A 48219-nucleotide genomic window follows, 5' to 3' on the forward strand; every position below is an offset into this window, starting at 1 on the left:
ATGTGAGTCCTCCTTGGTTATAATTAGGGGTCAAGCCGTCGACGCCTTGACACCCCGAATCATACCAAGGGGACTTTTCTATTTCAATAGGGTTCCACTAACCAAACAGGAATGCTCCCGATGGATCAGCCCGACAGGTGAGACAACTAAAGGGAGCTTGCGACCTAGTTGGCTCACCGCGGGCCCATGGGAAAGCGTCCGCCTAGAGCGCAAATCCCCACCCCTTTACCCCGTCCAGCCAACCCTAATAAACTAAAATAACAAAATTCCCAGTAAACTCTTGCCAATTAATTGTTTTATCAGTATAATGAACGAAATACTGAATGGTTATTCATTCACATGTTAGGGAGATGAAAGCATGAATTTAGTTTCTAGTGTTCAACAGACAGCACAGACCAAGCCAAGTAAAATCGCCTACCACTTTATGGGGAAAGACACGACGTACGCCGAGTTCGACATGTCGGTATCCATGTTCGCCAACGCACTACAAAACCTAGGGGTCAACAAAGGGGACAAAGTCGCATTCTTACTCGGCAACACGCCACATTATCTGATCTCACTCTATGCCACTATGCGTATCGGAGCGACGGCTGTGCCGATCAATCCGCTCTATACACCTGACGAAATTTCTTATATTCTTGAAAACAGTGACGCCAAAGCCGTTATTGCCATCGACCAATTACTGCCACTGGTAGAAGTCGCGAGCCAGTCGTTCCCGACGATTGAGAACTATGTCGTCTGTGAAATGAGTCCAGATGCAGCACAGAAATTAGCTGCGCTGAATGACGCGGTTAAGGAAAAAGTGCATCCATTTAGCATGCTCATTAAGAAGTCTAAACCGATGACGGAAGCGGTTAAAGTCGACGACGATGAAAGCGCTATCATTCTTTACACTTCTGGAACTACGGGACACCCAAAAGGTGCGATGTTAACACATAAGAATATCTACTCAAATGCTCGTGATGTAGGGGACTATTTAGGCTTCTCCGAGAATGATAAAATCGTAGCGACATTGCCTTTATTTCACGTATTTGCATTAACTGTCGTAGCGAATGCACCACTCGTTAAAGGGGCTACTATTTTACTTGAGCCACGCTTTAGTCCGGGAGAGATATTCAACATGATTCGCGAGCAGAACGCGACGGTATTTGCGGGCGTTCCTACTATGTATAACTTCCTTTATCAATATCCGGAAGGTAAGACAGAAGACTTCGAATCAATCAGATTAGCGATTTCAGGGGGATCTTCATTGCCTGTTTCTTTGCTTCATGACTTCGAAGAGAAATTCGATGTGCGCGTTTCAGAAGGGTACGGTCTATCCGAAGCCTCACCGGTTACGTGTTTCAATCCGTTAGATCGCGAGCGTGTACCTGGATCGATTGGAACGAACATCATGAACGTCGAGAATAAAGTGGTCGATGAAATGGGTGAAGAAGTTCCTGATAATGAAGTCGGTGAATTAATTGTACGCGGACCGAATGTTATGAAAGGATATTACAAAATGCCTGAAGAAACTGCGGCTGCACTTCGTGACGGATGGCTCTATACGGGCGACTTGGCGCGACGTGATGAAAACGGTTACTTTTATATCGTAGACCGCAAGAAAGATATGATTATCGTCGGCGGATTCAACGTCTATCCTCGAGAAGTAGAGGAAGTGCTATTTAGCCATCGTGACATTGTGGAAGCGGCAGTCGTTGGTGTGCCAGACGCAAACTTCGGTGAAGAAGTACAAGCGTATGTTGTATTGAAGAAAGGTTCGGAGGCTACGGAACAGTCGCTGCATGAATTTTGTGCGAAGCGTCTCGTGAAGTATAAAGTACCGAAATCGATCGAGTTCCTTGAGGAGTTACCAAAAAATACGACAGGTAAGATTTTAAGACGTTCATTGAAAGATCAAATTAAGAGTTATTAAACAGAGAAACGAGTGATGGGGAAGCATATCCCGTCACTCGTTTCTTTACGCATTTATTGCCAAAGTAAGCGCGGTCTTGTTATGGTTTAGAGAGAATAATGAGAAAACAGGAGGGATTAGATGAATAAACGATGTGTAATGATTGAAGATTTGTTTGAAACGAAATCTGTAACGAATCCGGTATTGGCGCCTAACGACGAAGAAGCGGTGTTTACGGTGACGGAATTAAATCAAGAAGAGAATACGTATCACTCGGCGATTCATCATATTGATTTGCAGACGGGTGACATAACACGCTGGACATATGGGAAGCAACAAGTGAGTGCGCCGAAATGGTCTCCCGATGGTAAGCAAGTAGCGTTTTTATCGAATCGAAATGAAACGAATCAACTGTATATTATACAAAAAGCGGGTGGGGAAGCACGTGCGCTGACGGACTGTAAAGAAGCGATCGATTCATTCGAATGGTCACCGTGCGGTAAGAAAATTTGGTTTACGGGTACAGTTAAAACAGGTGAAACGTTTTGTACTACGGTACAGAAGCGAGAACAATTCCCACAACCAATCCGTGTGACGAAAATGAAATACAAAGAAGATTTCATTGGTGTAGTACCGCAAGACGAATATTCACAAATCGGCTATGTTGATCTAGCTACATGTATGATCTTCAATTTTACGACGGACCCATTCGATCATTCACTGGAAGCGGTTTCGCATGACGGCAAGCAATTGGTCATCGGTGTCAACCGCAATGAGCAGAAGGATCATGACTTCAGTGTTCCGTTAGTACTAGTGGATATTGAAACGAAAAAAGAAACTGTGATCCTTGATGAACAAGGCTTTTTCGGCAATGTCGCTTTCTCTAAAGACGATCGCTATATCGCGTATACAGGGTATGATATGACGTTCCAAAACGTTACGCAGGCCGATGTTTTTGTCTATGACCGGACGAACGGTCAGACGATGAACGTAACAGCGGGGATTGACGCACCAATTGGAGACGAAAGCATTTCCGATCACTTGCAACAAACGATTGCACCAGGCGTAGTGTGGACGGAAGACGAGCAACTGTATTTCCAGCTATCGAGTATGGGAGAAGTCCGTTTATATGCGGCAACACTCGACGGCGCGATCTATCCTGCGACGGGTGAAGAGGAGCATGTTTACGGCTATGATGTTGCGGGGAACGCTGAATTCGCGTTGCTCACAGTAAGCACGATGACGAATCCTGGAGAACTATATCGCCAAACGATCGCGACGGGTGAACGGACAAAATTGACTTCATTCAATGAAGGCTGGTTGAAGAAAGTGAAGGTAGTTGAACCGGAAACGATTCATTATACGAATGGCACTGAAAATATCCAAGGGTGGTTAATGAAGCCCGCGAACTTTACAGACGGTCAAACGTATCCGCTTATTTTGGAAATTCACGGTGGACCGCATGCGATGTACGGCTATACGTATTTCCATGAGATGCAAGTGTTAGCGGCCCAAGGTTACGGAGTACTCTATCTCAATCCACGTGGTAGTCACGGTTATAGTCAGGCGTTTGTTGACGCAGTGCGCGGTGATTATGGTGGCGGTGGATATGAAGACATTATGGCAGGACTGGATGAAGTGTTGAAAACGGAAAGTTGGATCGATGAAACGCGCCTTGGTGTGACAGGTGGTAGCTACGGTGGTTTCATGACGAACTGGATTGTCGGGCATTCGAATCGATTCAAAGCAGCCGTCACGCAACGCTCCATCAGCAACTGGATTAGTTTCTTTGGTGTATCCAATATTGGCTACTACTTTACCGACTGGCATTTAAAAGCGGGTATGACAGATGTCGACACGCTATGGAAGCAGTCACCGTTAAAGTATGCGGAGAATGTTGAAACACCTCTATTGATCCTTCATGCAGAACGAGATTTCGTTTGTCCGATCGAGCAAGCGGAACAACTCTTTATTACATTAAAAGATTTAGGCAAAGAGACAGAATTTGTGCGCTTCCCCGAATCCGATCATAATATGTCAAGAACAGGGAAACCGAATCTGCGGATTGCGAGATTAGAAGAGATTACCGGGTGGTTTAAACGTTATCTATAAGGTAAGATTAAATTGTATGCCCAAACGGCTATACATGAAAAATATAGTGTGTATAATGAGATACGAATTAAACTTATAAAAACTACTTGAGAAGAGGTTCTGCATGATGGAAGAGCAATTACTGTACAGAATAGAGTCGGATTTTATCGGAGAGAAGAAGGTGCCGCAAGACGCGTATTACGGTATTCAGACGTTACGCGCAGCAGAAAACTTTCCAATCACAGGCTACCGCGTCAATCGGGACTTGATTCGTGCGATTGCCATCGTTAAAAAATCTGCAGCACAAGCTAACCGCGACATTGGTCAATTGGACGCGAACATTGCAGAAGCGATCATCAAGGCTTCTGAAGAAGTAATTAACGGCGCATTGCGCGACCAGTTCCTCGTCGATCCAATCCAAGGTGGAGCAGGAACGTCAGTAAATATGAACGCAAACGAAGTTATCGCCAACCGTGCACTTGAGATTCTCGGTCACAAAAAAGGCGAATACGACATCATTAGCCCGAACTCGCACGTCAACATGGCGCAGTCGACAAATGACGCGTTCCCGACTGCGATTCATATCGCAACACTCATGAAAGTAGACAAACTACTTGGGGTTATGGAGTCCCTTCATAAAACATACTTGAAAAAATCGATCGAGTTCCAATCGGTCTTGAAAATGGGCCGTACACACTTACAAGACGCGGTTCCAATTCGTCTTGGACAAGAATTCGAAGCGTACGCTATGGTACTACGCCGCGACATCGAACGCGTTCGTGTATCCCGTGTATATTTATATGAAATAAATATGGGCGCTACAGCTGTCGGAACCGGCTTGAACGCGGATCCACTGTATATCAAAAAAGTAGCGAGCTATCTGTCAGAAAACAGTGGTTTCGAATTAAAGTCTTCAACGCACCTAGTTGACGCAACACAAAATACAGATTCGTACGTTCAAGTATCTGCAGCACTACGCGGCACGATGCTGAACCAATCTAAAATCTGTAATGACCTGCGCCTCATGGCATCCGGTCCACGTACAGGTCTATCGGAAATTGCATTACCTGCAAGACAGCCAGGATCTTCTATCATGCCAGGAAAAGTAAACCCGGTTATGGCAGAAGTCATGAATCAGGTATCGTTCCAAGTAGTCGGTAACGATATGACGATCGCATTGGCATCGGAAGCGGGTCAGTTCGAATTAAACGTGATGGAGCCAGTGCTTGTATTCAACTTGCTGCAGTCATTGAAGATCATGACGAACGTCTTCGGCGCATTCCGCGATTATTGTCTAGACGGAATCACGGCAAACGTCGAGCACTTGAATGAGTATGTGGAGAAGAGTATCGGGATCATCACGGCAATCAATCCTCACGTCGGGTATGAAGTGGCGTCAGAGATCGCGAAAGAGGCGTTGTTAACGAACAAGTCGATCCGTGAGATTTGTATCGAGAAAAATATTTTGTCGAAAGAAGAGTTGGATACGATTCTGCATCCGTTCGAGATGACGAAGCCAGGTATTTCGGGTAAAGAGTTGTTGAAGAAGAAGATTATTCTTTCTAAGTGAGGTTTTGAATAGGAAGGCTTGACTGGGGCTAGTGGTTAAGGGAATGGGGCTCCAGACGGGACGCTTTCCGGGGGCGCAATCTTGAGCCGCTTCCCTCGCTTTCAGCTCAGTCCAGGGTCTCAAGATCACGCTGATCCCCAGGAGTCGCCCGTCTTCCGCCCCATTCCCTAGGTGTGTAGTGGGTGCGACTTCAAGAATACACTGGCATACTGAGTGAAAGTTGTACTGAAGCCATAGAGCACATATTGAACGATTACTATCAAAGTTAATCATATATCTCTACCTACTCTGAGTTAGAGGGAGTATCTGACTATGAAAGTGCATAATATTATGGAGGTCGTGGTACGTGACGTGATTTCCAAATATAAGAATGAGTTGCATATGCCTTGTACATGCGAGCGTTGCCTCAATGATGTGCTGGCGATGACGTTGAATAATGTAACGCCTCAATATGTCGTCGATGAAGCAAATAGTGCGTATATCCGAGCGGTCCATGAAGCGGATCGTCAAGGGGCGACTGCCGTTTTGACGAAAGTTGCGTGGGCTGCAGGGGTTGTTGGGCAAAGCCCGCGATGCGACACTATGAAAAATCCTTCCGAGTGATTCGGAAGGATTTTTTCTTTGAAATAGTAATGCAATTGGATGGATTTATTGCTTGTAGATGGGGGAATGGCCGGCCCGCGCTCATAGTTGGCGGAGATCCGCTCTATCCAGCTCGCGTGCCGCTCTATGTAGCGTGTTATCCGCTCATACTTTACTGTGAGCGCTCTATTCAACCATTTACTCGCTCAATGAAGACGTTGATCCGCTCTATCGACCACGCTAAGAACCTCAATCGATCACAAATGATCCCCCAAAAACACTTACTTCAATTAAAAAGGGGTAGTGGCTGGTCCGCGCTCATAGTTGGCCGATATCCGCTCTATCCAGCTCGTTTGCCGCTCTATGTAGCGCGTTATCCGCTCATACTTTACTGTGAGCGATCTATCCAACCATTTAACCGCTCAAAGAAGACGTTCATCCGCTCTATCAAGCCGATCGAACGCCCAATTCACCACGCTATGAACCTCAATCCATTACGTTTTATCCCCGAAAAACACTTATTTCCCCTTAAACACAGGCTTCCGCTTCTCCGAAAAGGCAATCAACGCCTCCAGACGATCTTCCGTAGGCAACGTCATCTCATACGCCTTACGCTCGATCGCAAGCCCCGTCTGCAAATCTGCCATCATTCCTTGCTTGATCGCGAACTTCGCCTGCTGAATCGCAACCGGCCCGTTAGCGAGCAATGAATCCACAAACGCATTCACGACTTTATTCAATGAATCTAAAGGTGCTTTCTGCGATACCATGCCCATCTGCAACGCCTCTTCAGCGGACACGCGTCGTGCCGTCAAAATCAATTCCATCGCTTTTGATTCACCAATTAATCGTGGCAACCGCTGCGTCCCACCAGCCCCCGGAATAATCGCAAGACCTGTCTCTGTCAGTCCCATCACTGCACTGTCCGCGGCAATCCGGAAATCACAAGCCAACGCTAGTTCCATACCGCCACCAAACGCGAAACCATTAATGACCGCAATCGTTGGCTGTGGCAACTGGTCGATCATCGTAAAGACATCGCCAATTTTATTCAAATTCCGTCGCACCATCGATTCAGTCAACGTCTTCCGCTCTTTCAAATCAGCTCCTACACTAAAAGCCCTATCGCCACTACCTGTAAATACGACAGCCCGCACATCGGGATCGATTCGAATTCCTTCAACGACCTGCCCAAGCTCGAGCAACAGTTGAAAGTTAAACGCGTTCATCGACTCGGGTCGGTTTAACGTCACATACGCTACCGCGTCCCGCTGTTCATAGATAATTTCCTGCATAATCAAACGCCTCCTTGAAGTGTTCAGTCTAGTTACAAGATAGCATGAAAGAGTTACTTCGTCAGTTTTAGAGAGTTGAAGGGGAAAGGCATCGTTACGCTGCGTTCGGGGGGGCCCGCGGTAAGCCAACTGTTCACTGCGTTCTCTTAGTTGTCTTACCTGTCGGGCTGATCCTCCCCGAGTCGCCGCCTTCCACTCCGCTTCACTAGTGTGGATTTTTTAATTGAAGAGTAGCTTCACGTGGGATAGTGGAAGGGGATGGGGGTTCCAGATGGTACGCTTTCTGGAGGACCCGCGGTGAGCCCGCTAGTCGCTGCGCGCCTTCAGCGGTCTCACCTGTCGGGTTGATCCTCCCAGAGTCGACCATCTTCCACCCCCATCCCTTACCTATTGCTGATCCTATACTTTTTGTTGGGTTACATTGTAGCGGTAGTAAGTGGGAACATTATAGTTTCTACTTAGTCACTTAAACAGTTCATCCCTTGACGTTTGCACTTGAATTAGGTCTTAAACTTGAACTCAATCCTAACTTCAATGGGCAACAGGAAGTGCCACCCCATTAAAAGTAGGATTGGAGCGTCGGGCGGCGACTCCCGCGGGAATAGCATGAGCCTTGAGACCCCGCAGGTAGCGAAGCGGACGAGGAGGCTCAAGCCATGCCCGCAGGAAAGCGTCCGCCCAGAGCGCAAATCCCCACACGTACCGCAATTCATCCTCATCAATTTCCCCTTCACAGATGCCAACTCCGCCAATTTCAGGTAGAATAAGTAACAGGAGTTGATCATATTGAAAACAGCGATTGTGACAGACACGACGGCGTATTTGCCGGATGACATAAAAGCAGAACTCGGGATCCATACCATCCCGTTACTTGTAACAATAGACGGCAAAGAATTCAAAGAAGGCGCCGACATCACAACCGAAGCATTCTACGATATGGTACGCGGCAAAGGCCCGCTACCGAAAACATCACAACCCGCAATCGGCGACTTCGAAGCGCTATTTAGCGAACTCGCAAAAGACTACGACGCGGTCATTACGATCCACCTATCGAGCGGCATTAGCGGAACGTATATGGGCGCAATTCAAGCTGCCGAGCTCGTGCCGGAACTAGAAGTGCTTCCGTTTGATTCAGAAATTTCAGCCTATCCCCAAGGCTTTTACGCGATCCGTGCAGCACAGCTTGCGAATGAAGGCGTGCATCCACGTGCGATCATTGAAGAATTGAAAGAAATGCAGAAAGACGTTAAAGCTTATTTCATGGTGGACGACTTATCGCATCTACAACGTGGCGGTCGTTTATCCGGAGCACAAGCGCTAGTTGGCGGACTGTTGCAAGTGAAGCCCGTCTTGCATTTCGAAGACAAAATCATCGTACCGTTTGAAAAAATCCGTACGGCGAGAAAAGCGATGAAGCGTATTTCTGATTTATTGTCGGAAGATGCAAAGAATCAATTGCTCGACGCAGCAGTTATCCATGCGAATCGCTATGACGACGCAGTAGAATGGAAGAAACATTTAGAAGAAAAACATCCGAACGTCGATTTCACGATCAGCCACTTTGGCCCGGTCATCGGCACGCATCTTGGTGAAGGGGCGATGGGACTCGGTTGGGTGAAACGACGCGGAACCTGAACAGGGGGAACTGCATGTCCGAACGAGACCAACTTAAGCAGTTTTTGGCAGGACGCATTTGGTTGCGTCATCTTTTGCCATTCACGGAAGAAGCCGTTGATGAAGCGATTCGTCGAGGCGATATTCATATAGAAAAAGGCGTTACGACGAAAAGAATATGGCATGGTACGCACTATACTTGTCAGCGTTGCCATAATGAAAATCAAACACGCTTCACCGTATTCACGTGCGCTCAATGCGAAGCACCCTGCGCCTACTGCAGAAATTGTCTCAACATGGGACGGGTGTCCTGTTGTTCAAATTTACTCACGTGGACAGGCACACCACAGACTTTCCCTACTAGCCATCGAATGAACTGGCAAGGGAATTTGACGCCTTCTCAGCAGAAAGCGACGAGTGAGTTGCTCGACAGTACGAAACAAGGGGTATCTCATTTACTCTACGCAGTGTGCGGATCGGGCAAGACGGAAATGCTGTTTCAGCCGATTCATTACGTATTGAATGAAGGCAAGCGGGTGTGTCTCGCAGCGCCTCGAGTGGACGTTATTTTGGAACTATTGCCACGGTTAACGACTGCCTTTCCAGATACTAGAGTAGAAGCGTTATATGGTGGGGCGGAAGTAGAGCATTTCGACGCGCAATTAATTCTTGCGACGACCCATCAGCTCTATCGCTTTCACGAGGCGTTCGACGTGATTTTCGTTGATGAAGCCGATGCGTTTCCGTATACAGCGGATGAAACGTTACAGCGAGCAGTCAGGAATGCAGCGAAACCTAACGCACCCATCCATTTCGTCACTGCGACGCCTTCTAGTCAGTTGCTTGCGATGAATAAAAAGCAAGGCAAAATATCTGTTCTCGCGAGACGTTATCACGGTCAGCCACTACCTGTACCGCGTAACGAAGCGCTATGGAATTACGAGAAACAGCTGAAAAAGAAACGGATTCCAGCGAAATTACTGCGCTGGACAACCGAACGTCTCGACAAACAGCAACCGTTTCTCATTTTCTTTCATCAGATTGAACTGATGGAATTGGCCGAACCGTTATTTCAGAAACTCGATGAGCGAATTTGTGCAGTGCATGCGGAACATGAGGATCGCAAAGAGCGGGTGCAGTTACTAAGACAGAAAGAAATTCCTGGCTTGCTGACGACGACGATTCTTGAGCGGGGGATAACAATACCGAACGTGCAAGTGGCGGTTGTGGGAGCGGAGCAAACGATTTTCAATAAAGGCGCCTTAATTCAAATCGGAGGACGTGTAGGGCGCTCTGTACCGAACACGTCAGGCGACTTCGTACTGTTTCACCAAGGCATCACACATGCGATGGACGAAGCAAAACGAGAAATTCGCAAACTGAACGACACTGAGGTGCCGCAATGACATGCTTACTTTGCGATAAACCACTACACGACCGGCCCACTTGGCAACACTTCCTCGGTATTCAAAAAGACACTTCCGCCTGTCCAACTTGTCTCGAAAAGTTTGAACGCATCGACCAATTCACTGAAGACAATATTCTCGATTCTGTTCATTCAATCTATGCATATAATGAAGCAGCGAGAGAGTACTTGCATCAATTCAAGTTCATGCAAGACGTTGCGCTTGCACAAATCTTCGCGCCTTCATTACGTAGCGTACTGAATGATTCCAAAAAGATTATCGTCCCGATTCCGATGCATCCGATCAATAAAAGGAAACGAACCTTTTCTCAAGTGGATGCGTTGTTAGAAGCAGCGAATATCTCGTATCAATCGCTACTTGAAAAAACGACGGAATCCGTAATGGGTGAAAAATCTCGTAGTGAACGTCTTGCGATGACTGAACTATTCCGCGTTACAGCCGATATACGTAGTAATGAAGCAGTATATGTGCTTGTTGACGATATTTATACGACCGGCACGACATTGCGACACGCAGCTGAAGCGTTGAAACAGTGCGGTGTACAACGGGTGGAGGCTGTGACGTTGTTCAGACCTATTAGAGAGAAGTGATCAAGATGGCGGAAGTAAGAAATTGTCCGACATGTGGCGGTATGTTTAATTACACGGGCCTTCGGGATGTATGTGGTACGTGTGCGCAAGCGGAAGAGCAAATGTATGAAACGGTGTATCGGTTTTTACGCAAACGGGAGAACCGTGCGGCGAATATCGACCGGATTGTCGAAGTGACAGGTGTGACACAGGAATTACTGCATCGCTGGGTACGTAAAGGAAGACTACAACCGGCATTGTTCCCGAACCTTGGCTATCCATGTGATAAATGTGGCGCATTAACATCAACCGGTAAGATCTGTGCCAAATGTACGGAAGAGATTCAATCCGACTTACGGACATTTGACGCGGCACAAGAGCTACGTGAAGCGATGAAAGCACAAGAGCGAGGCACTTACTACGCACAAAAAGACCGTTGAGGATGAAATACGAAACGAGCAGTTCGTACTGCTCGTTTTTTCGTACAAAAGCCTCTAAAAACTTCATGAAATCTGCCGAAGTAAAGAGTAGGACCCAAATCTACCAGAAGAATTGAAAGGAGCGAGACGTATGAAAATAGATGGATTTAAACCACAAGCCGTCAACCCGTACCGCAATCAGCAAATGAAAGTCGATCAGGCGAAGCAAGCCGCACAAGTGAAAACAGATAAGCTCGAGATTTCATCAGAAGCGAAAAAGTTATCCGCCGCTTCACCGATTGAATCTGCAAGACAACAGCGTGTACAGGAATTGAAAGCGCAAGTGCAATCTGGAGAATATCAAGTAGATGCGAGCAAACTCGCTTCAAGTATGCTTTCGTATTTCAATAAGCCATAAGGAAAGTAGGGTTACACATGTCCATTGAACCGATTTTGACAACGCTCAATCACCTAGAAAAACTGCATACGAGCTTGCTCCGTCTTTCGAACGACAAGACCGCACTGCTAAAAAGCGGCGACGTCGACGGGATTGACCAGCTGTTGAAGGAGGAGCAAGCGCACCTTGCAGCCATTATGCAAATGGACCAGAAGCGCTTACAGGAAGTGAAGCAGTATATAGCCGCACAAGGAAGTGCAGTACCTGCTGAACCGACGATGACGCAATTAATCGAAGTAGCGAACGAACCGGACAAAGAACAGTTAGCAGAGGCGAAGGACCGTCTCCTGCATGCGATTCATGAGTTGAAACAACAGAACGAACTCAATCAGCAATTGACCTATCAATCACTTCAATTTGTGAATCTATCGCTGGACATGGTCCGTCCGCGTCCGGAAACCGTCAACTATTCGAAAAACGAAGTACAAGGGCAGTCACAAAGCGGAGCCAAAACGAAGCTCTCCTCATTCGACTCCCAAGCATAAGGAGGACACAATATGCGCTCGACATTCATGGGTTTAGAAACTAGCAAACGCGGATTGTACACACAGCAATCCGCTCTTTATACGACAGGGCATAATATCGGAAACGCGAACACACCCGGCTACTCACGTCAGCGTGTGAATATGCAAGCGACTTCTGGATTTCCGGGGGTAGGGATGAATGCGGGAACGATGCCAGGATTTCTAGGGACGGGTGTAGAAGCGGGGAGTATTCAGCGAATTCGGGATTCATTTGTGGATCATCAGTTTCGTAGTGAATCGACGAAGCTTGGCTACTGGGAATCGCGTACGAATGCCGTTGCCCAAATGGAAGACGCGATTGGCGAGCCTTCCGAGTATGGTTTACAACAATCGATGAGCGACTTCTGGCAATCATTGCAGACGCTTGCGGCGAATCCGGAGAATGGTGGCGCGCGTGCGGTTGTTGTAGAGCGTGGGGTGGCGGTTGCCGACTCGTTTAACTATATTCAAAAATCTGTTGCTGAAATTAAAGGGAATTTAGGCGATGAAATTGACTTTAGCACAAACGATATTAACTCGTTGCTGAGTCAAATTGGAGAATTGAACAAACAAATTGCTACGGTAGAACCGAATGGTTATTTACCGAACGATCTCTATGATGCGCGTGACGGTTTACTAGATAAGTTGTCTAGCTATGTACCAATTGAAACGAGCTATGAGAAAACTGGCGGACGTGCTCTTGCTATTGCAGAAGGTACAGTGACCGTTAAAATCAAGACGAATGTTCCAGGACAAACGATAACTGTAGTACAAAAAGACAAAGTCGCAGAACTTACTGTAGACGGAAATGATCCGGACAAACCGTTTCCAAATCCTATGACAGGCTTCACGTTTACAGGCGGACCAATTGAGAATCCGGCAGACGGTAAGCTGTCTGTCACCGATATGGTCAAAAGTGGAGAATTGAAATCACTTGTGGATTCATACGGGTATCAAGACGGTAATCAAGTAAAAGGATTATACCCTGAAATGCTTGCTAAGTTAGATAAAATGGCTAATGAGTTTGCGAAAGCATTTAATGCGGTTCATGAAGATGGTACAGACTCAACAGGTGTAAAAGGCGAGCCTTTCTTTGTTTTACCTAGTGGCGCAACCGAATTTACCGCAAGTAATATTGTAGTGAATGATGAGATCAGAAAAGATCCGAATAAACTGGCGGCCTCCGATTCAAAAACAGGTGCGGAAGTCGGTAACGGTCAGAATGCCAAAAAACTTGGCGATGTATTCTTTGCGAAGTTACCAGGATTAGGTGGTTCAAGCGTGCAGAGTTACTATGCTCAAACAATCGGACAACTCGGAGTAGAAGGACAACAAGCGATAAAAATGACCGAAAGCTCAGGCGTATTGCTGTTAGCTGTATCGAACAGACGTGACTCAATCAGTACGGTCTCACTAGATGAAGAAATGACCGACATGATTCGCTTCCAGCAAGCGTACAACGCATCTGCCCGTATGATTACCGTCATGGATGAAGCGTTAGATAAAATCATCAATGGCATGGGTACAGTCGGCAGATAATTAAGGAGGAATCTTCATGCGTGTAACACAATCTATGCTCTCTCAAAATATGCTGCGGAACTTATCAAGCAGCTATAATAATATGGGGAAATTACAAGAGCAACTCAATACAGGCAAGAAAGTCACTCGTCCATCCGATGATCCTGTTGTCGTGATGAAAGGCATGGGGTACGGCATGCAAGTCGACAAGGTGGAGCAATTTCAAAAGAATATGGGCGAGGTGAATAACTGGCTCGATAGTTCGGATGATGCGTTGGATGGAGTAGGACAAGTCTTACATCGTTTGAAAGAACTTGCTACGAATGCTTCCAACACGGGTGCGATGACGGAGACGGATAGGAAAGCAATTGAAACAGAAATTGGTCAGCTCCGTGAGCACTTGCAAGATATGGCCAATACTAAAGTAGGCGACAAGCATATATTCAGCGGTAGTATGACGGATCAACCACTTTTTAATAAGGATAAAGGTATGTTTGAAGATGGAGATTCATTTTCTAAAAATGTAGAAATTGAACTATTTGACGGCATAAGCTTACGAGTCAGTACAGATGTCAGCAAGATGTTCCAGGACATCGACAAGATGCTCGAAGAAGTAAAGGATCTCACTGCAACCGGATCGTCCGATAAAGGGAGCTTCAGCAAAATGATTGGCGACATCGACAGTAAACTTGACGTTGTGTTGTCTAAACGTGCAGACATCGGCGCCCGCTCCAATCGTGCGGAATTAATGCATAATCGCCTGGAAATGCAAGAAGGCGCAGCAAAGAAGCAACGTTCTCAAAACGAGGACGTCGATTATGAAAAAACGATTACGGATTTAATTACATCTGAATCCATCCATCGTGCAACATTATCCGTAGGGGCTAGAATAATGCAGCCTTCTTTAATGGATTTCCTACGCTAAAAGATGTGGCGGACACTAAGCAAGTGTCCGCTATTTTTATATAAGAAAGTAAGGGAGTGATAGAAGTGAACATTCCACAGCTTCAAATTCAAACGACACCTGCAAAGATAAATCTGCAAGTGACGAAACCTATTCAAGAAATCCAGCAACCAAAAGCCACGCTGAGCATTGAACAACCAGCAGCTATTTTGGAAATGTCGACGACCCGGCCGCAACTATCACTCGATACCACAGAGAACCGTGCAGACATCGATTTGAAAAGTGTATTTCGTCGAACGGCTGAAAATGTACAATACGGCATGCAAAAAGTGCAAGAAGGCACAGCTCGTCGCGCGCAAGAAGGTCTGCAACTCATGAAGATTGAGAACGGTTCAACGATAGCGGATATTGTGAAGCAAAATACAGAAAAACCGATGGCCGAACTTCAAGTGAAATTTGTAGGGGATCGGACAAAGATCAAAACAGATATTACATCTGGTTCACTGGACATAAACGTAACTCCACAGAAACCAAAAATCGATACGCAAATAAATAAACCAATCCATAATTACACACCCGGTAAAGTATCTGTAGAGATGCAACAGTACGGATCGATCCAAATTGATTGGAAAGTTTAATAAAAGAACGGTGAGTAGTAAACTAGCAAAACGTTGAAAAGGAGAGAGATCTAGTGACACAAACACTAAAAGAAATCGCAACAAAGTTCCACGGTAAAATAGAAGTAGATCTATCTAAAGCATGGCACTTCCCGAAAGGACTTCCCGGGTTCGAAGAGGAAGAAGAATTCGTCATCTTGCCAATAGGCGATAATCAGGAATTTCAAGTCATGCAGTCGACGAAAGAAGCAGGTGTAGCATTCGTCGTAGCGAATCCATACAAAATTGTAGAAGAGTATGACTTCAAAATAGATGATCCAACAGTTGATTTACTGGAAGTGGAAAGCCCAGAAGATTTGATGGTACTCGGTATTGTCTTCATTAAAGAACCATTTGAAGAGTCTACAATTAACTTACAAGCACCCCTTCTATTCCAAACAAACAACAGAAAAGCGAAACAAATGGTATTGAATGATAAGCGCTATCTTATCAAACATCCAATCGATGAAAAGAAATTGGATGAAATGAAAGAAAAAACAACTAGCGGAAAGAGCGAATAATATGTTAGTACTTTCACGCAAAGCGGGCGATACGATTAAAATCGCAGATAATATAGAAGTGAAGATTCTCGAAGTGAAAGGCGATACGGTACGGGTAGGTATAGAGGCTCCTAAGTCAGTAGACATTGTACGTGGTGAACTGATTCAATCCATTAAAGAAACCAATACTGAATCACTAACACTGGATATTGATTGGTACTCAAAACTAAAAGATAAAAAGTAAACATTAATAGGACAACAAGAGTGCAAGCTAGCGCCATCTTTTCTTCACATTTTAAATTAATAGAAAAGATTTTCTTTAAACTACTAAACACTCTAGTCACTCATCCGATATTAGTAGTGTAAGCGGCAGAGAGCGTCCGGCCGGTACTCAACACCGTAAAGCAAATAAGGGACACAAGGACGTGTACCCAACAAACACTCAAGGAGGAAATTATAATGATTATCAATCACAACATGGCAGCAATGAACACGCACCGTCAACTAGGTTCAAACAACGCAGCAGCAGCTAACAACATTGAGAAATTGTCTTCTGGTCTTAAGATCAATAAAGCTGGAGACGATGCAGCTGGATTAGCAATATCAGAGAAAATGAGAGGTCAGATTCGTGGTTTAGATATGGCAGCTAAAAACTCTCAGGATGGTATTTCTTTGATTCAGACAGCTGAGGGTTCTTTAAATGAAACGCATGATATTTTACAGAGAATGCGTGAACTAGCAGTTCAAGCAGGTAACGATACAAATACAACTGGTGATCGTGATGAAATTCAAAAAGAACTTAATTCTTTAACTTCAGAAGTTAACCGTATTGGTAACACTACTGAATTTAATACTCAAAAATTGTTGAATGGTTCTAAAGGTACTGAGGGCAGTACAACTACTAAAGCTGGAGTAACTGGTGCAACAATAGCGCCAGAAACAGCTGCAACACAAGTTTCAGTTGGTGGTTTTGACATTGATTTCGCAGGAGCAGGTTCGAAATTAAACGGATATGAAATAGAAATTGGAACTAGTGCTGCTTCAACTCCTTTGACAGTAAGTGTCGCTGATAATAAAATTACTATTAATGGTGATTTTTCAGTTGCGGGACAAGTAAATAAAGATGACCTACAAACTGCAATTAATGATGCTCTTGGTGCCAAAGATCTTCCAGGGGTACAAGTTACTGGTACTTCAACAACAGCTACAACAGGAGCAACTGTTGCAGGGGGGAAAGATGCAGTAACTGAAGAAATAACAGCGGTTGCAGGTACTTACGAACTTAACGTTGGTAGTTCTAACATTAAAATTGATGGCACGGAATTAAAACATGATAGTCTAGGTACCAAGGGTTGGAAAGATGCTGCTTCTTTGGCAAAAGCTATTAATGATGATACAACGCTAAATGCAAAGTATACTGCAAGTGTAACTGATGAAGGTAAAATTCAATTAACACAATTAGCTACAAAAGAATCGGCAACAGCTCCAACTGTTTCAGGAAATGATGCTTCATTATCATTACAAATTGGTGCGAATCAAAACCAATCGATGTCTGTTGATATTAGCGATATGAGATCAGCGGCACTTGGTTTAACTGGTTCAGGTGCAGGATTCACAGCTACAGACGGTGTGAATAACGGAACTGATTCAGCTTCTAACGAAAAAGCGTTGGATGTATCAAATGCTAAAAATGCAGCCAACGCTGTAACTCAAATTCAAAATGCAATTGATACTGTTTCAGCTGAACGTTCTAAACTTGGCGCAAACCAAAACCGTCTAGAACACACAATCAACAACCTCGGAACATCTTCCGAAAACTTAACAGCTGCTGAATCACGTATCAGAGATGTTGATATGGCGAAAGAGATGATGGACTTTACGAAGAACAACATCTTAACTCAAGCAGCACAAGCAATGCTTTCTCAATCGAATCAAATGCCGAACGGAGTTCTACAACTCTTACGGTAAGTGATTCAGGGACGCCTATTCGGTAACGGATAGGACGCATTACTGGGTGAATTGCTGGAACCTCCTGAAGTCCACTTTCCGACAACGCAGCTGGAAACGGCAAACGTGAACGGTTGAAAAAAAGTGGAATTGGACAATCAGCAGCCAAGCTCCTGTGAGGAAACTCTGGAGAAGGTTCAACGACTAGGATATACCGTCTAAGGCAAACTGCTATGACGATGAAATCCGTAGGGCGTCAATCGACGTTCGAAGTGCCCAGCATCCTAAGTATTCAGGTACAAGGATGGAGATATAGTCTGAGCCTATTAGAGACAATAGGACTACTTGCAAGCAAATCAACAGCCTCAGGGCGTTCTACAACTACTACGTTAATAGGACCTTTGAATCAAAAGAGACTTCTTTTTAGAAGTCTCTTTTGCTTACATAAGATTTTGATCCTGTAGATCTTTGGTTTTGTAAACTATCGACCAATAACTACGTCCGAGCTGATCGGCAATGTGTTGAATGGTGCAACCTTTTTGTTTCATTTCTATTAACGTTGCTATCTCTTTTGGTGTATAAGGTCGCATTCTCTCTCTAGAGCTAGTAATGAGTTCATATTCACGATAATTGCGCAGCCATTTTTGAGTTTCCATATAGAAACGATATGGCCAGTTAGTTTTATAGCTCATTGCAGGGCATGTGATTGTAACAGGTTGAATGTCTTGAAGAAACAATAACGTATCGGCAGTACGGTTTGTGCGCAAATAATAGCCATTTCCATCAGGTCGTTTCGTAAGTGTAAATTCAGCTAGAGTTAAAATTTTAATTTGTACTATGAAGCATTTTAATTCTTTATATGTGAAGTTTTGTAGGTACAGAGCTATGTGAGGAGTGATATATATCTTTTTATTATTGTCATTCACACGGGTTGTAAGCATTAGTGACCCATCATCCATATAGACAGTTGCTATACTGTGCAAATCGTTCAATTTGAAAAGTCTGTTTTTCGGTAGTAGTTTAACTCTGGATTTACCTTTTTCAGTACCACTATAAAAATCAGCTTCTAACTCGCTCCACAGATTATCAACTCGTGAACTAATGATATTGCCTTTTGGTGTAAAAGAAAGATATGGCTCGAGTTCCATAACTTTCCAAGCTCGATAATCCTTCTGCATGATAGAAAAGTGTTCACTGTAACTACTTCTGATCCCTTTAAATTTTGTATGCATATGCGTAAGCATGCCATCTCCAATAATAGAACCAAGCATAATATTTTGCTGTGTAGTAGAAAGATCATCCAACGTATTCAGCGATCGCGGAGAAAGGCAGTTCTGTTTATGAAAACACTCTTGCACAATCTCACCCAAAGTTAAACCTGTTGAGGCTTGGACAGAACAAAGAATGTCTCGATTTTCTTCAGTTAGGCTCACTTGATAGCGTTTGGATTCATTGTTCTCTTGTCTGGCGTAGTTAAATCTTTGAAAGTTCTCTGTTGTTACTTTAATAGAGGAAGCGTATTGCTGAATCATTTGATTGATTTCTTCAGTAGGAGAGGGAATAGATATCTGATTGGGAAGCCGTATAGTTGTCCGCTTCGCAACGGGTTTGCGAACTTCTACATTCTTAATTTTATAGGAGAATACAGGATGGATCCAAGGTGCGACCATATCTAGAAAATATTTGATTTGCAGTTGGTCATACAAAATAAGTCTTCGTTGACCGTCTATCGCAAACAGGAAATTGAATTTGATATTTACTACGTATTGAAGTAACCGAAGCTCGTCCACGGTCCATTGCTCGGTGGAGAGAATCAGTTTCTCCAGCGTGCCGTTTTCTTTCACTTTCAAGTGACCGCATTCCTGGTACCACCACGCGAGTGTCTGAGCGGTCATATACTGTTCAACAAACTCTAGAGGCATGCTCTTAGAGCCGTTCCGATACCAATCGCAATATAATGCTTCAGCAGTAGCACATGGAGCAGAGTCAATCACCACGCGCTCTGTAACGCCGAATTTACTCCGTGTATTCGTAGTTTGTTCCTTCTTTATAAGAAAGTCTGGTATATACGATTGTAACTGCTGATAGCAGGAATGAGCCCATTCACTGTGTTTTGTATGGAAAGTGAATCGGAAGTATTTGTGGTTAGTTGCAGACGACATAATACGTCCACTGCCAAGCAGCAATGCGCAGAGCAGACTGTTTAATTTTTCATTAGAAGAAGGCAGTGAATTTATCTTCGGGTTGCTGTTCTTACAATTGGCAGTGTATTGCTCCTTTGCAGCTTTACCATCTTCCAGTAAAAAGCCGTAAGATTGTGAATTCGTAGAGTATATCAATTTTCCAATCGTCATAGTGATCCCTCCTATAAGACGAGAATGTGTGTTCTTATTATATAATTACCGAGTGCAAATAGCTACTTATAATCTGATCATAGATCTCGCATACAGATGCAAAGGAGTGACAGTATATGAAGGACAACTTGGAAGAACTAGGTGAGTTGAAACAACAACTGGAGCAAGTTAAACAGCAGGATCGGATTTTGGAAGAGATAGAAAAACATTTGTATAAAATGAAAGACATTGCGGAGTATGCATCGAAATATCGACTTAGTGGGGAAGAAACGTGGGAGTTGGAGGAGCAGGTAGAGGAGCATAAGGTGGTGATTGAGTCTTTGCAGAACTATTTGGATGCTTAATTCTTAACCATGGCTTATATTTTATAAAATTCTAAAGGTGAACGGAATGCGACAATAATAGTAATTGTTACAATTTCAAAATTATTGGCTTTTGACTAACTTAATTATACTACTGAATTGATATTGAGCACCTGTACAATACGAAAGTTATAAACAATTCTAAATAGTGTTAGATTTGTGTAGTACACAGGTGCGCTAAGATAAAGTATCTAATCTTTATAAAGAATATGAGCGAACACTTGCTATAGTTGAAAATCATGAGCATATTGATTATCTACAATCCAAAAAAGCAAAGAACTTACTTAATAAAGAGGATGACAAGATAGTAGAATACTATTACAAAAATGAAAAATGGAACTTTATATTTGCTTATTCTATTCCGATAATTATAGGGATTTGCATACTATCGTCACCTTTTTGGAATAAATAAAATTGAGCTCCAAGTTACTAGTGTCTAATTAAAATAATGAGTTGGAGGCAGTAATACATCCAAATCCAAAACAAATGACAATCTCATGGATTAGATTACATGAAAAACAACTTTCAAGAAATGGTCAGTACTGATCTCCAATGAATTGTTTGTGGAACAGATAAAAATCTATTGTATCGACCGCTATACAAAGAAGCTGCTTATTGCTTCGTATATAAACTTACTTTTATACGCACAACGTCATGAAACGGAAAGTTTACGCACCGTCAGTGATAGTGTATATTCCTAAGAGCTGTGGGAATCTACAAACTTGGATTCGATCAACTTCCCATAGCTAGGCATGTGTCTTCGCCAAGTGCCAACTGAATTCTTTCAGGTTATTTTATCGATCTGCTGTCATAGATACAGGAAGCGATGAATTTTCAGACGCGAAGTAAGCGGACGACTCCAATGAAGTTCATTAGATTGATTTCAAATGATCGAGTTCAACTGTGCATCAAATAATTCGGTGACTATTCGAAAAAATTTAAAAATGTGTGATGCAAAGGTGCGCGTTATAAAAGTAATACTAAAACCAGAGAGCGAATGCCTATGCATTTTGCTATTCGTATACTACTCTGAATAGCACCTTAGTTGCTTATTTGATGCGTAGGTGCATGATATTAAGATTGGAAAACACCCTCTCCAAGATGTTGAAGCTGGTTATTGCAATATCTCTAGAGCAGCTTTGTTGGCCTTGGTGAAATCATAGGCTTCTTTTGGGGGCATAGATAGAACGCATACTATGCTAAAAATAAGACCAATCACGATAGACAGATCAAGAAAAGTGCCAGTTAATATAACAGGTGCAACTTTAAATATTATTTAAACTTATTTGCTGTCTCTGACACAAATTTAGACAAACGCTTTTCTTTTTCTTGCTTTTCTTTTTCAGCAAGTTTCCAGTCCAAAATAATTTCAATTCCTAACTCTAGACTTGGGAACATAGATAAACAATCTTCTTCAGAGAGCTCATGAATGCCCTTACTAAGTATCCCATATATTGTTCTATTCTTAACAAGTATTTCAGGAAGGAAATTCTTAATATACAGTATTTTTTCGTCCATTCTTTTTTGTGAAAATACTTCTGACTTCAGTGAAGAGTTTTCTTTTAAGGCGATTACTTTCTGATTGTTTATCAAGTTTTCAAAAATTCTTCTTAAATAAACGTAAGAACCTGCACCAATACCATGAGAATATAAGCCAATTGCTTTTGAAAAATCTTTATAATCATCTTTGAGGAGAGAGCGGTACTTTTGAATCTTATGAATTTGTAAGTCAGCAATGGAAGGGTACTGACCAATTTTCATTATCTTACTATCAAAGATTTTAAAATAAAAAGAGTATAAGTGTTTATTATTTCTTTGGCATTGGAAATGCAATGCGTGATTCCCTTGAATGACTCGATGCATTCGTTTTTCTGGAGTCTCTGTATTTCCCATAGGCGGTAGTGACGTTCTATTCCGAGTTGATATAGGAGGAGGAAGTTTAGTCTCTTTTTTGAATGTTGAATTCCTTTCGCAAGAAATACAGTAACAATCGAATTGTATTGTATGATATTCAGAAGTTAAATTGTATACCAGTTGAAGGTTATTTATTTCTTCTTCTTCATATAAAGTGAATGCTAGAAGAAGACCATCTGTAGTTAAATTATTGGCCATAATTAAATCACTCCTAAAGTTTTATGGATAATTATATCACAACAGCAGACCTTAAAATTGAACGCACTAAGAATTAGAAGGTTCCTCTTATTATTAAATACATCGAAATCCTAAAAGACAATCCGAAAAACTTGGGTCATTCATTCAACACCTGTAGCACTGTACACGAACTAAACGATGTGGGTAATATCCTGAAAAAACATTGTAGTCATTGATTTTGAAACTCGTTCCCGGACTGCAGACAAGATTTTCGAGATGTACCAGATACTCATAGTACATACCAGTCGTTTATTCCATTTAAAGTACAGGAGGCGCAAATAAAAAGATAAGCTCATATATCGGGAACTATAACGATATGAAGACAATTGTCGGTATCAAAGCAGATTACAAGATGGGGAATAGAGGTCAGGAAATTATAAAGTAGGAGAAATTGAGTAGAAGATAACTATGTGAAAATTAACTTGAATGTCGTGATAAACGTGACAGTTCAAACTATTATGAAGGTTTGGTGCGAAGGCACTCTGAAATTATTATGCTCCAGAGGAGAAATGCAATTCATGCTTTTAGAAATAGAGAAATAGAGAAATAGGTAATTTAAATGAATTTAAAGCTTATATATATAAACTTAGCTTTTTTCTACACAGGAACCAATTTAATTATATTATAAAAAGGATAGTTTAGTGATTATTACGAGATTAAAAGAAGAAGGAAAGTCCATTTAGATAGGGGAATATTAATGATTTGTTCATATTGTAGAAAAGAGGCACTACCGACAAAGGAGCATATTATCTCAAAGTCGCTAATCGAGTTGTTTCCTGAATGTAATTATACGTACAGGCAGGATGATATGGTAAGTGTATTTGAAGCACATCCAATGATAAAGGATGTTTGTGCAGTGTGTAATAATGAAAAATTGTCTGAATTGGATCAGTATGTACTTGAAATGGTTAAACGTTATTTTTACAAGGAATATGGCCCGGAACAACAAATTGATGTTATGTATGATTATAATTTACTATCAAGATTTTTAATGAAAACCTGTTATAATTCCGATAGAAGCTTTAAATTAAACTCAGATTGGTTCAGAGAAAACAGGCAATATATATTGGGAGAAGAAAATGAGTCAAAGTATTCATTTTCTGTTTTTGGTGGAATAGCTGTAAATACTTCTCCTTTACCAGCTTTTTTCTTCGACAATAAACAACTAGAAGTATTAAATGGAACACAATTGTTAGCGCAAGGAATGTTGCGTTATAGCGATGGAATAGGTCGAAAAGTTGAAGTAGTGAAGAATGCGGCAGTGCTAAATATCTCCATAAAACACAGTTCATATGTTATGAGAATTGGCGCGGGCCAGTTTCTATTAATTCTTTGGAATAAGAATGCAGAAGAAAAAGATATACAAATACATGAAAAGTTAATTGAGAAAGTTTTTCCATATTCATTATATAAAGAAGATAATACGTCAATAAAAATCAGGAGATGTACCCACGCTTTTAATTACCATAGAATTAATTTAATTGATAGTTATTTAGGAATGGAAATTGCAGACTCAACAAAAGGTTTCGTACAATCTCCTCAACTAGCTGGAAAAAAATTAGGTGAAGATGAATGGAATAAATATGTTAAGAATCTGAGAGAAGAGAAATAGTTCGGGAGATTTTATAGTGTAGGGTACCTGCGAAAAATCAACGTGATTATTACACTAAATATAATTGTTTCAAAACTAGATATTAAGCACCTGTGCATTACACAACTTCGACGCTATTCAGAATCGTTCACGATTTGTGTAATGCGCAGGTGCGCAAAAATCAGACGGTTACTGAGACTCGAAAAAAACATACGCTTCTTCCAGAGTCCCAAACCGTCTCCCAGTGTTAGTAAAATATAAATATAGCGATAATAGTCAATATAATAATCACGGGTAATGACAAAACATAAATCCACATTAAATTGGAAAAGCTTTTTTTACCACTGTAATTTTTACTGTTGGAATTAGTACTGGTATTCGCGATGGATAGGGTCAAAATCAGTCCAACAACTAAAACAATAATAACGAGAATCATGGCTACGATAAGGCCCAAGTTGATGAAGTCCTCCTTTTAAAAAATAAATTCCTTTGTTCTTTACATTATAATCATATCACATAAAACATTTTCGAAGGCCATCCAATTAGAGGGTGGTTGGAGGTTATGAGATCGTCAAGAATTATGTGTCAATAATGTAGTTTACTGTGCATTGTTTTGGAGTTGTATGATGCAAAGGCAAACAAAAAAAACACTGCCCAATAGTTACAGGTGGTCTGCCTAAAGTCGACAGGTGTACCTGACGACTTTGAGCAAGTGCACTTGCCTAAACCCGCCAGGCCAATAACCAAAGAACTTAAAGAATCTTAAGAAATAAGAATAGTGTCGAGATGAATCTCGACGTCGCACATTTCTCTATACAATACGTGAGTGACAAAATTAGAAATCATATCGATTTCAAAAATAATTATTACAGTGTGTATCCTTTTCGGAAAAAAGCTCTATATGACAAGTGAGAGAGGACATGCAAAGCGAATCCACACAGAGTGCTATGATACTGCAAGACTATGTGAATAGATTTTACCAATCCAATTTCCAATGGGACTATCGTGAATCTAGTATTACTATTGATTAAAATGAATCCTTGAAAGATAATAACGTAATAGGTGTGTCTTATTCGTAAGTGGATGCTTGATATATAGTGATAAGAAAAGATATATTCGGTAAAATGATTAATTGCAATCAACATATTTTTCGATTAATTTTCCGAATACTTAATAAGTATGTTGAAATCGGAAATCTACTAGAAGAACGGTACATACTATAGTATGAAAAACAGAGGTGTGAAAAGTGTTTCTAATCGAAGATCTAACATACATCAAAAGACTAGGCGGTCTCACCAACTTAAACTTCCTTGTCGCGCACAAAGGACAAAAATACGTCTTACGTTTTCCGGCGCATGAGTTTGAGGATATTATTAACCGCCACCATGAAAAAGAAAACCAGCGAATTGCGGCTGAAATTGGGGTGACGGTTGGCAATGTGGTGTTTACCGATGAAGGTATTAAAATGACTCCCTATTATGATGCGACGGCTAATTTAACACGGGATTTGATTGTGACGGAAGAGTATTTGGAGAAGATTGCGGGTGTGTTGGCAACGCTTCACTCGTCGAAACGGGAATTTCCGAATCGTTTTGATTATTGGGGCGAGGTGGAGAAGTATAAAGTTGCGTTAACGGAAACCCCTTCGCTGTATGTGTTGTTGGAGGAGCGGCTGCGGAAGTTGATGCAAGGGGAACGGCAGGAGTATGTGCCGTGTCATATGGATTCGGTGACGGCTAATTTTATTCAGAATGATGCAAAGCAGCTGTTGTTGATCGACTGGGAGTACAGTGCGAATTATTTGCCAGAATGGGATTTGGCGGCGTTTATTTTGGAACGTGAGTTAAATGAGCAACAGGAGCAAGAGTTACTCGGTTATTACGGTTTGCCCGCATCATCGAAACAGTCGCTTGATCTACAAAAGTTGAAGTCAGACTTCCTTTGGTCGTTATGGTCGCTCGTTAAAGAAATAGAAGATCCTTCGTTTGAACAGTATACAGCGAAGCGGACGGAGCGCCTGATTGAGGGGTTAGAACAGTATTATCGTGTGTATGGGAATTGAAAGTTTGATACGCTAAAAATATGCAGAACAATACTACATCCAGCCTAGATTTTCCATTCGATGCGTGAATTGAAATCTGGGTTTTCTAGTTACTTGTTTAGTAATGCAATCACCCTTGAGTAACTTCCACCAATTCGGGTATAGAATATATCATTACTTGTAGGAATGTAAAAGGGAGAGTGCACTACATGAAACCATTAATCGGTGTTACGTCAGATATAGATCAGAATGGGGATACGCTAGTTCAGACTAGATACATACGAGCGGTTCGACAAGCGGGTGGCGTACCGGTTATTTTGCCGGTAGGACTGGAAGCGATTGAAGAAGTTTGCGATCGATTGGATGGTGTATTGCTAATCGGTGGGGAAGATGTGGATCCGTATTTGTATGGTGAAGAACCGCATCGGCTGCTTGGGAAAGTGTTGCCTGAACGTGATGAGTCAGAGCTTGCATTAATTAAAACGATGGCGGATCAGGATAAGCCGGTGTTTGGGATTTGCCGAGGGTATCAGTTGATCAATGTGGCGTTTGGTGGAACAATTTATCAGGATATGTATGCACAGTTATCAGAGGATTTATTGCAGCATTATCAGCTGACAGATTTAGACTTTGCGTTTCATTCCATTGATATTGTAGGGGATAGTAAGTTGGCGGAGTGGGCAGGTACTTCGGAAGTCCGCGTGAATTCACTGCATCATCAGGCGGTGAAGGAAGTACACGCACCACTTGTCATAACGGCGGTTGCGAAGGATGGTGTCATTGAAGCGTTGGAAAGTACTGCGCATCGTTTTATGGTAGGTGTTCAGTGGCATCCTGAAGCGATGGTGAAGCGAGAAGATCGTTTGTCGTTGAAGTTGTTTAAGAAATTTATTGAGGCGGCAAGCGAGAAAAGGTAATGGGGTTTCTGCAGAAGTCTTTGGGGCATTTCATTAGTAGCTAAATAGATATATGCGTAACCCCTCCAACGAAATGTATTGGAGGGGTTACTGGTTTTGGATTAGTTGTTCTTTACTGTCGTACGGCCAACGCTGAATTCTGCCCATGAATGAATTTCATATCTCGGCTGAATTCCTGTATGGTTTTCGCGACGATCTGGATTGAACCAGCAAGTGTCGATGCCAGCATTGATTCCGCCTTGTATGTCGGAAGTCAGAGAGTCACCAATCATCAATACACGAGAGGGATCTGTGATGCCTAGTTTCTGGAAAGTATAGTCAAAAATCTCGGGCTGTGGCTTCTTGTATCCTGTTTCTTCGGAAGCAATGATAGCTTCGAATGTATTGCGTAAAGGCGAGCCGGCTATGCGCGCGTGTTGAGCGATTGTGAAGCCGTTCGTTAAGATCGCCAAACGGTAATCAGTTAGCTTTGACATCATCTCTTCTACGCCGTCGATCAAATGTGATTCATGGCCTAGGTTTTCGATGTATAGCTCTCCGAAGTGTGCTGCGTCTAGTTGTAGTTCGTGATGTGCGAATAACCGACGGAAGCGTTCTACTTTTAATTCTTCAATTGTGATGCGTCCTTGTTCGAGATCATCCCAGATGACGGAGCTGATTGCGCGGTATGTATCGCGGTAAGCTTCTAAGCCGTTTGGTAGTCCGAACGTGTGGAATGTATCGCCGAGTGCATGTTTTTCTGTCTCTTCAAAATCGAATAATGTATCGTCTAGATCGAATAATAGTACATCGTATGGCATATAAAAGAACTCCTTTTTTTACAATAAGTACTAGTATAACATGGGGAAATAGACTATAGGGGAATTGTCTACTAGTGACGACAGGAAGTAAATGAAAGTCAATGAGACTTAGGTTCGTGAGGAGTATGATATAATCATCCGTACCATTGACAAAATAATGAAGTAAATAAATCTAGTAGAATTTTCAAGTTATAGAGAGAAGGTGATCACCATGAGTAAAACCATATGTGTCATCGGTGCTGGTATTGGCGGCTTAATGGCTGGTGCTCTGTTAGTCAAAGAAGGCTATGAGGTGACGGTTCTTGAAAAAGCGACGAGAGTGGGTGGATCAGCAGGTTCTTACGTGCGAAATAAACGTATATTTCCTGCAGGTGCGACGATTGCCTTCGGATTGGAAGAGCAGGGATTACTAGACACGCTGTTTACTGAACTCGACTTGAAAGTTCCATTTGTTCTGCTCGATCACCCGATGGATGTGGTGATGGAAGACCGACAGATTTCATTGTATCGCGATAAAAAGGCTTGGGAAGAAGAGCTGGCACGTGTTTTTCCTGAAAGACAGCGTGACGTCATCGCCTTTTGGACCAAATTAGAGCAAATCAGTGAAGCGGTATATGGAGTGACGGCTACGGGGGTGTCGTTGCCGATCCAGCGCCCATATGATCTAGGGAAGTTACCTGGCCATGCGGTTACGCACCCAGGAAGTATGTTGCGTCTAGCTCGCTATGCCACGCAGACAGTGGAAGATTTACTTCGTACATATAAACTCGATACGTATGAACCGCTGCGACAGTTTATAGATGTGCAGTTGCTTGATGCGGCACAAACCGACTGTACGCAAGCGGCTTTATTGCCATCGAGCCTTGCGCTGACCATTTATAGAAGAGGTAGCTTCTATGTGGAAAAAGGAATGAGCCAGTTGAGTGAACTTCTGGCGGAGAGAATTGTAGAGCTTGGCGGTGAAGTGATTATAGCTTCTCCAGTTACAGAGTTGATATATAAAGAGAAAAAGTGGCATGTGACTAGTAGAAAGGAGACGGAAGCCTATGACGTGGTGGTCAACAATGCAGGTGTTTCTTTCGGGCCGCGTACGAGTCATTCCGAATCAAAGGAGTTTGCATGGGGCGCTTTCCGAATCGATGCGCTTCTTTCGGATACATTCTGGCAGCAAGAATTGGACGGCAGACCGTTACCTTTTGCGATTCAAATCGTGCCAGATAAAGAGCGGACCGTACTTCATTCAGACGGTCACGGCCCGGTCTATGTGACGTTTCAGCCTGCTTATGATCGTCGGAATGAACGCATGGAAGACGAGATTATGATGACCTGTTCGATCCATACAGATGCGGAGCTATGGGGACCGTTGTCAAAAGAAGAGTATCAAGATAAAAAGGAAATGGTATCAAAAGCGATGTTTGCTGAAATTCAAAAAGTCCTTCCTGTTGAAGACTATGTACTGTATTCAGAAGCGGGTTCTCCTGAGACATACAAAAAGTATATCGGTAAATCAGAAGTAGGTGGTTTTCCTTTGACGGTGAGGAATGCGATTTGGAAGCCGAAAAGTGTGCGTTCTTCTTTGCCGCAATTATATATTGTAGGGGAGCAGTCGTTTCCGGGACCAGGGACGCTTTCTTCTGCATTAAGTGGTTGTCATGTGGCGCGGGCGGTTAGGAAGACGTGGCCGCTCAAGTGATTGGAAAGCGTTCATTTCACTTCATGATAACTAAATGGTATGTGCTTCCAACTACTTCAATGTTATAATCAACCATATCGAGTTTTCATTGAAAATATAAGAATTGATCCAGACTATCAAGCAGAAAGGAGCCCACATGAGCACAAACAACAAAACAGTCGTCCGCTCTCTGGACATACTCAATCTATTCGTCGATCACCCAGCCCTTACATTCCAAGAAATCATCGACCTGTCGGGCATCCCGAAATCCTCAGTCTACCGCATGCTATCTTCACTCGAAGAAATGAAGTTTCTCGAGAAGGGTGCGGATTCACAGTATCGTCTTGGGTTATTGCTATTGAAATACGGTAGTCTTGTATCGAAACGGTTGGATATTCGCAAGATTGCTTATCCGATTATGGAAGAGCTTCACCAAGACGTGAAGGAAGCGATTAATTTGATTGTCCGGCAAGGGGATCAGGCGATTTATGTGGAGAAGATCGATACGTTCCAGAAGGTTCGTTTGTATACCGCGATTGGCAGGAGTAGTCCGTTGTATGCAGGGGCTTGTTCGCGGATCATTTTGTCCCATCTTTCGGATAGCTATATCGCCGAGTATTTGGATAAGACGGAATTACAGCGGTTTGGTAACGGTACATTTACGGATCGGGAGTTGTTGCTCGCTTCTATTCAGGAGACGCGACGGAATGGCTATACGCTTAGTAATTCGGAACTTGAGAATTTCACTTCTGCTGTTGCGGCACCGATCTTTGATTTTAATGGTGATGTGATTGCAGGGATTAGTATTGCAGGTATTGAAGCGAATTATCAAGAAGAGAATTTAAAAATACTCGTTCCAAAAGTGAAAGAAGCCGCCTTGGAGATTTCCAGGCAGCTTGGGTATACAGGATGAATGAAACCTTGTAATTCAGTAGAGTGATACTGAAACGCAAGGTTTTTTATTATGCTTCAATACTGAAGTGTATGCTGAATACCAATTTTGATTTGATTGATCAGTTCTTCTTTAGCGATGAGTTCACGCTCAGCTTCAGCATGTGTGATGAGCTTGAAATAGAGTTTCGCATTCGGTTTCACATGCGACAGGCTACCTAAGTCGGCGGTAATGACTTGTCCGATTTTCGGATAGCCGCCAGCCGTTTGTCTGTCCGCCATTAAAATAATCGGCTTGCCGTTAGGGGGGATTTGAATCGTTCCGAACGTCACACCTTCTGATAGCAGTTCAAGTTTTTCCGTTAATGCAAGTGCCTGGCCTTCGAGTCGTAAGCCCATCCGGTTCGATTGTGGTGTCACGACATACGGTTCGCGTACAAGTAGTTGTTTACTCGCATCATCAAAGTGCTTATATTCAGTGCCTTCAATAATCCGTATAGTTTGTGTCGACGCCAGACTGATTAACGGATGATGCGGTACAGCCCAGTCAGGTGTGCCATCTTGTTCGATTAACGCAAATACTTTCTCGTTTGATACCGTTAACTGACCGATTGAAAGCTGATCGTTTTGTTGCAGTGCTCTTCCTTTAAAACCGCCAATTCCCGCCACCATATACGTACTTTTACTTTCCATGACAACAGGAATGTCGATCCCACCGGCAATAGCCAAATACGCTCGGCATCCTTCAATCGCAAAGCCGAATTTAAGAATCGAGCCTTTTTTGACGATAAGAGGTCGCCAATTCGCCACCGGTATCCCGTCAACCGTCGTTTGCAGATCTCCACCCGTAATCGCGATCAATGTATCTTCCTCAAACTGCAGCTTCGTTCCAAATAGCGTGATTTCCAGAACGCCTTCCCGCTCATCATTGCCAACAAGTAAGTTCGCAATGCGCATGGAATAGCTATCCATGGCACCGCTTACAAGAACACCGAACTTTTGTGAACCGGTCCGACCGATATCTTGAATGGTAGTTAAGAGTCCGGCATTCAATACGTTTACTGACATATCGTCACCTTCTTTTGCTCATCATACTGTTCTTGTGTCATCGGACAAAACTTAATTTTATCTCCCGACTGCAATAAAGACGGAGGAGACATATCCGGAACGAATAGGTCCGTTGGTGTGCGTCCGATAATTTGCCACCCGCCCGGTGTTTCGAGTGGATAGACACCGGTTTGTTTGCCTGCGATTCCGACAGAGCCAGGAGGAATCGATGTCCGTGGTGTTAACTTTCTTGGTGTCGCAATTCGTTCATCGAGGCCGCCTAGAAACGGAAATCCTGGTGCGAAGCCGATCATGTAGACGAGATATTCAGGTGTCGTATGAATCTCAATGACTTCTTCAATAGACATGCCATGGGTCTCCGCCACAATCTGCAGATCGGGACCGAATTCTCCACCATAGAGAACAGGAATTTCTACTAACCTTCCTTCCGTAACAGGAAGTTCGGATATTTGGGCAGCTAAAGTATTAATATAATCGGTCACTTTTTCAATAGGTGTGCCGTCAATCTGAAATCCGTTCTTTGATTGATAGACCAGATACGGAGAGTAGTATACAGCCAAGCTATTATAAGCAGGAACCGACTCGATGAATCCGTCAAATGGGTATTCATCCAATAGGTAAGATAGATTTTTCACTTGCTGGTGGATGGAAGGATGGATGCCTTCCCCTAGTTTTATAATGATGGCAGAATCGCCAAGTACTTTTATATCGAGAGATTTCTGATCACTCATCGTAACATCTCCTTCAAATTCCGAAATTCGAAACCGTTATTCTGAAAAACGAATCGTAGTTCTATTATAGATTTCTAAAGAGAAAATACAAGCTTATTATTCAGTTAATAAAAATACTCACCATATTTCGACAATGGTCTATTCAACAAAAGATTTTTATGATAGACTAAGTTTCAAGTTCAAAACCTTGGTTTCGAATTTCGGAACTAAGCGATATGCAAACGCTTACTTCTTGTTGACAACTTGGGCGGTTCACCCGTTTTATGATGGGCGGGTCGTTGTAAAAAAACAATGGGGGTTATTGACATGGTAAAAGTAGATTTGAATAGTGATTTAGGAGAAAGCTTTGGTCGGTATACATTAGGGGAACAAAAAGAGATTTTGAAATATGTAACCTCTGCTAATATAGCGTGCGGATTTCACGCAGGAGATCCTTCCGTGATGCGCGAGACGGTACAACTTGCGATCGATAACGGGGTACGAATCGGAGCACATCCAGGGTTGCCTGATTTAGTTGGATTCGGACGTAGAGATATGAACATTACTCCTCAAGAGGCGTATGACATGGTCGTCTATCAAATCGGGGCACTGCAAGCATTCCTCGCTGTACATCAAGAACCGATGCAGCATGTGAAGCCGCATGGCGCGTTGTATCAGATGGCGTCAAGAGATCAAGGAATCGCAGAAGCGATCGCAAAAGCGGTCTATGATGTTTCCCCGTCACTTGTGCTATTCGCTCTTGCCGATAGTGAATTGTCGAAAGCGGGGGAAGCAATTGGACTCGTGACAGCGCATGAAGTATTTGCCGATCGTACGTATCAATCAAACGGCATGCTTACTTCTCGTTCGCAAGATGATGCGATGATTACCGATCAAGAACAGTCTGCTGAACAAGTGATTATGATGGTCAAAGAAGGAAAAGTACGTTCTCAACAAGGGACGGATGTCGCTCTACGCGCAGATACGATCTGTATTCATGGAGATGGAGAGCATGCAGTCGAGTTCGCAAAATACATTACAGACCGGCTGAACGGTGAAGAAATTACTGTGACGGCTATTGCAGATCGGGAGGATTCTTTATGAAAAATGAGAAGTTAGGATTGACTCATGAGCAGGAACAGAAAAAGGTAACTCGTGGCGTCTTACTTGGCGCTGCCTTCCTGATGGCGACTTCGTCTGTTGGACCAGGGTTCTTAACACAGACCACGGTATTTACTGAGCAACTCGCAGCAAGTTTTGGTTTCGTTATTTTAATTTCATTAATTCTAGATGTCTTTGCTCAAATGAATATTTGGAGAGTTATCGCGGTTTCTGGCCTACGTGGACAGGAAATTGCCAATAAAGTTCTCCCGGGTCTAGGTTTTGTCCTCGCCTTCCTCATTGTCGCAGGGGGTCTTGCGTTTAATATTGGAAACGTGGCGGGTGCTGGTTTAGGGCTTAACGCAATGGTTGGAATCGATCCAATCATGGGTGCGGTCATCAGTGCAGTCTTTGCCATTTTGATTTTCATGGTAAAAGAAGCAGGCAAGGTAATGGACAAGGTCGTTGCCGTTGCGGGTGTGATCATGATTATTTTGGTCGTATTCGTCGCTTTCAAAACGTCTCCGCCAGTTGGAGAGGCAATCGTCAGAACGTTTAATCCTTCTGAAATCAGCTTCTTCGCGATCGTTACGTTGGTCGGAGGTACAGTCGGTGGGTACATTACGTTCGCAGGTGGACACCGTTTATTAGATGCAGGAATTAAAGGCATTGATTCCGTTCCATTAGTCACGAGAAGTTCCGTCACAGGTATTGTTGTGACGGGCATCATCCGAGTGGCATTATTCCTAGCAGTACTCGGAATCGTTTCACAAGGTTTGCAGATTGATCCAGACAATCCACCAGCATCTGTCTTCCAGCTTGGAGCAGGAGAACTTGGGTTGAGATTATTCGGTGTCATCATGTGGGTAGCGGCTATTACGTCCGTTGTCGGTGCAGCGTATACATCGGTTTCATTTATCCGATCATTCCACCCATTCATCGAAAAATATCACAACTGGATTATTATTTTATTCATCGTTGTATCGACAGCAACGTTCGCATTCGTTGGAAAGCCGGTTACGATTCTTTTATTAGTAGGGGCGCTGAACGCATTGATTCTGCCACTAGCGCTAGGTACGTTGCTCATTGCGGCGTATAAGAAGAATATTGTCGGTGAATACAAGCATCCACTTTGGTTGACGATTGGCGGCGCGATTGTTGTGGTCGTCATGGGCGTGTTAAGTGTTATCACGTTGATCGAACAGATTCCATTACTTTTTAAGTGACCGGTAGGAGGTTGTATAGATGGAAGCGTATCGTTCTATGAAAGCGCAAGAAGTTCGGAAGTTCATTCGAGAGCAAGTTATTACGGGGCAGACGTCTGGAATGGCGACAGGCTTTACGCAGGCGAATTTGGTCATCTTAAAACAGGAGCATGCGCTTGATTTCTTGCTGTTTTGCCAGCGCAATCCGAAGTCTTGTCCGTTATTAGATGTCACAGAGCCGGGTTCATACCGTCCGGCTAAGCTGGCAGAAGGTGCAGACATTCGCAGTGAACTACCGAGTTACCGTATTTATAGAGATGGTGTGTTGGCCGAAGAAGTGAATGATATTACGGATTACTGGGAAGACGATATGGTCGGCTTTTTAATCGGCTGCAGTTTCACGTTTGAGGCGCCGTTACTTGCTGGTGGAATTCCTATTCGTCATATCGAGGAAAAGCGCAATGTCCCGATGTATAAAACGAATATTGCATGCACAACGTCCGGTATTTTTGAAGGGCCGACCGTCGTCAGTATGCGTCCGATGAAGGCACAGGACGCGATTCGAGCAATTCAAATTACGACGCGTTTTCCCGATGTTCATGGGGCACCGATTCATCTCGGGGACCCTAGTTTAATTGGAATCAATGATATTTCTACACCAGACTTTGGAGATGCGGTGACGATCCATGAAGACGAAATTCCCGTGTTCTGGGCGTGTGGCGTGACGCCGCAAGCGGTAGCGATGCAGAGTAAGCCGTCTATTATGATCACGCATTCTCCAGGTTGTATGTTTATTAGTGATAGGAAAGATTCAGAGCTTAGTGTTTTGTAATGTAAAAAGTTCTCAACGCGACGAGTTGTCGGTTGAGAACTTTTTTTGATTGCTATTGGCTAGTATTCATTCATGACCTATTTATTTTGACCTTATTGCACCGTATACCCACCGTCGAGCACAATGGCTTGGCCGGTAATTCCTTTCGCGCTATCACTTGAAAGATATAGCGCAAGATCCGCCACTTCCTTTACATCCAACAAACGTTTCTGGGGAACTAAAGGATATATAATTTCTTCCAGTACAGACTCGAGAGGGACACCGCGAACTTCCGCTAAGTCTTCAAACTGATTGCGCACAAGTGGTGTATCAACATAGCCAGGACAAATCGCATTAACGGTTATGCCGTCAGCTGCTGTTTCGAGTGCAGCGACTTTCGTTAACCCAATGACGCCGTGCTTCGACGAGTTGTAAGCAGCTTTGCCCGCGAATCCAACAAGTCCGTTAATAGACGCCATATTTAAGATCCGGCCGAATTGCTGTTTCTTCATATGCGGCAATACAAGCTTAGTCGCGATAAATGGCGCAGTGAGCATCACTTTTACTAGCAGTTCGAAACGTGCGGTAGGGAAGTCTTCGAGCTTTGCGACGTGCTGCAAACCTGCATTGTTAATGAGGATGTCGATTCTGCCGAAGTGGGAAATTGTTTCATCGATTGCTTGTTGAATATCTTGTTCTATCGTGACATCACATTTCAAGCCGATTGCGCTGCCACCTAAAGTGACAGCTGCTTCTTTTACTTTTTCCTCATTCAAATCCGTCAACACGACGATGGCGCCAGCTTCTGCGAATGCTTTCGATATTTCGAATCCGATTCCTTGAGCTGCGCCAGTGATGAGCAATACTTTATCTTTTACCATGATGACTTCCTCCTAAGTGCTTTCTAAAACCACATAATGTCTTGATATGTATTTTAATTCACATCAAATGCTAAACGCAATGCTTCTACACAACTCATTACAAAATACAGAATATGTCAAATTATACGGTGATTCAACAATAAAATCAGAATAATGGAAATGGAGGTAGACGGAAACATTATAGTACTATATACTAGTTCTTAAGACAGGTACTTTGTATGTAATCCACTATGTAAACGCTTACTATATGTAAAAATAAATGAATGCAGGTCGATAACTAAAGCTTTGTTTATTGGCCTGTTTTTTGTGCGTCAACTGAAGGGAGGTGAGAAATTAATGCGTTACCTAGTGGATAGAGAAAATCCCCGAGTGCTTTATGTCATGGCAGACAGACTCGAGGATTTGGTAGCTGGTGTATACCAACATACCGTTAGTATACCCCTTTATTCCACTAACCGAAAGGTGTTTCTATAAAAAAAGGGGGATAATGGGGCATGAATGAGGAAACGAAGTCAGTAATTTCACCGGGGACGAGTATGGTATATCCGTATTATGATGATGAAGGAAAGTTATGTGCGGTGTTATTGAAAGACGGTGATTTTGTACAAGTGGAACATAGTCCAACCGAGGTAGTGGACTTGAGTATGCTGTTTTACGGGACAAGTTTGCGCGGCGGGATCGACGGTGGCAAGGCGTTGATGGGGAGTATCCACATGACGCCCGTGATGGTCAATGAGCGATTGGATATCTATTTATTTCCTAGTAAATCGCCTTCAAGTAATGAATGTGTGTGGTTTTCATTGTCACATATCCTCACGTTCTTGCCGTTCGATAAAGAACATACAAAAGTCATATTCCGCGATGGCAATGTGTTCACTGTGAACTGCAGTTATTCGGTATTCCAGAATAGATACCAGCGGTCATGCATGTTAAAGAATGGATTGACGGCTAGGTTCACACAAATGGCGCTCGGCGTGAGGAAGAGTTACAAGACGTATTTGATCCGAAAGAATCATAAGCGTGGGAATTATGAGATATCGGATGAGTAAATAGAGTGATACATAGCGTTCCTCACTGGAGGGGCGCTTTTTCTGTCGAATGGATTTGTGAAATATTCACTGTTTTGGTTGGAGGGGTGGTATAATCAGTGTAATTAAGAATCGTTTGGTTGGGAACTATGTTCATGAGCGGTCAGGAGGGAAGAGTATGTTGTTTGATTTCTTTAAGCCGAAGTGTGAATATTGTAAGAAACGGACGTCTGTTTATCAAGGATATTATTTGCCGAATGATAAGAAGATCAAAGTTTGTTCGTCTTGCGCGCGTTTTGCGCAGCGTCGTGGGTTTCGGAAGTGGAAGGGGTAAGTGGTTAGGTGTCCCTTTCTACTTGCGTTCAAATGGAATCGTCATCTAACGTAGAATTATACATAGAGACAAAAGCAAGATCAATAAAGCGAACAAAAGCAAGAGCTACCCATTGGGGCGGCTCTTGCTTTTGTTTATTTTTCTATGCTTTGTTTGGCTGTTAGTTGATCTTTAAGTTTCTTCAGTAGTTTTTCTCGACGTTTTTTGATTCCTGGAACGGAAATGCTGAAGTGGGTGGCGCATTCAGCTTGGGTTTTGTTTTCTACGTATAGCTTGATTAGTAGTTCGCGTTCTTTTGACGGGAGCGCGGTAATGATTTCGTGTAGTTCGTTGTTAGGGTCTTCCATAAAGTCGTTTTGTGCTAGATTCTCTAAAGTTTCGGTTTCGACTGATGTGTTCACTTCGCTGAACCGGCTTTCTTTTTTTAGGTCGTCAAGCATAGCACCATAGATGGAGCGGTAGGCGAACGGAGTGAAGTTACCTTTCGTTTCGTCAAAGCGCGTCCATGCTTGGAAAAGTGCAAAGCGTCCGGTTTGGCGGAAGTTATCAAAATCACGGTAAATGTGTAGTTTTCTTATGATGGCTGAGATCATCGGTTCGTATTGTTCCATTACTTCTTCAAAGTTTTCATTCTTACTGTTTTCCATTGAAAGCGACCTCTTCAGGCCGTGCACGACACTTTGTATTCCCTGGGTATGTATATGATAGAAAGTTTTGAAGGAGATATCGAATCGCCAAGTTCTCGTTTTGCTTGGGGGAAATGGGTGCTTTTGTTAGGGGAAACGAAGTGGTTTGATTGGCGGAAGTTGAGGGGATTTGGTTGTTTTTATTTGGTGGGAAGGGAGGAGTTGGGGATTGGGGTGGTGGGGTATGAGCGGATGTTGGGGTTGATAGAGCGTTTGTCGGGTGGGTATGAGCGGATGTGGTGTCTGATAGAGCGTTTGCGCGATGTGTATGATCGGATACCGTGTTTGATAGAGCGTTCGCGCAGCGGCTATGATCGGATGTCGTGTTAGATAGAGCGGTCACGCGATAGGTAAGAGCGGATATCGTGTTGAATAGAGCGATCACGCCATGGGTATGAGCGGATATCATGTTTGATAGAGCGGTTACGCGTTAAGTATGAGCGAATGTCATGCCCTGCGTCAGATAGAGCGTTCGCGCAGCAGCTGTGAGCGGATGTCGTGTTAGATAGAGCGATCACGCGATAGGTAAGAGCGGATATCGTGTTGAATAGAGCGGCCGCGCGATGTGTATGATCGTATACCATGTTTGATAGAGCGGTCACGCCATGGGTATGAGCGGATATCATGTTTGATAGAGCGGCAACGCGTTAAGTATGAGCGAATGTCATGCCCCATGTCTGATAGAGCGTTCGCGCAGCAGCTATGAGCGGATAGTATGGCTGATAGAGCGGTCACGTAGCAAGTATGAGCGGATACCACGTCCAATAGAGCGTTCACCCCACAACTATGAGCGAGCGCACAAACAAAAAAGAAGACCCCCGTCACTACATAACGAGGATCTTCCCTAAAATAAATTACATTTTAAATTGTGCAATGACTTCTGATAGCTTCTCGCTTAGTTCAGTCAATGTTTCGGCAGCTTCTGTAACCGATTGGATCGAGCGGAGTTGTTCTTCTGATGATGCGCTAACTTCTTCGCAGGCCGCTGCGGTTTCTTGGGATGTGGCGGACATCGTTTCAACAGTTATGGACACATCATCTTTATGTGTGGCGATTAACTGGATTTCATCTGATACGGTATGGATCGATTCTTGCATTGTGTCCATCAGTGAAGAAAGTTCTTCAAATGTGTTTTCCGTATCTCCGACGACTACGCCTTGTTCGCGGAATGTGTTGATTGTTTGTTGCATTTGTTCAGATACGATGTGTGATCCTTTTTGTAATTCTTCAATAGTTACTTTGACATCGTCTGTTGCACGGGCGGATTGTTCAGCGAGTGTGCGGACTTCTTCTGCTACGACTGCGAATCCTTTGCCGTGTTCTCCTGCTCTAGCCGCTTCAATGCTTGCGTTGAGTGCCAAGAGATTGGTTTGTTTTGAAATGTTCATGATCGTTTCCATGACACTACCGATCGCTTGTACTTTTTCACTGAGTGAATTAATGTCGTTGGACATCTCTTCCAACGTTTTACCTGTAGTCGTGAAGGAAGTCTTTAGTGCATGCATTTGTTGTTGACCATTGGTGTTTTGAATACCGGTCTGAGTTGCGATATCTAGCATAACTTCTGCTTTTTCTCGAATTTCATTGATTTCTTGTCCGAGAAGGTCGATGCGTTCTGTTACGATTTCTGCATCTTCGGCAGATTTCGCGGCACCTTGTGCAATTTCTCCGACAGCCATTGCGACTTCATTGCTTGCGGCACTCGTTTCTTCAGATACGGCACTTAAGCTTTCGGAATTCGATCGGACATGGTCTGCTGATGTGTGGACGACTGTAATAATGTCGTTCATGTTTTGTACCATGTGATTGAAATCTCGGCTTAATTCACCGATTTCATCTGGACTCTGATTATCTGAACGTACTGTCAGATCTCCGCCAGATACTTCGGCCATCAAACCTTTGACTGTCTCGAGTGGCTTCAACATACGGCTGATCGTAATAAATAGACCGACGAATGTGAGAATCAACGTAATAAGTGCAATGACCAACATAGAATTACGTAATGACTGTGCCATCGCACTTAAATCGCGTTCTTCATAGACTGCGCCAACCTTCCAGTTAAAGTCTGGAATCGTCGTATAGATATTGCGCTTGTCGATACCTTGATCATCGGTATATTCGATGACACCATTGTCCGCATCATACATCTTTTTGAAATATGCTTCGTTTGTTACATCCGTTCCTGTTTTAGAAGGGTGAACGATAGCCAGTCCTTGATCGTCGAGTAGCACAGGATAGCCGTTATATCCGATATCGCGGCTCGCTATTTCGTCTGTTAATGCGCTCAGTTCAATATCAAGTCCAAGAGCTCCGATAAACGTACCATCGATCATGATTGCTTTGGAAGCAGTAATGACAAACTGATTAGTTGTATCATCCAAATACGGCTCTGTCCATTGCACGTTGTCTGGATTTTCTTGTGCTAATTGATACCAATTTCGCGTCGTCGGATCATAATCCGTTAAATCATCATCCGGCTTGATGACAGTATATTTGGATGTCAATGAATAATAAACGGCATCTGTACTTGGATACATAGACAAGAAAGTTTGTAGACGATTCTCTATTTCTTTAACAGATACTTCTTTTCCTTTTTCTCCAGTAAATTCTGTGATTGCATCGGTCGTCGCCAACAATGCCAAGCCTTTTTCATACTTGTCCATAAAGTGGTAAACACCGAAACTCATTTCACCGATGATTGCATTACTTGAATCCATAGCATTGACCATGGATTGTTTCTTCGCTTGTTCATTGGTCATCCAAGTCATTAATGCGATACCTAGAATGAATAAAATGATAGCGGTTAAGATAATCTTTGCTTTTATTGACCGTAACACGTGTTCAGCTCCTTCTTAGATGTGTGATGATATATTGTACCTAACTTGTTATCGGCTTAATTTCCTATATATTTATGGTTTTATAAAGAAAAATGAAGAAACCTGTCGAAAAATCGACAGGTTTCTTTTTAAAGACTTATAGGCAAGCGGCGCCTACAATAATGAGTAGGATAAATAGTACAACAATCAATGCGAATCCGTTTCCGTAAGAACCGCATGAGCCGTACGATCCAGTACTCTCACAACCTGATCCTCCGTAACCGCCACCACCGTGTCCATATCCACCAAATCCAAACATGTCTCCACCTCCAGTTTTTTTAAGTAATTAGCAACCGTAACCCATAAATCCTGCACCGACAATGATCAATAAGATAAACAGAACAACGATCATTGAAAAGCCGAAGCCGCCATCATAACCGCCGCCGTACCCAGATCCTTTAACTGATTCTCCCATATTGATTTCACCTCCAAATGTGGAACTACCCTTATTCTATGCAAAGATTCTCAGAGTGCCTTGGCTTTTATAAAAAAATCCGCCAATCCTTTGAAAAGGAGAGGCGGATCTTGTTAGATTTTAAATCGTTCCACGGCGTAACTTAGGTCTTCACTCAACTGAGTCAAGGCTTCGGCCGCTTCGGCAACCGAGCCGATTGCGTGAAGTTGTTCATCGGAAGAAGCACTTACTTCTTCACAAGCTGCTGCCGATTGTTCTGTCGTCGACAATAAAATTTGAATTTGCTCGGACACATTGTTTTTATGGACGTCCATTTCCTGAAGTGCGCTAGTAACTTGATTGATTCGAGATTGCATATCGCCAATGAAACTAGAAATACTTTCGAAAATCCCTTCTGTGTCTTGTACGACGGTACTTTGACGTTCGAATGTATTGCGCGTATTATCCATTTGCTCGATGACATGCTGCGTGCCATTCTGTAATTCATGAATCGTAGAACGTACTTGTTCCGCTGATCTCGCGGACTGTTCTGCTAATTGACGGACCTCGTTTGCTACTACTGCGAAGCCTTTACCATGTTCACCGGCCCTTGCTGCTTCAATACTTGCGTTTAACGCGAGCAGATTGGTTTGGGAAGAGATCGATGTGATGGCGTCAATGACGGAACTGATTGCTTTCACTTTGTCTTCTAATGATCCGATCATGCCGCCCATTTGTTGCAAGTCTTGATTCCAATTATTGAATGAAGAGCTTAAAATACTCATCTGGGTACGGCCTTCAGCGTTATAGGTTACAGCTTCTGTTGCCAAGCTTGCCATTTCGCTAGCAGTATCATTGGCTTCTTGAATTTGCTGATTCAATAACTCGGCACGAGTAGTCACCGTTTCCGCGTTTTCCGCAGACTGGACAACCCCTCTAGTAATTTCCGCCAAAGCACTTGCGATTTCTTCACTCGTCGCATTTGTTTCTTCGGATACTGCACTTAGATTTTGTGAGCTTGCCAGTACATTGGAAGCGGAATGTGTCACGGTCGTAATCAAACCGTTCATTTGGTCGAGCATCTGATCAAAACCTTTACCGAGCTCTCCAATTTCATCACTGGAATGAATGTTGGCTCTAACCGTCAAGTCACCGTCTGCTACTTGCTGCACGGTCTCTTGTAGACGGAAAACCGGTTTCAATACTCGGCTGATGAAGATGAATAGGATGATCGCAAGTACGGCCAATGTCACAACAGCCGCCATCATCATGACGTTGCGTAAACCTGTTGCCAGTGACTGCATGTTTTTCTGATCATAGATGACACCCAGTTTCCAGTCGAAGTTCGGAATGGTCGTGAACATATCGACCTTTTTGACACCATCTTGCTCGAACGTATGGTGGCCAGCTGGCTCTTTGTACATTTCAGCTACATAGTCACGATCCATGACATTCTTTCCAACGAGTGAAGGGTGAGCGATAGCCGTTCCTTCAGCATCGAGAATGAATGCATACCCACCATGTGGAATAGCAGTCGCGGAGATCCCTTCGGACATGGTCGATAACTGAATATCAATTCCCGCTACACCAACGAATTCATTGCCGTTCATCACGGCTTTAGAAGCACTAATGACGAGATTACCTGTCGCTTCGTCAATATACGGTTTGGTCCAATGCACTTGTTCTGTTTCTGCTACCGCATTTTGATACCATTCACGCGTAGTGGGATCAAATTCTGTCAAATCCACGTAAGGACGAATCATCGTTTCTTTGGTCGCAAAACTGAGATATGTACTGGATACGTCAGGGTACGTCTCTAACGTGTTATTGAGTGCTTTCGCAACTTCTGCCTCGCCTGTTGTGGCGGAAGCATTCGTGTAGTCCGAAGAATCGGTCAGCAACTCTAACCCTTTACTGTATTGCTGCAAATCCGCTTCAATAGAAGCACTCATTTCAGTTAGCAGCGTACTACTCGATTCTGTAAGATTTTCCTCTGTCCGCTCCTTGACTAACCAGCTACTAATTCCTGTCATGGTCAAAACTCCGCCAGCAACTAGCACGAGGACAAGGAGAATCATTTTCGTTTTAATGGAATGAAACATTAGTGTATGCTCCTTTACTCTTATAGATTGCTCTTATCATACATTACTTTCGACTGTTCTAATAGTCTGATTTTCATAACGTTGAAAATATTTATTCATCACCAAAGAAAATAGTAGGGATTTTCAATTCGTCATGAATATCTAAAATGTAAAACAGATAGGAATCTATAGAAGAAAAACTGTGACGATGCTCAACATCCCGTATTTTAATCCGATACTAGACATAACGATTGTTCATTGAAGACGGGGGGGACTAGTATGGTCAACCGAATTGGCGAAGGCCCCGCAACGCAACCAGTGCAAACACCTAACGAGAGTGGGTCCGTTGAAAACAGAAGACAAGTGTCGAACATTCAACCCATTGGTCAGCTGACCCAACAGACGACACCGGAGCAAAAAATCGAGTTGTCAAAGGCTGAAGTGAAAGAATTAACGGATGGCATGAACAAATTCCTCGACATACACGCAGCAATGAAAGACTTCATTGGATGATTAATCGATCATAAAATTTAATTAAAAAGGTGTGAGGCACGATGAGAATCGGTGGATTAGCATCAGGAATCGATACAGAATCAATCATCAGAGACATGATGAAAGCGCATCGAATTCCTCTTGATAAAATTACACAAAAGAAACAATACACACAATGGCAGCTGGACGACTATCGTTCCACAAACCGGGACTTAAGAAAATCAAGCGACAAGCTATTTGACACGGTTATGAAGCAGAGTACGTATATGAAGAAAAATGTTAGTGTGTCTGATGAGAAAGCGGTTAGTATTACAGCAAAAGGTTCTACATCTGACTTTTCGGGTACTATTAAGGTCGACGCTCTAGCGGAGCAAGCTACATTGCAAAGTGGTGTCATAAAAGATAGATTGGCTGATGGAGAAGACTTCACGAGTAAAACTTTAAAAGAATTAAATATATTTGAAGGCGATGCTGATCAAAAACTCATAATAAACACACCGGGAAAACCAGAGGTGGAAATTTCAATCACTTCTTCAGATAAACTTGATGATGTTTTAAAAAAGTTAAATGATAAAACAGGTGTGAGTGCTTTTTACGATTCATCCTCAGGTAAAATTGCTATTAGCTCTAAAGATACTGGAAAGGGTGAGGGGGATGGAAAAATAACTATCTCGAGTTCAGGTACTTTAGCGGCTCAACTTAAAATAGATAATGATTCTTCAACAAGAACCGATGGTAAAGATGCATCGTTTAATTTTAATGGACTTCAAACAACACGCTCATCCAATACCTTCAGCATTAATGGATTTGAAGTTTCACTGAAACAGACTACAACATCCCCAGTAACATTTAGTTCCTCTACAGATACTGATACAGTTCTTGATTCAGTAGTAGAATTCGTTAATGACTATAATGAAATGATTGAAAAACTTAACAGTAAAATTAAAGAGAAACAATTCAAGTCCTTCCATCCACTATCAGCTGAACAAAAAGCCGATATGAAAGAAAAGGAAGTCGAGCTGTGGGAAGAAAAAGCTATGAGTGGTACTTTGAAAGGTGATCCAGCACTTTCTTCTATGCTGAACAACTTACGTTCTATTATGAGTACGACTGTTACAACTACAGATAAAGATGGAAATGAAATTAACATCAGTATGAAAGATTTAGGGATAGAACCAACAAAGAGTTATTTAGACAACGGTAAATTAATTATCAATGAAGATAAACTACGTGCTAAAATTTCAGAAAACCCAAACGCAGTTTATGATTTAATCGGTAAAAGCAATACTGACCCTAAAAAGGGAGGGATTGCACAACGATACCGAAATGAATTACAAGACGCACAAAAAAAGATCACAGTAAAAGCAGGTAGTTCTACTGCTGTAAACGATACATTTGCTCTCGGTCGTTCTATAAAAAATATGGACAAACAAATCGAGCGTTTTGAAACGAAACTTCAGATGATGGAAAGTCGTTACTATAAGCAGTTTAACGCGATGGAACAAGCAATCCAGCGTGCGAATTCCCAGTCTGCAGCGTTGATGAGTTCACTTGGCGGCGGCATGTAACGCAACTTAGCTAGAAAAAGGAGAATGACATAAATGGCTACTAACAACCCTTATGCAGCATATCAAACAAATACGGTGACGACTTCAACGCCTGGCGAGTTAACATTAATGCTATATAACGGATGTCTAAAATTTATTCAGCAAGGAAAGATGGAGCTGGCTAAAGGTAATTTGGAGCAAAAAAATATTGCGATTCAAAAAGCACAAGCTATTGTGACTGAATTGATGTTGACATTGGATACATCCTACGACGTATCGAAAAACATGCTCGTTCTGTATGAATTCGTTAATAGTCGCTTGATCGATGGGAACATCCAAAATGATCCGGCAATGTTTGAAGAAGCGGCAGGGATCATTACAGAATTCCGCGATACGTGGAAACAAGTCATACAGATCAATCGTTCGAAACAATACTCGAACGTGAGTGAGATATGATCCGACCTGCAATGACCATGTGGCGTGACCGTTCACTTCAATTGATCACGCTTGTACAGGTAGAAGACGAAGAAAAGCGTGATGACGTCATCGAACAAATCGAGAAGATACTGAATGAACGTGATGTATTGCAGTCACAAATAGTCCAGCCTTTTACAGTAGAAGAAGATGCGTTTGGTAAGGAACTGATTCGTTTGGAGAAAGATGTACAGACTAGTCTGGAACATTTCACACATGCGATTCGTACAAATATTTCACAATCCCAAGCAAAAAAAGAAAACATGAATAGCTATGTAAATCCATACGGTAAGATGTCTCAAGACGGTGCCTATTTCGATTCGAAGCACTAATGACCGGAAGAGAGGAATCTCTTTCGGTTTTTTTACATATAGGTATTCAAAGAAAGGAATAATCCTATGCGTTATAATCGCCATGATTACTTTCGGTATTCGTTCCAACCATACATACCGGCCACATTTCGAATTCAATTAAATAACGAAGAGAAAAGCTTATCCAATGAAGGACAATGTGAAATTTTGGATATCAGCACAGGTGGAGTGAAGTTCGTGACGCATCTAGACTTGCCTGTCCGTTCAGAAATTCTTGCGCTGCAATTAGAATTTACAATCTATCAGCATCCCTTTGAAATTTTAGGGAATGTAGCTTGGAAAAACGAAACCGAATTTGGCTTTGAGTATGGATTCGAGTTTGGAGAAGATCAAAAAGTGGATGCGCTGATCACGGAAGAATTAAAACATCATGCCCGCAAAAAGAAAGAAACCGAGTAATATCAACATAAAACCGAAGTTTCTTTACAATTCTGCATTTTTCTTAAGTTTTAGAAAGGGTTTTAAGGGTACTATGAAGAAGTAAGGTAGTGATGGTTTAAATAAAGGAGGAGTTCATATGTTAGACTTCAATATTCGCGGTGAAAACGTCGAGGTAACTCCGGCGATCAGAGAGTACGTTGAAAAGAAAGTTGAAAAACTTGAGCGTTATTTTTCAGAAGGTGTAAACGCTACAGCTAATGTTAACTTGAAAGTTTATAGTGATAAGCAAACAAAAGTGGAAATTACGATTCCAATGAAGAATTTGACACTTCGCGCAGAAGAGCGTCACAACGATATGTATGCAGCGGTTGATTTAATCATCGACAAGCTAGAGCGTCAAATTCGTAAATATAAAACACGTGTTAATCGTAAATCACGTGAGCGCGAAGGCGTAGCTGCTTTCTTCCAGTCAGTTGAAAGCAATAATACTCAAGAGCCTGAAGACGACGCGGAGTTCGACGTAGTACGTACGAAGCAGTTCGATTTGAAGCCAATGGATCAAGAGGAAGCGATTCTTCAAATGAACATGCTAGGCCACAGCTTCTTCATCTTCACAGATGCAGATTCTGACGGCACGCACATTGTCTACAAGCGTAAAGACGGCAAATACGGCCTAATCGAAACAAACTAATAAGCAACCTAAAAAGTCCAGCTTCGGCTGGGCTTTTTTGTTTTTGAACTGGTTTTAGTTCTTTAAGTTCAAAAGCAAGTGCTTGGGAATAGTGAGTGATTTTGTGTAGGGGAGGGGATTGAAGCTCCAGCTGGGGACGCTTTCCTGAGGGCGTGGCTTGAGCCAAGCGAACAGCGAAGGGTTCGCTTTGCAGTATTTCTGTGTACTTTGCAGAAATTAAGGCACCTGACCAGGGTCTCAAGCTCTCGCTGATCCATCGGGAGCATTCCTGTTTGGTTAGTGGAACCCTATTGAAATAGAAAAGTCCCCTTGGTATGATTCGGGGTGTCAAGGCGTCGACGGCTTGACCCCTAATTATAACCA

43 protein-coding genes and 2 pseudogenes are annotated in these 48219 nt (G+C 42.9%); 33 read left to right on the forward strand and 12 right to left on the reverse strand.

All coding sequences use genetic code 11. From position 1 onward, the window contains the following. The first annotated feature begins 358 nt into the window (after window positions 1-358). From CSV72_RS14495 to CSV72_RS14510, 4 genes are all read left to right on the forward strand, one after another. On the forward strand, window positions 359-1915 hold the full coding sequence (locus tag CSV72_RS14495) for a fatty acid--CoA ligase family protein (protein WP_099678939.1): 1557 nt from the start codon (window positions 359-361) through the stop codon (window positions 1913-1915). A gap of 120 nt (window positions 1916-2035) precedes the next feature. Continuing rightward, on the forward strand, window positions 2036-4006 hold the full coding sequence (locus CSV72_RS14500) for a S9 family peptidase (RefSeq protein ID WP_099678940.1): 1971 nt from the start codon (window positions 2036-2038) through the stop codon (window positions 4004-4006). A gap of 103 nt (window positions 4007-4109) precedes the next feature. Further along, window positions 4110-5555 carry an aspartate ammonia-lyase gene (aspA, locus tag CSV72_RS14505; RefSeq protein ID WP_099678941.1) on the forward strand — a complete coding sequence of 482 codons (1446 nt, stop codon included), beginning with the start codon at window positions 4110-4112 and terminating at the stop codon, window positions 5553-5555. A gap of 312 nt (window positions 5556-5867) precedes the next feature. Next, the gene (locus CSV72_RS14510) at window positions 5868-6158 is read left to right on the forward strand and encodes a late competence development ComFB family protein (protein WP_099678942.1); all 291 of its coding nucleotides are present in this window, start codon (window positions 5868-5870) and stop codon (window positions 6156-6158) included. 497 nt (window positions 6159-6655) lie between these two features. On the opposite strand, the gene CSV72_RS14515 is transcribed toward CSV72_RS14510, so the two are convergent. Beyond that, the gene (locus tag CSV72_RS14515) at window positions 6656-7432 is read right to left on the reverse strand and encodes an enoyl-CoA hydratase-related protein (RefSeq protein WP_099678943.1); all 777 of its coding nucleotides are present in this window, start codon (window positions 7430-7432) and stop codon (window positions 6656-6658) included. 786 nt (window positions 7433-8218) lie between these two features. On the opposite strand from CSV72_RS14515, the gene CSV72_RS14520 reads away from it, so the two are divergent. The 12 genes from CSV72_RS14520 (at window position 8219) to CSV72_RS14575 (ending at window position 17967) form a co-directional block, all read left to right on the forward strand. Further along, window positions 8219-9067 carry a DegV family protein gene (locus CSV72_RS14520; protein ID WP_099678944.1) on the forward strand — a complete coding sequence of 283 codons (849 nt, stop codon included), beginning with the start codon at window positions 8219-8221 and terminating at the stop codon, window positions 9065-9067. A 14-nt stretch (window positions 9068-9081) separates the two neighbouring features. Next, the gene (locus CSV72_RS14525; protein WP_199170117.1) at window positions 9082-10452 is read left to right on the forward strand and encodes an ATP-dependent helicase ComFA; all 1371 of its coding nucleotides are present in this window, start codon (window positions 9082-9084) and stop codon (window positions 10450-10452) included. Further along, on the forward strand, window positions 10449-11063 hold the full coding sequence (locus CSV72_RS14530; protein WP_099678945.1) for a ComF family protein: 615 nt from the start codon (window positions 10449-10451) through the stop codon (window positions 11061-11063). Before CSV72_RS14525 ends, CSV72_RS14530 begins: the two co-directional genes overlap by 4 nt. A gap of 5 nt (window positions 11064-11068) precedes the next feature. Beyond that, complete coding sequence (locus tag CSV72_RS14535; protein ID WP_099678946.1) at window positions 11069-11482, forward strand: TIGR03826 family flagellar region protein; 414 nt, start codon at window positions 11069-11071, stop codon at window positions 11480-11482. Window positions 11483-11612: 130 nt separating this feature from the next. Next, the gene (gene flgM / locus CSV72_RS14540; protein WP_099678947.1) at window positions 11613-11879 is read left to right on the forward strand and encodes a flagellar biosynthesis anti-sigma factor FlgM; all 267 of its coding nucleotides are present in this window, start codon (window positions 11613-11615) and stop codon (window positions 11877-11879) included. Window positions 11880-11896: 17 nt separating this feature from the next. Further along, on the forward strand, window positions 11897-12403 hold the full coding sequence (locus CSV72_RS14545; protein WP_099678948.1) for a flagellar protein FlgN: 507 nt from the start codon (window positions 11897-11899) through the stop codon (window positions 12401-12403). Window positions 12404-12415: 12 nt separating this feature from the next. After that, window positions 12416-13960: a flagellar hook-associated protein FlgK gene (gene flgK / locus CSV72_RS14550; RefSeq protein ID WP_099678949.1), complete on the forward strand. Its 1545-nt coding sequence runs from the start codon at window positions 12416-12418 to the stop codon at window positions 13958-13960. A 16-nt stretch (window positions 13961-13976) separates the two neighbouring features. Next, window positions 13977-14864, forward strand: coding sequence for a flagellar hook-associated protein FlgL (flgL, locus tag CSV72_RS14555; protein ID WP_099678950.1), 888 nt, complete (start codon window positions 13977-13979; stop codon window positions 14862-14864). 65 nt (window positions 14865-14929) lie between these two features. Beyond that, entirely contained in the window at window positions 14930-15481 is a 552-nt protein-coding gene (locus tag CSV72_RS14560; RefSeq protein WP_099678951.1) for a DUF6470 family protein, read from the forward strand. A 53-nt stretch (window positions 15482-15534) separates the two neighbouring features. After that, window positions 15535-16020, forward strand: coding sequence for a flagellar assembly protein FliW (fliW, locus tag CSV72_RS14565; RefSeq protein WP_099678952.1), 486 nt, complete (start codon window positions 15535-15537; stop codon window positions 16018-16020). 1 nt (window position 16021) lies between these two features. Then, window positions 16022-16243 (forward strand): carbon storage regulator CsrA, encoded by a 222-nt coding sequence (gene csrA / locus CSV72_RS14570; protein ID WP_099625779.1) that lies wholly within the window; start codon window positions 16022-16024, stop codon window positions 16241-16243. Between the two features lie 215 nt (window positions 16244-16458). Further along, complete coding sequence (locus CSV72_RS14575; protein ID WP_099678953.1) at window positions 16459-17967, forward strand: flagellin N-terminal helical domain-containing protein; 1509 nt, start codon at window positions 16459-16461, stop codon at window positions 17965-17967. 419 nt (window positions 17968-18386) lie between these two features. Here the strand turns inward: CSV72_RS14575 and CSV72_RS14580 are convergent, their stop codons facing one another. Then, a complete protein-coding gene (locus tag CSV72_RS14580) occupies window positions 18387-20300 on the reverse strand; it encodes a hypothetical protein (protein ID WP_099678954.1) in 1914 nt (637 codons plus the stop codon). 116 nt (window positions 20301-20416) lie between these two features. Between CSV72_RS14580 and CSV72_RS14585 the strand changes: the two genes are divergently transcribed. After that, entirely contained in the window at window positions 20417-20644 is a 228-nt protein-coding gene (locus CSV72_RS14585; RefSeq protein ID WP_099678955.1) for a hypothetical protein, read from the forward strand. 545 nt (window positions 20645-21189) lie between these two features. After that, window positions 21190-21363: pseudogene (locus CSV72_RS17285) on the forward strand (IS4 family transposase); the annotation flags it as partial. A 571-nt stretch (window positions 21364-21934) separates the two neighbouring features. On the opposite strand, the gene CSV72_RS14590 reads toward CSV72_RS17285, so the two are convergent. Further along, complete coding sequence (locus CSV72_RS14590; protein ID WP_099678956.1) at window positions 21935-22774, reverse strand: hypothetical protein; 840 nt, start codon at window positions 22772-22774, stop codon at window positions 21935-21937. Window positions 22775-23621: 847 nt separating this feature from the next. On the opposite strand from CSV72_RS14590, the gene CSV72_RS14595 reads away from it, so the two are divergent. From CSV72_RS14595 to CSV72_RS14610, 3 genes are all read left to right on the forward strand, one after another. Continuing rightward, window positions 23622-24425: a hypothetical protein gene (locus CSV72_RS14595; RefSeq protein ID WP_143561181.1), complete on the forward strand. Its 804-nt coding sequence runs from the start codon at window positions 23622-23624 to the stop codon at window positions 24423-24425. Between the two features lie 1225 nt (window positions 24426-25650). Further along, window positions 25651-26466, forward strand: a complete 816-nt coding sequence (locus tag CSV72_RS14605; protein WP_099678959.1) for a choline kinase family protein — start codon at window positions 25651-25653, stop codon at window positions 26464-26466. Between the two features lie 188 nt (window positions 26467-26654). Further along, window positions 26655-27362 carry a gamma-glutamyl-gamma-aminobutyrate hydrolase family protein gene (locus tag CSV72_RS14610; RefSeq protein WP_099678960.1) on the forward strand — a complete coding sequence of 236 codons (708 nt, stop codon included), beginning with the start codon at window positions 26655-26657 and terminating at the stop codon, window positions 27360-27362. A gap of 101 nt (window positions 27363-27463) precedes the next feature. On the opposite strand, the gene CSV72_RS14615 is transcribed toward CSV72_RS14610, so the two are convergent. Then, window positions 27464-28162, reverse strand: a complete 699-nt coding sequence (locus tag CSV72_RS14615) for a YjjG family noncanonical pyrimidine nucleotidase (protein ID WP_099678961.1) — start codon at window positions 28160-28162, stop codon at window positions 27464-27466. A 211-nt stretch (window positions 28163-28373) separates the two neighbouring features. On the opposite strand from CSV72_RS14615, the gene CSV72_RS14620 reads away from it, so the two are divergent. Both CSV72_RS14620 and CSV72_RS14625 read left to right on the forward strand, forming a co-directional pair. Further along, entirely contained in the window at window positions 28374-29855 is a 1482-nt protein-coding gene (locus CSV72_RS14620; protein ID WP_099678962.1) for a phytoene desaturase family protein, read from the forward strand. A 136-nt stretch (window positions 29856-29991) separates the two neighbouring features. Further along, window positions 29992-30747, forward strand: a complete 756-nt coding sequence (locus CSV72_RS14625) for an IclR family transcriptional regulator (RefSeq protein ID WP_099678963.1) — start codon at window positions 29992-29994, stop codon at window positions 30745-30747. Between the two features lie 56 nt (window positions 30748-30803). Here CSV72_RS14625 and CSV72_RS14630 read toward each other — a convergent pair whose 3' ends face one another. Both CSV72_RS14630 and pxpB read right to left on the reverse strand, forming a co-directional pair. Continuing rightward, on the reverse strand, window positions 30804-31793 hold the full coding sequence (locus CSV72_RS14630; protein WP_099678964.1) for a 5-oxoprolinase subunit C family protein: 990 nt from the start codon (window positions 31791-31793) through the stop codon (window positions 30804-30806). Further along, window positions 31784-32524 (reverse strand): 5-oxoprolinase subunit PxpB, encoded by a 741-nt coding sequence (gene pxpB / locus CSV72_RS14635; RefSeq protein ID WP_099678965.1) that lies wholly within the window; start codon window positions 32522-32524, stop codon window positions 31784-31786. Before pxpB ends, CSV72_RS14630 begins: the two co-directional genes overlap by 10 nt. 306 nt (window positions 32525-32830) lie before the next feature. Between pxpB and CSV72_RS14640 the strand changes: the two genes are divergently transcribed. The 3 genes from CSV72_RS14640 to CSV72_RS14650 are packed head-to-tail and all read left to right on the forward strand — an operon-like array spanning window position 32831 to window position 35641. After that, window positions 32831-33607 (forward strand): LamB/YcsF family protein, encoded by a 777-nt coding sequence (locus CSV72_RS14640; RefSeq protein WP_099678966.1) that lies wholly within the window; start codon window positions 32831-32833, stop codon window positions 33605-33607. After that, window positions 33604-34830 (forward strand): NRAMP family divalent metal transporter, encoded by a 1227-nt coding sequence (locus CSV72_RS14645; protein ID WP_099678967.1) that lies wholly within the window; start codon window positions 33604-33606, stop codon window positions 34828-34830. The genes CSV72_RS14640 and CSV72_RS14645 overlap by 4 nt, the downstream gene beginning before the upstream one ends. A gap of 19 nt (window positions 34831-34849) precedes the next feature. Then, complete coding sequence (locus CSV72_RS14650) at window positions 34850-35641, forward strand: putative hydro-lyase (RefSeq protein WP_099678968.1); 792 nt, start codon at window positions 34850-34852, stop codon at window positions 35639-35641. A gap of 92 nt (window positions 35642-35733) precedes the next feature. On the opposite strand, the gene CSV72_RS14655 is transcribed toward CSV72_RS14650, so the two are convergent. Continuing rightward, complete coding sequence (locus CSV72_RS14655) at window positions 35734-36501, reverse strand: 3-hydroxybutyrate dehydrogenase (RefSeq protein ID WP_099678969.1); 768 nt, start codon at window positions 36499-36501, stop codon at window positions 35734-35736. 494 nt (window positions 36502-36995) lie between these two features. Between CSV72_RS14655 and CSV72_RS14660 the strand changes: the two genes are divergently transcribed. Then, a complete protein-coding gene (locus CSV72_RS14660; protein ID WP_099678970.1) occupies window positions 36996-37550 on the forward strand; it encodes a competence protein ComK in 555 nt (184 codons plus the stop codon). Window positions 37551-37997: 447 nt separating this feature from the next. On the opposite strand, the gene CSV72_RS14665 is transcribed toward CSV72_RS14660, so the two are convergent. The 5 genes and pseudogenes from CSV72_RS14665 to CSV72_RS14685 all read right to left on the reverse strand — a co-directional run bounded on the left by CSV72_RS14665 (window position 37998) and on the right by CSV72_RS14685 (window position 43921). Further along, window positions 37998-38510 carry a sigma-70 family RNA polymerase sigma factor gene (locus tag CSV72_RS14665; protein WP_099678971.1) on the reverse strand — a complete coding sequence of 171 codons (513 nt, stop codon included), beginning with the start codon at window positions 38508-38510 and terminating at the stop codon, window positions 37998-38000. A gap of 893 nt (window positions 38511-39403) precedes the next feature. Beyond that, window positions 39404-41386 carry a methyl-accepting chemotaxis protein gene (locus CSV72_RS14670; RefSeq protein WP_099678972.1) on the reverse strand — a complete coding sequence of 661 codons (1983 nt, stop codon included), beginning with the start codon at window positions 41384-41386 and terminating at the stop codon, window positions 39404-39406. Window positions 41387-41522: 136 nt separating this feature from the next. Further along, window positions 41523-41600, reverse strand: a pseudogene (locus CSV72_RS17060) (YjcZ family sporulation protein); the annotation flags it as partial. Between the two features lie 111 nt (window positions 41601-41711). Beyond that, window positions 41712-41840: a YjcZ family sporulation protein gene (locus CSV72_RS14680; protein ID WP_083035222.1), complete on the reverse strand. Its 129-nt coding sequence runs from the start codon at window positions 41838-41840 to the stop codon at window positions 41712-41714. Window positions 41841-41953: 113 nt separating this feature from the next. Beyond that, window positions 41954-43921 (reverse strand): methyl-accepting chemotaxis protein, encoded by a 1968-nt coding sequence (locus tag CSV72_RS14685; RefSeq protein WP_099678973.1) that lies wholly within the window; start codon window positions 43919-43921, stop codon window positions 41954-41956. Between the two features lie 258 nt (window positions 43922-44179). On the opposite strand from CSV72_RS14685, the gene CSV72_RS14690 reads away from it, so the two are divergent. The 6 genes from CSV72_RS14690 to hpf all read left to right on the forward strand — a co-directional run bounded on the left by CSV72_RS14690 (window position 44180) and on the right by hpf (window position 47856). Beyond that, window positions 44180-44413, forward strand: a complete 234-nt coding sequence (locus tag CSV72_RS14690; RefSeq protein WP_099678974.1) for a hypothetical protein — start codon at window positions 44180-44182, stop codon at window positions 44411-44413. 41 nt (window positions 44414-44454) lie between these two features. Continuing rightward, window positions 44455-45960: a flagellar hook-associated protein 2 gene (locus CSV72_RS14695; RefSeq protein WP_099678975.1), complete on the forward strand. Its 1506-nt coding sequence runs from the start codon at window positions 44455-44457 to the stop codon at window positions 45958-45960. Between the two features lie 33 nt (window positions 45961-45993). Further along, window positions 45994-46395 (forward strand): flagellar export chaperone FliS, encoded by a 402-nt coding sequence (fliS, locus tag CSV72_RS14700; RefSeq protein WP_085133016.1) that lies wholly within the window; start codon window positions 45994-45996, stop codon window positions 46393-46395. Next, window positions 46392-46745: a flagellar protein FliT gene (gene fliT / locus CSV72_RS14705; protein WP_099678976.1), complete on the forward strand. Its 354-nt coding sequence runs from the start codon at window positions 46392-46394 to the stop codon at window positions 46743-46745. The genes fliS and fliT overlap by 4 nt, the downstream gene beginning before the upstream one ends. 66 nt (window positions 46746-46811) lie before the next feature. Continuing rightward, window positions 46812-47183, forward strand: coding sequence for a PilZ domain-containing protein (locus CSV72_RS14710; protein WP_099678977.1), 372 nt, complete (start codon window positions 46812-46814; stop codon window positions 47181-47183). A 118-nt stretch (window positions 47184-47301) separates the two neighbouring features. Then, the gene (gene hpf, locus CSV72_RS14715) at window positions 47302-47856 is read left to right on the forward strand and encodes a ribosome hibernation-promoting factor, HPF/YfiA family (RefSeq protein ID WP_099678978.1); all 555 of its coding nucleotides are present in this window, start codon (window positions 47302-47304) and stop codon (window positions 47854-47856) included. Window positions 47857-48219: the final 363 nt, after the last annotated feature.

The organism is Sporosarcina sp. P20a (assembly GCF_002743175.1).
Taxonomy (GTDB): domain Bacteria; phylum Bacillota; class Bacilli; order Bacillales_A; family Planococcaceae; genus Sporosarcina.

Coding starts and splice junctions, on each gene's coding strand:
- CSV72_RS14495 (WP_099678939.1), top strand. CDS start 359: ATGAATTTAGTTTCTAGTGTTCAACAGACAGCACAGACCAAGCCAAGT.
- CSV72_RS14500 (WP_099678940.1), top strand. CDS start 2,036: ATGAATAAACGATGTGTAATGATTGAAGATTTGTTTGAAACGAAATCT.
- aspA (WP_099678941.1), top strand. CDS start 4,110: ATGATGGAAGAGCAATTACTGTACAGAATAGAGTCGGATTTTATCGGA.
- CSV72_RS14510 (WP_099678942.1), top strand. CDS start 5,868: ATGAAAGTGCATAATATTATGGAGGTCGTGGTACGTGACGTGATTTCC.
- CSV72_RS14515 (WP_099678943.1), bottom strand. CDS start 7,432: ATGCAGGAAATTATCTATGAACAGCGGGACGCGGTAGCGTATGTGACG.
- CSV72_RS14525 (WP_199170117.1), top strand. CDS start 9,082: ATGTCCGAACGAGACCAACTTAAGCAGTTTTTGGCAGGACGCATTTGG.
- CSV72_RS14530 (WP_099678945.1), top strand. CDS start 10,449: ATGACATGCTTACTTTGCGATAAACCACTACACGACCGGCCCACTTGG.
- CSV72_RS14535 (WP_099678946.1), top strand. CDS start 11,069: ATGGCGGAAGTAAGAAATTGTCCGACATGTGGCGGTATGTTTAATTAC.
- flgM (WP_099678947.1), top strand. CDS start 11,613: ATGAAAATAGATGGATTTAAACCACAAGCCGTCAACCCGTACCGCAAT.
- CSV72_RS14545 (WP_099678948.1), top strand. CDS start 11,897: ATGTCCATTGAACCGATTTTGACAACGCTCAATCACCTAGAAAAACTG.
- flgK (WP_099678949.1), top strand. CDS start 12,416: ATGCGCTCGACATTCATGGGTTTAGAAACTAGCAAACGCGGATTGTAC.
- flgL (WP_099678950.1), top strand. CDS start 13,977: ATGCGTGTAACACAATCTATGCTCTCTCAAAATATGCTGCGGAACTTA.
- csrA (WP_099625779.1), top strand. CDS start 16,022: ATGTTAGTACTTTCACGCAAAGCGGGCGATACGATTAAAATCGCAGAT.
- CSV72_RS14575 (WP_099678953.1), top strand. CDS start 16,459: ATGATTATCAATCACAACATGGCAGCAATGAACACGCACCGTCAACTA.
- CSV72_RS14580 (WP_099678954.1), bottom strand. CDS start 20,300: ATGACGATTGGAAAATTGATATACTCTACGAATTCACAATCTTACGGC.
- CSV72_RS14585 (WP_099678955.1), top strand. CDS start 20,417: ATGAAGGACAACTTGGAAGAACTAGGTGAGTTGAAACAACAACTGGAG.
- CSV72_RS14590 (WP_099678956.1), bottom strand. CDS start 22,774: ATGGCCAATAATTTAACTACAGATGGTCTTCTTCTAGCATTCACTTTA.
- CSV72_RS14595 (WP_143561181.1), top strand. CDS start 23,622: ATGGTAAGTGTATTTGAAGCACATCCAATGATAAAGGATGTTTGTGCA.
- CSV72_RS14610 (WP_099678960.1), top strand. CDS start 26,655: ATGAAACCATTAATCGGTGTTACGTCAGATATAGATCAGAATGGGGAT.
- CSV72_RS14615 (WP_099678961.1), bottom strand. CDS start 28,162: ATGCCATACGATGTACTATTATTCGATCTAGACGATACATTATTCGAT.
- CSV72_RS14620 (WP_099678962.1), top strand. CDS start 28,374: ATGAGTAAAACCATATGTGTCATCGGTGCTGGTATTGGCGGCTTAATG.
- CSV72_RS14625 (WP_099678963.1), top strand. CDS start 29,992: ATGAGCACAAACAACAAAACAGTCGTCCGCTCTCTGGACATACTCAAT.
- CSV72_RS14630 (WP_099678964.1), bottom strand. CDS start 31,793: ATGTCAGTAAACGTATTGAATGCCGGACTCTTAACTACCATTCAAGAT.
- pxpB (WP_099678965.1), bottom strand. CDS start 32,524: ATGAGTGATCAGAAATCTCTCGATATAAAAGTACTTGGCGATTCTGCC.
- CSV72_RS14640 (WP_099678966.1), top strand. CDS start 32,831: ATGGTAAAAGTAGATTTGAATAGTGATTTAGGAGAAAGCTTTGGTCGG.
- CSV72_RS14645 (WP_099678967.1), top strand. CDS start 33,604: ATGAAAAATGAGAAGTTAGGATTGACTCATGAGCAGGAACAGAAAAAG.
- CSV72_RS14650 (WP_099678968.1), top strand. CDS start 34,850: ATGGAAGCGTATCGTTCTATGAAAGCGCAAGAAGTTCGGAAGTTCATT.
- CSV72_RS14655 (WP_099678969.1), bottom strand. CDS start 36,501: ATGGTAAAAGATAAAGTATTGCTCATCACTGGCGCAGCTCAAGGAATC.
- CSV72_RS14660 (WP_099678970.1), top strand. CDS start 36,996: ATGAATGAGGAAACGAAGTCAGTAATTTCACCGGGGACGAGTATGGTA.
- CSV72_RS14665 (WP_099678971.1), bottom strand. CDS start 38,510: ATGGAAAACAGTAAGAATGAAAACTTTGAAGAAGTAATGGAACAATAC.
- CSV72_RS14680 (WP_083035222.1), bottom strand. CDS start 41,840: ATGGGAGAATCAGTTAAAGGATCTGGGTACGGCGGCGGTTATGATGGC.
- CSV72_RS14685 (WP_099678973.1), bottom strand. CDS start 43,921: ATGTTTCATTCCATTAAAACGAAAATGATTCTCCTTGTCCTCGTGCTA.
- CSV72_RS14690 (WP_099678974.1), top strand. CDS start 44,180: ATGGTCAACCGAATTGGCGAAGGCCCCGCAACGCAACCAGTGCAAACA.
- CSV72_RS14695 (WP_099678975.1), top strand. CDS start 44,455: ATGAGAATCGGTGGATTAGCATCAGGAATCGATACAGAATCAATCATC.
- fliS (WP_085133016.1), top strand. CDS start 45,994: ATGGCTACTAACAACCCTTATGCAGCATATCAAACAAATACGGTGACG.
- fliT (WP_099678976.1), top strand. CDS start 46,392: ATGATCCGACCTGCAATGACCATGTGGCGTGACCGTTCACTTCAATTG.
- CSV72_RS14710 (WP_099678977.1), top strand. CDS start 46,812: ATGCGTTATAATCGCCATGATTACTTTCGGTATTCGTTCCAACCATAC.
- hpf (WP_099678978.1), top strand. CDS start 47,302: ATGTTAGACTTCAATATTCGCGGTGAAAACGTCGAGGTAACTCCGGCG.